The sequence below is a fragment of the Nostoc sp. JL34 genome (assembly GCF_017114945.1).
Classification (GTDB): Bacteria; Cyanobacteriota; Cyanobacteriia; order Cyanobacteriales; family Nostocaceae; genus Nostoc.
This window is the reverse complement of sequence record NZ_JABXKQ010000119.1, coordinates 1-44,527: the sequence shown is the minus strand read 5'-3', so window position 1 is coordinate 44,527 and position 44,527 is coordinate 1. Positions and strand designations below refer to the sequence as shown.

Below are 44,527 nucleotides of genomic sequence, written 5' to 3'. Positions count from 1 at the left end.
AACTTGGAATCTACTGTCCCAGCAGAACCCGCAATTACCTTCGATAAAGCGATCGCTGTATCCAGAGAACTGGCAATTACTACAAACAGCAACCCTGCTACCACTGTTCTGCCAGATAAAGACAACTTGGAATCTACTACCTCAGTAGAACCTGCAATTACCTTCGATAAAGCGATCGCTGTTTCCAGAGAACTGGCAATTACTGTTCTGCCAGAAGACAACTTGGAATCTGCTGCCCCAGTAGAACCCGCAATTACCTTAGATAAAGCGATCGCTGTATCCACAGAACTGGCAATTACTACACACAGCAACCCCGCTACTATTGTTGTGCCAGATGAAACGGAAAAAGATATAGTTATCGATGAGCCTGTGAGTCCTGTGTGGCTCAAAGGTGGGACGGCAGAGCAGATTTTGCAAAATTTAATAGATTTAGCTCTACCCGCCTCTGATCTGCTGCCCAAAGATGAAAAGGTTACAGACTCCCCAGCAACACAACTATCGCCACCATTACTGCTAACTTTACGTCAAGATACTTATATTGCTCGTTGGGGACAAGCTCTTACAATCAATGGACACATAGAACTCAAAGAAAAGACAAATCTAGATCAGGCTGAGACATTATCCCCAGAAAGCCTGCGGGCACTTGAACTAGAAATTGAACTGCGATCGCCTAATAACTCGAAAATCTTGACCAAAGTACGGCAACCCTTACCAGATCAGGAATTGCCCTTCACCATCAATACCTCAATCGATATTCCTACTGACTGTGAATCCAAGTTAATTTTGGCAGATATCAATTTGTATGGTAGATTCGCCAATGCTGGTGAAATAATCCGGTTAGCCAGCCAGTCCTTCACCATTACAGCAGATGTAACAGAATTACTGGCAATCACAGCCGCAGCCAAACCTAGTACATCCTTAAATGACGCCATAGCACCATTGGACTCATCTGCTACTTTTACAGAACCAGAGGTACCTGTTAAGCTCGATTTGAAACTATTCAATCTGGTCAAAATTCTAAAAACAGACCAGTCTCAGATACTCAATCCATCCCCAAATACAGCCCTACCACCGCAAATTAACCTGCAAGTTCTGCGGGAAGCTACCTTGCGGACATCTAAGTTAAGGAATTCAGGTACTTCGCCTCAATTGCCGAAACTGCCCCCTATTCAAACCGATGCCAACATTCCTACAGATGTTGTAGAACCCCCAATGCAGCAGGAGCTTCTAGAAAAGGATGCTACTATAACTGCCATCAACTTGGAGCAGTTGGTGATCAGGCAACGTCGAATGCCAATACTAGACACTACTTTGCCATACTTGAGACGGCTACAAGCTTTGCCAGGTGATGCACAAGAAGTAAAAAACAATGTCACCCCAGATGCATTGGAAGTTCAAAGGGTTGAAGACTTACCGCAGTTGGATGTAATTGTAGCTGAAGATGAAAATACACCTGACTTAGTAATAGATGATGTACCATCTCAGGAAGAATCTGTTGCTGAAATAGAAGCCCAACCAAATGCACAATTCCAGGAAGAATTTGTTGCTGAAGTAGAAACCAACCAAAATGCACAATTCCAGGAAGAATCTGTTGCTGAAATAGAAACCCAGCAAAATTCACAATTTATTACAACAGGCAACCTTTACTCATCTCCTTTACTCAGGAAGTGGATGCAGAGCCAAGGATACTCTTTGCCTGAATCCATCAATGATGTGCAACTTCAAGACTACGATAACTATGTTCCAGCGCAGCAGACGCCCCTTTCTCTGAGTGCAGAAAATGCGAATATTGATGTCCACTTGCCGTTAAACCTAGATGCCAACACAAAGAAAAATCTGAGCGAAGATTGGAACCCCTCAGAACTTCTCCTGACAGAGGCGTTGCACGAACAGGGGACATGGGAAGAAATCCAAGAGTTCGCTTCCGATCAGGAGAACTTTGGCGAAGATGTAGACACAGCAAAGGAAGCAGATTTGGGGATAGCAGAAAATAGGGAACTAGAAAAACTATTAGAAGAACCAACACTCTCATCGGCTCTGTTAACACAACTACCGCCCCCCCCTCCTCCGATAAAAGTAAATATAGCGTCAGCTTGGTTGGCGCAAGAAATTGTTGTAGATGATACATATAGTGAGATGGAAGCCGATGCAACGAAGAGTAGCCCCTTTGAAGAAAAGGAGCAAGCACTGCTAGATTTATCCCCTTCCTTACCTATAATTGCGGCAGTCACTGGGCCTTTGCCAATTCCACAGCTGCATGTGCCAGAAGGTGAACTAATTGCTGGCAAATTTATCCTAGTGCGCGTAGTACTGCCTGAAGTACCTCCGCAAGTTGTTGTCAAATTATGGCTTGAAGATTATCAAACTCGCTGGTTACTAGATGGGCCTCATTTATTGACAAATTTACTACCTAATGCATCAGGAGATTTGGAAGTGATGACGCAATTAAACATTCCATTTGGCTGTTTAGAAATTCGCTTGGAAGCGATCGCACTTGATCTGACAACCCAACAGGAGAGTCACAAAATCACAATAGTGCGAACTGTGATCCCTCCAGACTTGCCAAACTTGCAGCTAGATGAACTCCTCGGTATGTGATCGCGAGTAGCGAGTAAAGAGCGACCAACTTGCAAAAGTTAACACTTTCTACCTAAGGTTAATTACTTAAAAGCTGGCGTGTTTTCTCATAGCGGCATAGTGTCTTGCTGTTGTATTCATTTCAATAACCAACTCTGTGCCTTGACCTAATTGAGAATTACATTTAAGTTTACCTTGATGTTTTTCGACTATAATTTGCCGACTAATTGATAGTCCTAGTCCTTGACCTTTACCTATTGGTTTTGTCGTAAAGAATGGTTCAAATATATGTCTTTGGATATGAGGAAGTATGCCTTTACCATTGTCAAAAATGCGAATTATAACTTTGTGTTTTTTTCCTAGTCGTTTGTCATTTGCCCAAGGTTCATTACTATTGACCAATGATAAATGACTGCTAACAATTTCTGTATGGATCAAAATTTTGGGAGTAAAAGAATCATCATGCTTCATCCTCTCTTCTAAGGCATCAATGGCATTAGTTAAAATATTCATAAATACCTGATTGAGTTCACCAGGGTAACACTCGATTAAGGGTAATTCACCAAAGGTTTTAATTACTTCAATCCCGGCTCTATCAGGCTTTTCTTTGAGACGATGCTGCAAAATCCTCAAAACACTATCAAATCCTTCATGCAGGTCAACCTTTTTCATTTGACCTTCGTCAAAGGTTGAAAAATTTCGCAATGCGAAAACAATTTCTTTAATGCGCTCAGATCCGGCTCGCATTGACCACAGCAATTTTAAAAAGTCTGTTTTTACAAAACCAAGGTCAAGGCGTTGCAGATGTAAGGCAATGACTGGGGTGGGTGTGGGATAATAATGTTGGTAAAGTTCTATAATTCTGATTAAGTCTTCAGCGTATTGACTGGCGGGATGAAGATTGCCGTAGATGAAGCTAACCGGATTGTTAATTTCGTTAGCCATATCCGCCACCAGTTGACCGAGATTAGCCATTTTCTGGTTCTGCAATAACTGCTTTTGAGTATATTTGAGTTCATCGAGGGTAATTTCTAGCTGCTGTGATTTTTCTCTAACTTGGTCTTCGCTAGACTGGCGTTGGACAATTTCTCTTTGGAGTTGTTCAAAGAATTGGTATTGTTGAGTAGCGATCGCCTTATCCTGAGTAATATCCTTGTGTGTCCCCGCCATCCGCACGGGTTTACCGAATTCATCCCACTGAAATACTTTGCCACAAGTCAAAATCCACTTCCACTCAGCGGATTTAGTCAACATTCTGAATTCGACTTCAAACACAGGTGTGCATCCTTGGAGATAATCGTGCAATACCTGGCGAATTATCGGTAAATCCTGTGGATGTACAAGTTGCTCAAAGGATTTATAATCGTTGTTGATTTCGTCTACTTTATATCCCAGGATGCTTTTCCACTGGGGATCATAATAAGTTTTATCATTTACTAGATTCCAATCCCATAACCCCAAGCCACTAGCGATTAATGCCATTTGTAAGGCGGCTTGTGAGCATTGGGAAGTATCTAAATTTTCTTGAGATAAGTCTTTTTGAGATAAGTCTTTTGATTCTGGGAAACTCTGGGAATCTTCTACTGAAAGTGGAGTTTCCGATTCATGGGTAGCGGGTTCTTCGATATGCATAGCTGCTGGTACGATAAGGAAGATATTTTGTAGCTCTCTCTCTACGCTGTCTTAGCACCCTGACGATCCAGTTATGGAGAAATCGTCTACTTGGTTTATTCGGCTGTAACTTAGGTCAGAGATATATCAGCCCATATCATCAATTTGGATGGAATTAAAAAAAGGTAAACAGACGAATGTAACCTCTGTTGCGATCGCAATAGCGATTTTTTAGAAAAAATAGCTCCATTGTGTGCATCTACATTCTAAGATATGTCTAAAAAAAGTAGTTAAAATCACATACAATTACCTAAAAACTGGGAAAAATTTGTAAAAAAAATTCTATGATTAAGTTCCGTCAAATATTTGAGGATACAAAAAAATTGTCAAGGCTGGTTTGTAGCTTTTTTAGTCAGGGCTAGCTGCTATCTATACAAGGCAGGCTACATTAAGTTTCAAAGCATAATGGTGTGAGAAAATTTCATGCTTAATTAGAGCCGATGAGTAATGACTATAGATGAAGTAGTATTGCTACTAAAAGCCAGTCAAGCAACCGGTTTAACGACGCTCCAAGAGATCATATTACGTTCTTCGTGGGAAGGAAAAACCTACACCAATATAGCCTGTGAAGGGCACTACGGCGAGGAACGTGTCAAGAAAATTGCTGTTCATTTATGGCAATTACTGAGTAATTTTTGCAAAGAACCGATAAATAAATCCAACTTTCGCCAGACTCTAGAAAATCACCGTCTTAGCAAAGCGCATCAGCAGTTAGTTAAGGAATTCAACCGAGCAGCCACGGCGATAACCTTAGAATTTCCTAGTGGCCCAGTATCCCTTAATTCCAGATTTTACATTCCTCACCCGCCAATTGAAGAACTCGCTTACGCAGAAATGGCTGAACCGGGAAGTGTAATTTGCATCAAAGCACCCAAAAAGATGGGAAAAAGCTCTTTGATTCTCCGGTTACTTGCACACGCTAATAAGCAAGGCTTTCGTACCGTAACTTTGGACTTTCAGCAAGCAGACAAAGCAGTATTTGCCAGTTTGGATAAATTTTTGCGCTGGTTCTGTGCAAATGTTAGTCGGGAGTTACAGCTAGAACCAAAACTCAATGATTATTGGGATGAAGATATGGGTAGCAAAGTCAGCTGCTCTATATATTTCCAAAAATATTTACTGTCTGCGCTCTCAAGTCCCCTTGTTTTAGTATTAAATGAAGTGGATTGGGTGTTTGAGTATCAGGAAATTGCTAGAGAATTACTACCATTAATGCGATCGTGGCATGAACAAGCCAAAAGGGTAGAAATTTGGCAAAAATTGCGTCTGGTTCTGGTTTATTCAACGGAAATTCTTGTTCCCAAAAAACTAACTCAATTGCCATTTAATATTGGTTTGACAATTAATTTACCTCCCTTTACGAAAGAGCAGGTGCAGGATTTAGCACAACGTTACGGGTTGGATTGGACAGATGGTAAAGATGCCGATAGTTTGATGGCAGTCGTGGGAGGAAATCCTTATTTGGTGCGATTGGCATTGTATCATCTTGTGGGTAAAGGCGGATTAAAACGGGATTTAGGGCAGTTATTGGGACAAGCAATCACAGAAGCCGGAATTTATCACGAGTATTTAAGGCAGTATGTGTTAGCACTACGAGATGAGCCAGAATTGGGAGATGCTTTTTATGAAGTAATTAATACTACAAAATATGTGAAATTAGAGCCAGCATTGGCAGATAAATTACAGAGTATAGGGCTAATTAATTTAGAAGGCGATCGCAGCACTCCTGCGTGTGAATTATATCGTTTATATTTTCAACAATATCTGAAAAAAGTGAGAGTTTAAAGATTGAAGAAGAAGTCAGAATTCAGGTTCAACGGCAACTTTTGACAGAAAGCTGAGAAGCGAAAAGGGATTTGATTTATTTGAATAATGCTCATTTATAAACCAGGCGATCGCTTATCGATTTACACTTATTTTCTAGAGCGATGTCTCCGACGGGCTACGCCTACGCTAGCTTTCGGCTCAATGATATACCAAAATGAATGCGTGAATTACTCAAACGAGTAAGCAAACTGGGGTTTAAGAAAGTAAAAGCTGCTTTTGCTTGCGTCAAACACCAAAATGAGGAAGTAAAAGCTGCTTTTGTTTGTGGAAAACACTAAAATGCGAAATTAAAAGCTGCTTTTGAAGAAGTAAAAGCTGCTTTTGTTTGTGGAAAACACTAAAATGCGAGATTAAAAGCTGCTTTTGAAGAAATAAAAGCTGCTTTTGTTTGTGGAAAACACTAAAATGCGAGATTAAAAGTTGCTTTTGAGAAAGTAAAAGCTGCTTTTGAATAAGTAATCAGGCATTTTTACTTAATTCAATATGAATTTTAGTCTAGGCGATACCTTCGATTGAATATTGATGAAGCATTAGCACAACTACAACAAGAGTGATTACCCAATATCAGTAGATCACAAACTTTTTCCCAAAGGGCGATCGCCAATCAATTTCTAAGTACACTTAGGTGCTATATATTACTTAATTTTTTAATAAAACTTATCATTGTTTAAACAGTTTAAAAAAGTGAAATGATGAAAGTGTTGTGTATCGTCTTGTTAAGATAATTGACTTTTTCAGCTACGGGTTTTCACCCTGCTGCACGATGCCCGGCGGGTGCTACTCAACTTCGGTGAGCGCGGCTATTTTGACATCACTCTATGGGCAGATTGGGTGCGCGTAGACGCATGAGGACTGCAATCCTTCTTTCGCCGAGTTCCCGCGAAATCCCTTGACTGAAAGTGTTCTGACAGCAGATCCTTTAGGACATCATGCGATCGGCATTTTCACAATTTTGCCTACCAATGGAACCATTCACCACTGTGTAAACAACCTGTGTAAGCAACATACTGGAGAAAAATATATGAGCAAGATCAAAGTTAATGACGGGACAGAGATTTACTACAAGGACTGGGGTAGAGGACAGCCTATCGTTTTTTCGCACGGCTGGCCTCTGTCGGCTGACGACTGGGACAGTCAGATGATGTTCTTCTTGAATCATGGCTATCGCGTCATTGCCCACGATCGGCGAGGTCACGGACGATCGAGCCAAACGAGTGATGGACACGATATGGATCATTACGCCGATGACCTCGCTGCGCTCACCACGCATCTTGATTTAAAGGATGCTATCCATGTCGGTCACTCGACCGGCGGCGGGGAGGTCGCACATTACATCGCACGCCACGGCGAAAGTCGTGTCGCCAAGGCTGTCCTCATTAGTGCAGTGCCACCCCTGATGGTGAAGACCCCCGACAATCCCGGCGGTCTACCGAAAGAAGTATTCGACGACTTCCAAGCCCAAGTGGCTACCAACCGGGCGCAATTTTATTGGGATGTGCCTGCGGGGCCCTTTTACGGTTACAATCGACCGGGCGCGAAAGCATCTCAAGGGGTGATTCAAAATTGGTGGCGCCAGGGCATGATGGGTGGGGCTAAAGCACACTATGATGGCGTCGTGGCTTTCTCCCAAACTGACTTTACGGAGGATCTAAAGAAAATCTCGGTGCCAACCTTGGTAATGCATGGCGATGATGACCAGATCGTCCCCTATGCCAACTCCGGCCCGCTAAGCGCCAAGTTGGTGAAAGGCGCAGTATTGAAAACCTACGAAGGTTTCCCACACGGCATGCCGACGACGAACGCGGATCAAATCAATGCCGACCTCCTAGAATTCATTAAGTCGTAAAGGCATTGTCAAGTTAAGTTCCCGAGCGAGCAGTTATTGAGTTCGGTATCAAGGAATGATTCACGATTTCAGAATGTTCAGCGGTCTGGCGCATCTACTGTAAGTCAAAGATTTGTTTGTTCACGCTGGCGCAAAAATGCGAAGACATGTGGCAAAGCTGAAATCATAAATATTTCTAAGCAAACTTAATCTGAAATAGGAGCAAAACATTGTGGTTGGAGAAAAAACCCGGAAAACGATTGTTCTCGTTGACGGTGCGTTTGCCGACGGGACGAGCTGGAGCAAAGTGATTCCACTTTTGCAGGCGAAAGGATTGAATGTTGTTGCAGTGCAGAATCCAACCGATTCGCTCGCCAATGATGTCGCTGCCGTCAATCGCGCGCTCGAATCAATCAATGAGCCAAAGTATCACTAACTACAAAATTTGCCAGTGATCGCCCTTTGGGAAAAAGTTTGTGATCTACTGATTAAGGGTTTTTGAGTCTGTTAAAATCGGTTCTTCTGTAGATTCGCTCCTCTTGGCAATTCGATGAGATGAAACAGTCAATTTCCTCAGCTAATATACGACACATTACTTTGATCATTATCCATTACAGCTAACACAGCTTTCGGTAATAACTTATCTTTAAACCAAACAATTCTGGCGGGGACATCATTTAATTTTACCCCTGCCTTTTCTAAATTAAGTCGCTCGGAAATTGCCAAAATCAAATCATCACGTCCAGCCCGTCGCACCTGAGAAAACTTCTTTTGTAAATATTCTGGTCGCCAATAACCAACAATTTCTAATAAGAACGTGCGGCCATCAGAATGAACTAAGCGAAAATCGGGAATCATCACACTACCAGGAATTGGGATCAAATCAACTTCTCGCTCTAACGCCCAACCACTTTTCAACGCATCCCACTTATCAGCAAAGGATGCTTCTAGCATACTATCGTAGGGCTTACCTGGTGGATAGTGGGATACCAAACCACATTCGGAATTGAGAGTGAAACGTCCAGTTTTCCAGGTATTTGTATAAGCATCGCGGGTTTGGAGAATCGACGAAAGACTCCATTTAGTAACGTGAAGTAAAGCGGGAATAAGTTTAGCGATCGCTAACCCATATCGTGTACTAGGATTAAACAAACTCGTCGGCCCGTCAATGGTAATTGTAAACCCGTGGTCAGCATCACCTTCAATATAAGCCATCAATTGAAACAACTTTAAATAGCGAAATAACAGCTTATATTCTCCTGGAACATTGCGGTGAGCATTTAACACCAGTTGACTGGCTTTATAAAAGACACCTTGTACCTGAGATAAGTTATATCGATTTAACAAATCTGGTGCCGTTGGGGCATCAAACACTGTCAAAATCTTATTTTCAGATAAATCAGCATATAATCCATTCCGAACCTGTTCTAATAAAACTTCCCGCTCAAGTTCTTGAGTTAACTCATCAGCAATTTTACTCAGAGTAACTTGTGTTGATTCTCGACTAGAAACAGACTTTGCAGCCAGCGAAAACACTCGTTCTCTTAACATTTGTGGTTCCAAAGGACTAACCACCTCAAAAGTGCAAAAACTGCTTTTGAGAATATAAGCTAACCCTCGCTTCACCCGATAATCTGTAGAATCTCCTTCAAAATCAGTCAGTTGTCGCTCAAGCACACCTTGAGTCTTCCCCACTGCTGATTGAAAATAATTAATTAACTCAATCGCCAACTCCGAAGTTTTCTGATCAATCTTCAGTCTCTTCGGGATGATCTCCTCGCCGTTTTGGCGATGCATCAGTAAGTCTGTCGGTAACATCTGAATTTTGGATTTTAGATTTTGAACTTCCGGTTGAATAATTAATTTCTAACTGTTCCGCAGCCTTCAAACTCCTTTCTTTCCCACTCCCATACACAACCTGTAAATTCCCTTTCCTCTCTTTTTCTTCCCCTACCTTCCTCTCCCCTCTTCGCCGCGCCGAAGTCCCCTCCTCACTTGTATCCTCCGCCACCACCTCATACAAAATTGCCTGTTTATTCTCAATATTCCCCTTCCGTAAAATCCTCCCCAAGCGCTGAGTATACTCCCTAGCCGAACCCGTTCCTGATAAAATAATTGCCACAGAAGCCGCCGGCACATCAACTCCTTCATTCAACACATGAGAAGCAACCAAAGTATTATATTTACCCTCTCGAAACTTGGTTAATATTTCATGCCGTTCTTTCACAGGAGTTTGATGAGTAATTGCCGGAATTAGCAACTCTTGAGAAATGCGATAAACCGTCGCATTATCAGCAGTAAAAATCAAAATTCGTGCCGGATAATGTTCCGCTAATAGATTAATCAGAATTCGCAATTTTCCATCAGTACCCAAAGCGATATCTTTCGCTTCCCGGTGCGCTAACATCGCCCTCCGTCCAGATTGCGATCGCGCACTCATTTGCACGAACATTTGCCAACCTTGCAGACTTCCCAAAGAAATCTTGGATTGCTTCAAAAAGTCGTTGCGAGTTTGAATTAGTTGATTGTATCTTTCCCGCTCAAGTTGAGATAACTTAACCTTAATTTGGACGATTTCATGTTCTGCTAACGCCTTTCCCGCCAAATCTTCGGCGCGTTTGCGATATACTTCTTGACCAATGAGGATATTTAAGTCAGCGTGCTTACCATCGGTGCGTTCTGGTGTCGCGGAGAGTCCTAGGCGATAAGGTGCGATCGCATATTCGGCAATTACCCGATTAAAATCTGTCGGTAAATGATGACATTCGTCAAAAACAATCAACGCATATTGATTTCCCAACGTTTCAGCGTGAATTGCGGCACTATCATAAGTTGCAACTAAAATAGCCGTTCTATCCCGCGAACCACCCCCCAGCAATCCCACCTCAGCATCGGGGAAAGCCGCTACTAAATGTGCATACCACTGATGCATTAAATCCAAAGTAGGCACTACAATCAACGTCGTGCGCGGCGTTGACTGCATCGCCATTTGCGCTAAATAAGTCTTTCCCGCCGCCGTGGGAAGTACAACGACTCCTTGTCTACCCGCTAGTTTCCAAGCCGCTAGCGCCTCAGTTTGGTGGGGATAGGGTTCCATTTCCAGAGTGGGAACCAAATCTATAGGATAAAATTGCTTGGCCTCATCGATAAAATTCACATCTTCCGCTTGTAGTGCTTCTACTAGCGATCGGTATCTAATTGCTGGAATGCGGAATTTTTCAACTCTATCATCCCACGTAGCATAGTCCATCCAACCTTTGCCGCGTGGTGGTGGATGCAGAATTAATGTGCCACGATCAAAATTTAATGTTGGGGTACGAGCCATTTTGGGGATTGGGGATTGGGGATTGGGAACTAGGGATTGGGCACTAGGGATTGGGGATAAGGATTGAAAAGTTCTTACCTAGTCCTCAGTACTTAGTATCTAGTCCCCAGTACCCAGTACCCAATCCCCACTACCCAGTCCCCACTCCCTTGATTACTAATAACGCAAAAAGTGCATGATTCATCCAAGTAACTCAGATAAAACACAACTAGATGCGCTCATTAGTCATGGAATGTCCTATCGGCAAACCAACAATAAATTTACCGAATCATACAAAGAACAGCGACAGAGTTTTCTGTTGAAACGGCTGCAATTGCAGGCGCAGATTATGTTCGCGGCTGGCTTAACTTTGATCGCTTTTTTTCTCTGGGCAAATTCACAATTGGAAGGCAAGATATATGCTTTTAAAATCGGTATTGTAGTAGAAGTATTTACGCTTGTTTGTTGGGGTTTATGTAAAACCTATATAGGTCGTCGTTACCCAAACTTAATTTTTTTAAGTTTATCCTGGTCTGTAACTTGTGCTGTCCAAATTGCTATCGCTTTACTATTTAATAATCTAGAACCTAGGAGCAATATTTGGACTTTGATGTTTCTCACTCAGGCTACAATCGTTCCAGTGCAATGGGGGATACATTTAATTTCACAACTTGGAACAATTCTTTGCTATTTAATTTTATATATCTTATATAACCCCGGATTAAAAAACCCATCAGCTTTTTACATTGAACAAGGTTTATATTTCTTTTGGACTTGCATAATTTGTGTCTTCTCTGTCTATTTATACGAACGCTTGCGAAAAAAAGAATTTTACGCCCGTAAGGCAATGGAACTAGCGCAGTACAAATCAGAACGGCTATTACTAAATATTTTGCCAGAGATGATTGCAGAACAATTAAAACAAGAGCCGGCAACTATTGCTGATAGCTTTCTGGAAGTTACGGTGCTATTTGCCGATATTGTTGGCTTTACAGAGCTTTCATCTCGCACTTCCCCTGCGGAATTAGTCGAGTTATTAAATACAATATTCTGTCTGTTTGACCAATTAGCAGAACGTCATGGGGTAGAGAAAATCAAGACCATTGGCGATGCATACATGGCTGTTGCTGGGTTGCCAAATCAGTCTAATAACCATGCTCCAGCAATAGCTAACATGGCCTTGGATATGCAAAATGCTGTAGCTACCTTTAACGAAGAAAATAAGCAATCCTTTAGTATCCGTATTGGCATTAGTACGGGGCCAGTAGTCGCAGGGGTGATTGGGCTGAAAAAGTTTGCCTACGACCTTTGGGGAGATACTGTCAATATAGCTAGTAGAATGGAATCACATGGTATTGCAGGTAGTATCCAGGTTTGTGAAGCAAGTTATCAGCTTTTAAAGGATAAGTACTTATTGGAGAAACGAGGTCTAATTAAAGTTAAAGGTAAAGGTGAAATGATGACTTATATACTCAAGGGAATTAATTTAAAAACTTAATAGAGAGAAGTCATAAGTCAGAATTCAGAAGATTCTACTGCTAAGGGATGAAATTTTAGCAAAGAAGAATATTTAAATCTTGTTTTGCTGCACTATTGCGGTCTTGGTTCTAAACAATGTTCAGACGCTCTCAGACTCGCTAAGAGGTTGTTTGAAAAGTTTTTTAACATCTAAGCCTCGAAAACCTAACCCCCCAGCCCCCATTCCCTAGTAGGGAAGGGGGTTTCAAAGCCTCTTGACCTTTCAGGGAGAGGAATGGAAGCGGGGTTTTGAGTATACTTTATAACTTTTCAAACAACCTCTAAGGCTGCGCTATCAGCTAGCCTGACTCTAATTCCTATTGAATTCTGACTACTGAGTTCGGAATTATTCTTAATAAATCTATACTCTTTGACGGAGACTCAAAAATAAAATATATATAATTAGAGCGACCATTATCAGGTTATTGAAGCTTTGCTAAATCTCAGCTTTACTACTTTAGATAGATCCGCAGCAAGTAACTGCTTAGGTATGTATTTTTCCGATGCATAATAAGTATTGAGCTATGTCTACGATGGGCTACGCCTACGCAATTTATAGCTGATTTGGGGAATAATCTTTTAGCTAGCTGCATAAAAGGAGAAGCTACATTGAAAGGAACACGTTTCCTTCTAGCCCCTTATGCTGTGGCATTATTGGCTGTTGGTAGCGGATTGCTACTAACACTATTGCTACAGCCACTACTAAAACCAAGTATTTTCCTGCTGTTTTTTGCCGCCGTGGCGATTAGTGCCTGGTATGGCGGTATGGAAGCAGGGTTGCTGGCTACTGCTTTGTCTACTTTAGCCGTCAGCTACTTTTTCTTAGAACCAGTGTTTTCGCTCTTGGTTACCAGTCTAGACAATATACTGTGGTTAGGCTTGTTTGTGCTGGTGACAACAGTTATTAACTTGCTGAACTCAGAGTTACGCACTGCCAAACAACATCTTCAAACGAGTTTGCAGAAACTACAGGTGAGTGAAGCAAAGTTTAGAAGGTTGGTAGAGTCCAATATCATTGGGGTAATTGTAGGCAATATGGACGGGGCGATCGCAGAGGCTAATGATGCTTTTTTAGGAATGGTAGGTTATTCGCAGGAGGATTTGCAAGCAGAGCGAGTTCGATGGCGCGACATGATCCCACCAGAATATATTGAAGCTAACAACAGTGCGATGCCTACAGCGGGCTACGCCTACGCAGAACTTACAAGCAAAGGAGTGTGTCAGCCTTTTGAGAACGAATACATCCGCCAAGATAACAGCCGCGTTCCCATCCTGTTCGGTTCTGCTTTGTTAGAAAATAGTCCTAACGAGATTATCTCTTTTGTACTTGATTTAAGCAAACGCAAACAAGCAGAGCTTGCCCTTTCCAAAAGCGAAGAACGCTACCGCGCTTTTTTAGAGCAGAGTTCAGAAGGTATTTGGTGTATCGAACTGGAAATACCAATTTCGCCAGATTGTCCAGAAGATGAACAAATTCAACATTTTTACCAATATGTTTACTTAGCAGAATGCAACAATGTTATGGCGCAGATGTATGGCTGTTCTCGTGCCGAAGAAATTATCGGCGTCAGACTAGGAGACTTTCTTGTTCCCTCCGATCCACATAATATTGCATACCTGCGTAACTTTATCCGTTCTAACTACCAACTAATCGATGCCGAGTCCCATGAAATAGATAAGCAAGGTAATTCCAAATATTTTTTGAATAATCTGGTGGGAATTGTCGAAAATGGGCTTTTAGTCAGGGCGTGGGGAACTCAACGCGACATCACAGAACGCAAACGAGCCGAAGCTGCACTGCGTCAACGAGAAGATGAACTACGCCTAATTACAAATGCTGTGCCCGTTAAGATTTCTTATGTTGATGGGGAGCAGCGTTATCGCTTTAATAACAAAGAATATGAAGACTGGTTTGGGCTTCCTGCTTCCGAAATTTCTGGTAAACACATTAGAGAAATTTTGGGAGAGTCGGTTTATCAGTCGATTCTTCCTTATGTAGAAACAGTACTTTCAGGAGAGCAAGTAACTTACGAAACCCAATTACCCCATAAAGATGGCACAAACCATTACGTGAATGTCACTTACATTCCCCAGTTCAGTCAGCAGGGAAAAGTTGCAGGATTTGTTGCCCTAATTACAGATATTACACTTCATAAGTTAGCAGAAGCAGCTCTCAAACAAAGCGAGAAACGGTTAAAGATACTCACCGAAAAAGTCCGCATAATTCCTTGGGAGGTAAATACCACTACTGGGAATTTTACCTATGTAGGGCCGCAAACTTTTGAGATTCTGGGCTATCCATTGTCAGACTGGTACACCGATAATTTCTGGGCAAAATACATGCATCCAGAAGATCGGGAGTGGGCTATCCAGTATTGCCAAGAGTCTTCCTTATCACTGAATAATTACGAGTTTGAATACAGAATGTTGGCTGCTGATGGCCGAGTCATTTGGCTGTATGACATTGTAAATGTGGTGCGGGATGAAAATGGGCCGCAGCTACTACACGGATTCATGATTGACATTACCGATCGCAAACAAGCAGAACAAGAACGCGAACAATTGCTTGAGCGTGAACAAGCAGCACGCACCGATGCCGAAACTGCCAACCGCATGAAGGATGAGTTTCTGGCCACCCTCTCCCACGAACTCCGTACACCTCTGAATGCTATCCTGGGCTGGACGCAGCTACTTAGAACTCGGAAGTTTAACGAGATTACTACTGGTAGGGCACTAGAGACAATTGAGCGGAACACTAGATCCCTGACGCAACTTATCGAAGATGTCTTAGATGTGTCACGGATTATTAGAGGTACACTCCATCTACGTATAGAAATGGTAAAACTTGTACCACTGATGGAGGCAGCAATCAATACTGTATACCCAGCAGCCCAAGCCAAAGAGATTAGCATTAAGTGTAGATTCGACCCGAAAGTAGAGGTAGTTGTGGGTGATGCCGACCGCTTGCAACAGGTTATGTGGAATTTGCTCTCCAACGCTGTCAAGTTTACACCCAAGGGCGGCACAGTTGATGTGCAATTGAAGCACGTTGAATCTTCCGTGCAAATTCGGGTAAGTGATACGGGAGGGGGAATTGCTGCCGAATTCTTGCCCCATGTATTTGAACGCTTTCGTCAAGCTGACAGTTCCAGAACGCGATCGCATGGTGGACTAGGATTAGGGTTAGCGATCGTCCGCCACTTGGTAGAATTACACGGTGGTACAGTCTCTGCCGAAAGTCCAGGAATTGGACAGGGGGCGACATTCGTTGTCAGTCTGCCAATGAAATCTATTTAGGATGGAGGTAGCAGGCAGGATGATTTTGAGCCACTGAACTTCCGTACCCTGCGGGAAACTGATGCAACAGTGAGGATCTTATATCATTTTATGATTCAAGTCACAATCATATTGAATTAGCAGTCTCCCTAGCAGTTTCTCGCAGCCGCTCCACATCGCGCATCGGTGGAGCACCAAAGAGCCGCTTGTACTCTCGGTTGAAGTGCGAGGCATCATCATACCCCACTCGATAGGCAGCACTGGTAGCGTCAAGGTTTTCCCCCAGCATCAGACGGCGAGCCTCCTGGAGCCGCAATTGTTTCTGGAACTGCAAGGGACTCATTGCAGTGACAGACTTGAAGTGATGGTGAAAGCCCGAAACACTCATTCCCATTTCTCGGGCGATGTTTTCAATCCGAAGCGGCTCGTTAAAGTCTTTACGAAGTAGCTCGACGGCTCTGGCAATGTGGTAGGTATAGCCACCCAGAACTGCAATATGACGGAGCCGATTACCTTGCTCTCCCATCAGAAGTCGGTAAATGATTTCCCGCTTAATCAGTGGTGCGAGAATATGAGCTTCAGCAGGGGAATCTAAAAGCCTAACTAGCCGCACCACAGCGTCCAACAGATTTGCATTCAACGGACTTACGTCAATCGCTTTCACATCAGCACGGCTGCGCGATGAGGGATACCCAGCCTCGACCATCACTGAGCCAACGAGGGTAGGGTCAAGATCGAGGCGCAGGCTAAAGTAAGGTTGCGCCTTGGACGCTTCCAGAATTTGGCTGACAATCGGCAGTTCAACCGTAGCCAGCAGATAATGCATCGGGTCGTACTGATAGCGATCGCTACCCAAAAGGACTTCTTTGCTGCCCTGAGCGATCGCACAAAATGCAGGGATAGAGACACTATGAATGCATTCCGAAGGCGAGGAGGCGCGGTTGAAGTGCAATCCTTTGAGCGGCTCAATCGTCCCATCATGAGGAATCGCCTGGGCAATCAGCTCAGTCAGTTCGTCTCTGTAGGCTTGCCCTCTGTCTGCCTCGCGCTTTGCCTGCGGGTCGTTCATTAAATTGATATTGGCAGCGTTCATTTCTAAGTTTGCAGGATTGTACAACAATCTTAGACGATCGTCCTATTGCTTGTCCTTCAAAATGCCTAAGATGAAGCTAAAGCAAGGAAAAATGATTTCGGCTTCTTATAAACATTCTGGATTTTTATTCAAGATAAAACTCAGTTTTGATTGGGCAAGAGACTTGCCTACTAGCTACCAAACTGACATTAACTAAAGGAATTAAGAAAATGGACATCAAAAGAAGTGGCTCACAGCCTTCCGCCAAAGGGCCGGCTGAGTATTTTACCGGCACTGTCCGCGTTGACCCCCTGTTCGAGGCACACGATCCGGCACGCACGTCTGGAGCCAGTGTCACATTTGAACCCGGCGCTCGGACAGCATGGCATACCCACCCCTTGGGACAAACCCTAATCGTGACAGCTGGCTGTGGCCTCGTACAACGCTGGGGCGGATCGATCGAGGAAATTCGACCGGGGGACACGATCTGGATTTCGGCGGGTGAGAAGCATTGGCACGGTGCTACAGTAACCACTTCCATGACGCATATCGCCATTCAGGAATGGCTCGACGGCAAGCCTGTGGACTGGATGGAGCATGTCAGCGACGAGCAGTATGAAGGAATATCTTAATGCTTTTGAGATGGTTTTCTATCAAGGGGAAAAGCGGAGCCGCATACACCGCCGCAAAACACGCCGTGATCGGACTCACTAAGTCGGCGGCTCTCGACTACGCCTCGCAGAACATCCGCGTCAACGCCGTTGCTCCCGGTTACATTGACACACCGATGATGGATCGCTTCACTGGCGGCACTGCTAAAGGACGCGAGCAGGTGATTGCGGAGGAGCCAATTGGAAGAATGGGTCAGCCCGAAGAGATCGCCAATGCCCTCCTCTGGCTGTGTTCGGATGCATCCTCCTTCGTTGTCGGACACACCTTAGTCGTCGATGGCGGTCAAACGGTGCAGTGAGGTTCGTCGCCAACCGTGATGCCGTTGTGAAAAAAGCTTGAACAAGGATGTGCGCTACGGCTTCGTCATCGACATGGCCCCGCTGAAGGCAGACGCACCGAACCGAAGCTAACCCGCTAAATAAACCCACACATACGCAGAACTCAATGAAACACCTCGTTCTAATACCAACCTTCTTGATTGGTGCAACCTATGCAACGGTGGCATTTGCGCTCGACAAAACACACGTCTCGCGTAAAAGTCCCCAAGCACCCGTACAGCAGTCCGCTGTAGTTGAGGGGGCGGACAACTTCTATAAGAGCGACAAGGTGATCATGCAGGAATGGCACTAAGAAAAGGGAAAATCATTGAGGCAGCAGGGGTGCAGAGGAGCAGAGGAGCAGGGGAGAAAGAAGAAGTTTAAGGTATTGCGTTCGGATATTTAAAAATTCCTCTCTGCACCCCTGCACCCCTGCACCTCTGCAATCCTTACACTGCCAACCCTTCAGCTTAACTTAGTGCCATTCGATCATGCAGAAAGTTACGTTCAAAAACCAATACAACATGCAGGTTGCTAGGAATCTTTTCATTCCCAAAGCCTTGAATCAGAACGCCAAGAATCCGGCAATCATTGTCGGGCACCCAATGGGCGCAGTCAAAGAACAGAGCGCAAATCTGTATGCCCAAAAGCTGGCTGACCAGGGATTCGTCACCTTGTCCCTCGATTTGTCCTTCTGGGGCGAGAGTGAGGGGCAGCCCCGCAACGTTGTTTCGCCGGATATTTATGCCGAGGATTTTAGTGCTGCGGTCGATTTTCTGGGCACCCGGACATTCGTTGACAGAAACCGGATTGGCGTTCTTGGGATTTGCGGCAGCGGCAGCTTCGTCATCAGCGCCGCCAAGATTGACCCGCGCATGAAGGCCATTGCGACGGTAAGCATGTACGACATGGGTGCGGCCAGCCGTAACGGGCTTAGACATTCTACTACCCTCGAACAGAGAAAGAAAGCGATCGCAGAGGCGGCTGAACAACGCTATGCCCAGTTTACGGGCGGCGAGACCAAATACACCGGCGGGACGGTGCATGAACTGAACGAGAATTCCACCGCCATTGAGCGTGAGTTTTACGACTTCTACCGCACTCCCAGAGGCGAACACACCCCCAAAGGTTCGTCGCCGAAGCTGACAACGCACCCGACGCTTACCAGCAACGTCAAATTCATGAACTTTTACCCATTCGATGATATTGAGACGATTTCGCCTCGTCCCATGCTGTTCATCACGGGTGACAATGCACATTCCAGGGAGTTCAGCGAAGATGCCTACAAGCGCGCAGCCGAGCCAAAGGATCTCTACATCGTTCCGAACGCGGGACATGTAGATTTGTATGACCGGGTGAACCTGATCCCCTGGGACAAGCTTCAGTCCTTTTTCAATCAGCATCTCAGCAAGTAAGTGAGCAACTGACAAGAGCCACAAGAATATAAACAACTAGGAGTATCCATTCATGTACAACACAAAAGCTTATTCCGCAACCAGTGCAACATCACCGCTGTCCTCTACCAAGATCGCACGGCGCGATCCAAAAGAACACGATGTGCAGATCGAAATCCTCTTCTGCGGCATCTGCCACTCCGATCTCCATTCAGTGCGTAACGAGTGGAGCAGTATCATGTCCACTGTCTACCCGATTGTTCCCGGTCATGAGATCGTCGGCCGTGTCACTAAGGTCGGCTCGGCAGTCACGAAGTACAAGCCCGGCGACCTCGCCGCAGTCGGCTGTATGGTTGATTCGGACGGCACCTGCCCTCATTGCAGGGATGGTCTTGAGCAGTTCTGCGCGAACATGACCCAAACCTTCAACTCCCCGGACAAGCAACTCGGAGGCGTGACCTATGGTGGCTACTCCGATAGCATCGTCGTCGATGAACGCTTCGTTTTGCACGTTCCCTCCAACCTCGATCTCGCTGGATCTGCGCCGCTCCTCTGCGCCGGAATCACAACTTACTCACCTATGCGCCACTGGGGTGTCACTAAGGGCAAGAAGGTTGGCGTGGTTGGTCTCGGCGGGCTGGGCCACATGGGCGTGAAGTTTGCCCGTGCGTTCGGTGCCCACGTCGTCGTCTTCACCACCTCGCCTAACAAGAAGGAAGACGCACTCCGCCTTGGTGCCGATGAAGTGGTCGTCTCCCGCAACGCCGACGAGATGCAGAAGCACACAGGCAGCTTCGACTTCATCCTCGACACCATTTCCGCCGATCACGACATCAACGCCTATCTCAACCTGCTCACCCGCGACGGCAACATCACCCTTGTTGGCGCACCCGCAAAGCCCCTGGACATCTCGGCATTCAGCCTCATCATGGCGCGTCGCAGTCTTTCCGGTTCTATGATCGGCGGCATCGCCGAAACCCAAGAAATGCTTGACTTTTGCGGCAAGCATAACATCACCGCCGATGTCGAAGTCATTCCTATCCAGAAAGTCAACGAAGCCTACGAGCGACTGCTCAAGTCCGATGTGAAATATCGCTTCTGTATCGATATGGCATCCCTTAAATCTGCATAACCGAGCTAAAACCTCGAAGGGGTAACAATGCAAAGGCGCAAACTTGGCAACAGCGATATAGCCGAAATGTATGGGCCCATTCACCAATGAAGAATTGGTAGGCGAAGCGCTCAAACCCTACCGCGATCGCATCGTCATTGCTACGAAGTTCGGCATCAAGTTACAGGACAGCAAACAGGTGCAGAACAGTCATCCATCAGGAATCAGAGAGTCCTTAGAAGGTTCGCTGAAGCGCTTAAAGACCGACATGATCGATTTGTACTACCAGCACCGCCTAGATACCCAAGTGCCGATCGAAGACGTAGCCGGAACCATCAAAGACTTGATCGGTGAAGGCAAAATCAAACATTGGGGGCTTTTAGAAGCGGGTGTACAGACCGTGCGCCGGGCGCACGCAGTCCAACCAGTAACTGCCGACCAAATTGAGCCGCCTGGAAGAAAACATTGCGGCAGCAGATATCGAACTGACGCAGGACGAGTTGAAGAGCATCGACGAGGCATTGGCAAAAATTCCAGTGTCAGGCGATCGCTATCCAGAAGAGTTGGAAAAGCGCACAGGATTATAGACGGAATCGCTAACCATAGAATTTTAACCACAATAAGGAGATGCGGATGACAAATACACAGCAGCAGGACTCTGTAAGGATAAGTAAAACGGCACATAAAAACCATGAAGAACTCTTTCCAAACCACAAATCGACCCTGAAAGTAACCGACCCTGAACTGATCGAAGTCTTTGACAACTTCGCCTTCGATGAGGTAATTGCTGAGAGCAAGCTGGATACAAAGACAAGAGTTATGCTGATTCTGGCGTCTATAATCGGCAGCCAGGCAGTCAGCGAATACAGGGTGATGGTGGATGCTGCGCTCAATGTCGGAGTAACGCCAATTGAAATCAAAGAGATCCTGTATCAGTCGATACCTTACGTGGGTATGGCAAAAGCATTTGATTTCGTTCACGCCACTAATGAAGTGATGTCCAGCAGGGGTATTCAATTACCTTTAGAAGGGCAATCTACCACCAACCCGGAAACACGCTATGACAAAGGGCTGGCAATACAGAAAGCTGTGTTCGGCGAGACGATCGATCAAATGTATGAGCGATCGCCCAAAGAGCAGTTGCACATTCAAAGGTTTCTGTCTGCCAATTGCTTTGGCGATTATTACACCCGCAATGGTGTAGACATCAAAGTCAGGGAGCTGATCACACTGTCTATCCTCATTGCTCTGGGCGGGGTTGAATCACAGATCAAGGGGCACATTCAAGGCAACCTGAATGTCGGAAACGGCAAAGACATACTGCTGGATCTGATTACACAATTGTTGCCCTGGGTGGGATATCCCCGAACACTGAATGCGTTGAAATGCCTGAATGAAGTGGCGACGGAGTAATGGTGATGATAACGAGCAATGAACAATACAAGGCTTGATTAAGTCCGAGTAAAAGGAAAATAATTATGAGCAAAGTCTGGTTTATTACAGGCGCTGGTAGCGGTATTGGCACCGGAACCTTCAAGGCGGCATTGCACTCCGGCGATCGTGTAGTCGCGACCGGAAGAAACCTCGATAAAGTGCGTAATGCCTTGCGCGATGTCGCAAGCGAGAATCTTGCATTTGTCCAGTTGGACGTTTCCGACGAAGTACAGGCGAAAACAGCCGTCGAGGAGGCGGTGAAGCGGTTCGGTCGTATCGACGTTTTGGTTAACAATGCGGGCTACAGCCTGCTTGGTAATTTTGAAGAGATGACCACAGCCGAGATCGAACGCCAGTTCGCGACGAACTTTTATGGTGTGGTGTACGTCATGCGTGCCGTGCTGCCGGTTATGCGTCAGCAGCGGTCGGGCCACATCATCAACATCAGCTCCGTTGCTGGCGTTGTCGGGTTTAAGCACTGTGCCGCCTATGCCGCATCGAAGTTCGCGGTCGAGGGCATCTCGCTGTCGGTTGCGGTCGAGGTCGAGGGGTTCGGCATCAAGATGACGCTCGTCGAACCTGGCTTCTTTCGCACCGACCTTCTGGACAACCAGAATGTCAGATGGCCCAGCAACGCCATCGAAGACTATGCCGCCGAGGGCAACGTCCAGGAAACGTGGTCAGCCTACAACGGCACGCAGCAGGGTGACCCGGCAAAGTTGGGCGATGCTCTGGTCAAAATCGCCGGAATGGAGAATCCGCCGAAGCTGTTCGTTGCTGGCAGCGACGCGCTCGCAGCGATCGCATCGGCTGTCGAGGAACGGTTGCAGGCGACGCGCGCCCATGAAGAGCTATCGAAATCAACAGACGGTTCGTTCTAGCGATCACGTAAGAAGCATCATTATCAAATCCACGGCTATGACTATGACGCAGATCGCCATTCAGAACTCGACAGCAAGACCGTGGACTAAATGGAAAAGGTCAGCGACGAACAATACCAGACCTGATCCGTAGAGCAAGACAATTCCGACCTTTAATTCAAGAACAGGAGTTCAAACAATGCAAAAGCGCAAACTTGGAAACAGTAATCTGGAAGTCTCAGCTATCGGGCTGGGCTGCATGGGAATGAGTTTTTCTTATGGCCCGCCCAAAGACACGCAAGAGATGACCGCCCTTCTCCGGGCTGCCGTAGAACGGGGCATTACATTCTTTGACACCGCCGAGGTCTACGGCCCGTTTACCAACGAAGAGCTTGTGGGCGAAGCCCTCGCTCCCTTCCGTGGGCAAGTGGTCATTGCTACCAAATTCGGATTCGACCTCAGTCCTAATTCCGATCCTCGTGGGATGAAGGGTGCGCCAGGATTGGATAGTCGGCCGGAGCATATCAAGCAGGCCGTGGAGGGTTCGCTCAAGCGACTCAAGGTCGAGACAATCGACCTGCTCTATCAGCACCGGGTTGACCCGAACGTGCCGATTGAAGACGTGGCAGGAGCAGTCAAGGAACTGATCCAGGAAGGTAAGGTGAAGCACTTTGGACTCTCAGAAGCAGGAGTGCAAACGATCCGTCGCGCCCACGCGGTTCAGCCGATCACTGCTCTCCAGAGCGAATATTCGCTCTGGACGAGGACTCCTGAAAAGGAAGTGATACCGACCCTTGAGGAACTCGGAATCGGTTTTGTCCCGTATAGCCCGTTGGGCAAGGGCTTTCTCACTGGTAAGATAGACGAAAGCACAACCTTCGACAGCTCCGATTTCCGCAGCACCCTGCCTCGCTTCACGCCGGAGGCTCTGAAGGCGAATCAGGCCCTAATTAATCTGCTCAGCAGCATCGCAGAACAAAAGCAGGCGACACCTGCTCAGATCGCGATCGCCTGGCTGTTGGCCCAGAAGCCCTGGATTGTTCCAATCCCAGGCACCACAAAGCTGCATCGCTTGGATGAAAACATCGGGGCAGTCTCAGTCGAACTCACGCCCGACGATCTGCGTGACATCGATGACGCCGCCTCCAAAATCGCGGTGCAAGGGGCTAGATACCCCGAAAAGCTGGAGCAAATGACCGGTCGTTGAGCGGCAAAAAATGTCTTCTCTGGTTGCATTCCGTAGCTCACTATGCAAGGCAACACGTGCAAGACGGATAGCTGGCAAGCGATAGACGAGGGAGAAACGAGATCCTGTTCCGAGCCGCCCCTGAAACTGTACGAAGCCAGGGGCGGCTCGTGCAGCACAAAAGTCATAGATTCTCGCTTTTTATCCCTATCTATAAAATACTCAAGAATTAGGTGTCAGAGCTTGCTTCATTGGAGAGGATTGTAATGATTTCATCCAACGAGCGATCGCCATTAGACTCTTCTGGTGTTTCCTTACCCAAGGAGGTTTCTTTTACCAAACGGTAAACGTCAGCTGCTCCGTAAAAAATGCGCTCTGTCAAACCCAATTCTTTAAAGGTTTCTGCAATCTCTTCCATTTCTCCTACCCAACGATGCGCTTTCGGTGTCATCGATGGAATGGAACGGGTTAAGATGCTAGCAAGTTCTTTTTGGCTACTAGATACTTCATCCCATAATTCCTTATCCAACCCTAAACGATGGGCTGCAATTAGTAGTTCTGTACCGATGGCTGTAAGTCCTTTTGTCAGGGCTGCGTAAGACATTTTCAACCCCGAAGCCTGACCAATTTCATCACCAATCACCCGCACATCTAAGCCATGATCTCGCAGTTGTAGCAGTTGACTGGCCTGTTTTCCTGAAGTGTAAATACGGGTGCGATTGGGAACTCGCGGTGGTGGGCCAATAATTGATGCATCTACAAATGTTCCCCCAACTGATTCAATGAGTTGGCCGATATTGATAACTTTCTGGGGTGCGATCGCATTACAGTCAACATAGAGTATGGGTTTACCAACATTGCTGATCACCTCAGCTACTTGCTTCGCTGCTTGGGTAGCCGCTGCGGGGACTAGAACTGACAACACTACATCAGATTCAATTACCAGTTGTGTGAGGGAACCTACATCTTGGATGTTGGCTGCGGTTGCTAATTGCCGAGTTCGTTCACTGCGATCATTTAGGGCTGCAATAGTTTTCAATCCATGTTGATTGAGAACAGATGCGATCGCTTGTCCCATATCGCCTGGACTTAAAATACCAATAGTTTGGATAGGCATGAAAAGTTTTATTATATTTACTTTGCGGCTGACAAGTTAATTCAGGTAATTGAGTAGTCCCAAAATACTATAAGTCGATAGATATACCGTATTTAATCAAACCACGGATAAGCTTAACAAGCAAGCTATCTGCTGAGAGATAGGCAAGAGGCAGGAGTAAAACAGTCTTCATATCTATAGCAATTTTGATGAATTGCAATTCTGCCTCAGTGCCTTCAAATAGTAAGTTTGAACTTGAGAAACTCAAGGTACTCAAGGCTAGTAAAGAAGTTAATTAGGGCATTTGAGTTTTATCTCAGAGGCGATCGCCTCTATCTCCTCTGATGTATCAATTGTTGTTTTCCCTACTGCTTGGTAGCGAGCGCGTATCTCCTTTGTGCGCGTTGGTAGCATTCACGTCTAGTTTCAGTTTTTGGTTGTAAAAAGCTAAACACAGCAAGCGATGCAGGGACTAAAACTAGCATCCCAATCACAATCCAATCAATCAGTCCACGTTCCACTATTTTTTGAGTCATTAGTCAGTAGTCAATAGTCAACAATTTATTATTCCCGGAGTCCAGGTATGCCTGATAAAAGAGTTGGCATCAACTTTCAGCTAAGTTTCAATCCCTAATTAGGGATTTTGATGAACTGCAATTTGATTGGAATTGCTATGTAATCTGGCTTTCCGCGCATTTGACATACAAGAACCTAAGCAGAAAGGGAACTCATCAAGAAGAAATGCTTTGAAACCCTATAATAGCGATCGCCGCAACTCTGGAAAAACCTTAGATACCTTACTCAATACATAGTCACCATAAGTTCCGCGAAAATCATGAACGTTAGCTTTATCCCAGCGATCGCCTATATGCTCATTCGCCACTATTTTATCTAATTCAATGGGCTTCACTTCGACATCAAAATTGGGATCGAAAAAGAAGGGGAACGAAAGGCGATGATTTCCCGACTGGTTTTGCACACGATGAGGGGTAGAACGATACAAACCTGCCGTCATCTTCTCTAACATATCGCCGATGTTGCACACAAAGGAACCGGGAACGGGAGGCGCAGCAACCCAACGTGACTTGGATTTAACTTGTAATCCGCCAGAGTCGTCTTGCTTGAGAATGGTCAGAACGCCATAATCGGTATGTTCGCCAACGCCCCATATTGGTTCACTATCTGACGATGATAAATTAGGAGGATAATTGAAGATGCGAAACAACACTAAGGGATCTGAGGTATAACGGTCAGCAAAGTAGGATGCTTCTAATCCTAAACTCAGGGCAATACCAGTCATCAGAGTGTGTCCCAAGTGGGTCATCGCCTCCATATATTCAAGCACTGTCTCGCCAAATTGGGGAATGTTGGCGGGGAAGAGGTTGGAACCATGCATAGGAGTACCAGCTTGCACTAGTGGATGTTCTTTTCCCAATTCGACGCCAAAGTAAATGCCTTCCTTCAAGTCGGGTTTACCAGATGTCAATTCGCCACCAACGGGGAAATAACCCCGCCATGCAATACCTGCCAAAGCCATGCGGATTTTCAGTTTAGTTTCTAAATCCTGGGTGAAAAACTGGCGGCTGAGTTCTTCGAGTCGCCGCTGCAAATTTTCGTCTACACCATGCCCAATAATATAGAAAAACCCTGATTCTTGGCAAGCTTGGCTAATTTGTGATGCTACAGAATAGCGTAGACGCATTCGCGTAGCGTCTCGTAGAGAAGCGGCTTCTCGACAGAGATCGCCTTTTCCAGAAATCAAGGCGCTAATATCAATAATCGGGACGTGTAAACTAGTCATGTTATTAAAATCGCTGACCTGTAGTAACTTCAAATCTAACTTCTCCTTGGTCACTAATTCCTAAGTCGCCTCGAATCAGCCCAAAGGATGATTTGACTCGCAATCCTAAGCCGTAACCAAAGCCGCTTCCAGGTTTGTCTCGCAGCACTCCTGGTTCGCCTAGCACGGTTTCGCTAGACCCGAAATCGGAGGCGAGGTCAGTAAAAAGAACTCCTCCGATTGACTGAAAAATTGGGAACCGATATTCTACAGAAGCTAGACCATAACTCCGACCACTGGCAACTTTTCCATAACCGTAACCCCTGACAGAATTTAGCCCACCAATATTAAAAGCATCAGCTGGTGGAAAGTCTCCAATAGTTGTACCAATTTGGAAATTAATCGCCAACATTTCTGGATTGTCGGTTGGTCTACCATTACCGATCCAACTGACTGGTAAATACTGAATATAATTTCCTTGTAGGCGGTTGCTGGAAATATTACCCAGTCCAATAGGAATCGCTTGTTCTGTGCTGAGGGTGAGGATTGATCCTTGAGTCGGGTTGTCTCGGCGATCGCGTTGATCTCTAGATACAGCAAAGGATACTGTAAATAGGTCATCAATGCCAGTACCGCTCACAGATAAAGGACTCCCTAATCTATCGACCTGTGCAACGTTATATTCGCGATCGCGTAGGCTAATTCTGGTATAGTTCAGACTCACAGATGTATCCCACTCATCAAAAGATCGTAAAACTCCCACAGAACCGCCAAACCTTCCCTCGCGCACTTTGTCACCGTTAGACAATCTGATATCTTCGTTGAAAGTTCCCGATATATTTCGACTACGAAAACCTCTGATGCTGTAGCCTAAGCGGTTTGGTTCTTCAGGACGATAACGACTAATGAACTGACCATTAAACTGGACATCTTTACCGCTGATTTGCAAAGTTGTATCTAATTTATCGTTAAGACCGCTAATATTTGCATCTTTATAACCCACCCGACCGTATAGGCCAACATCTTCGTTATCACCGCCTCCTAAGATTAAAGAAGGGAAGTCACGCTCTTTGATTTCATAGATGATATTAACGCTCTTGCCATCTTCTTCTCGATAAACATTGACTTCATTAAATGACTCTAATCTCCGCAATCGTTGCAAGTCTGCTTTGAGTAAATCTTCACGAAATATCTGACCAGGTTTGAGTTTCAGCAGACCAATGATAAAATCTTTTTGAGTCCGTCCTTTGATCGGCTGACCTTTGTCATCGACTAACTGATCTTTAGCATTAACAAAACGAATCTGGATATCTTTGACAATTCTTTGAGAAAACTCGACAGACTGAGTATCTACTGGAGTTGCTCCTATATAATAATCACCATATTTGGCATACCCTCCCTCTATCTGTAATGTAGGTTCTGGTATTAGGGTATTACCAGCGCCATCCTCAGTAGAAGATTGCAAGTCTGCAAGGGCCTCTGGATTTTCCCCACCCACTAACATTACTGCGATCGCAACTACAGCTATTTGAATACGCATAAATTAAGCTTTGTCATTACACCCTTTCTTCAGTAACTAATGTCAAACTAACCCATTCGCCTTTTTCGTTGTAGCTGCGAATCATCCGCTGGCGCAGGTTTGGCTGGATTAACCAACCCACTTCCAGAAAAAATGGTTGACGTAACTGCACCTTAAGAGGTGAAGTTGCAGAAGCGCCATCTGGCAAAAATAATACTTGCACCTGCTTTTCTGGGTCTTGGTCAAAGAGAACGATAGAGCCTTTGATGGTAGCAGTTGAGGTAATTGTGCGTTCTGCAAAAGAGGTACTTTGAATTAATCGCCCAGCATCGTCAAGTTGTAATTTTAAAGTTGTAGAGTAAGTATCAGGCGATCGCCAATCTGGATATATTGTCACGGCTTGACCTTGCCATTCTCCCAACAAGTCGTTCATCTGTAAAGTTGGACTTTCTACTGCTGGGGTTCCAGCTAGATGTTCTCGAATTAAGATGAGTTCCTTTAGCTGACCGATATTATCAAACAGTTGCACCAGACGCAAGCGCCGATTTTCATGAACCAAAGCAACTTCTGCCCCAAATTCGGAAAATGGCCCTAGCTGAATTAAACCTTCAGAAAATGAACCATTTTCAAAAAATAGCAGACTCCGCCCCAGAGAACTATATTCTTTAACTACATCATCTCGTCCAGAACGGCACAGAGTTAAGCGCACTGTCTGGTTGTTATTTAAACCTTCTAAAGAAAGACGGCTAGGAGTATCGTTCAAAAGTATCCCTTGAGGAGAAAAATTACTAAATGAACCTTCCCAAACACCGAGATTCTGCAAAAAACATTCCCATTGTGATTTCATAGTGATTTTGTCATTTGTCATTTGTCATTTTTTATTGGTCACTGGTCATTGGTCATTGGTCATTTGATTAGCCCTGTTAAGTTGATATGTAAGTTTAATTTCATATTCGTTCAGCGTAAAACTTCAGTTATTGTTTTAAAATTTTGAAAATTCCGAGTTCAGAGGTCGAAGTTTTGAGTTCAGAGAACAAAGGACAAAGGACAAATGACCAAGTACAAATGACCAAGCACAAATGACCAAGCACAAATGACCAAGCACAAATGACCAATGATTATCCTTTAGCAAAACGTCGGACAGCAAATAAGCTCCCCATTAATCCTACAGCTGCACCGAAACTCAAAAGAATCAGGGGCAATAATAAAATTTCTGCTGGAGTGAGTTGCACTCTGTTGGTGATGACTTGGATAAACTCAGGTTGATTGACTAGCAACTTACCGAGAAACTGTTGAATTACAGAAATGAAACTCCAAGCGATCGCACCACCAACTAAACCAAAAGCAATTCCTTGTAAAATAAAGGGGAGGTAAATCCAAGCCGAAGTCGCTCCCACTAGTTGCATAATTTCAATTTCCTGGCGACGCGCCATGACAATCAGCCGAATTGTGGTGGTAGTGACTGCGATCGCTGTTAAAGTCAGAATAATCGTAATTGTTAAGGTAATCCAGTTCAGACCTTGATGCAACTGGGCAATGCGTTTGACTGCTTCATCGACATACTGCACCGTCTCAATTCCTGGTAACTTAGCCAACTGCGTTGCTAAGGTTGGCACAACTTGAGAATTACGCGCTTTCACCTTCATCTCATCAACCAGAGGATTCTCACCTAGCTGCTGGGTAGCACCCTCAATATCAGAAATTCTCATTTCCTTAACTAACTTAGTCCAAGCTTCTTCTTTGGTAATGCTTTGTATCGCCGCTACCTCTGGCATTTTGGCGATTAGTGGCTCAATCCTTTCGAGCCGCGTATCCGGTTCGAGATAAACTGATACTTCTAGCTGGCTACCAAACTGATAGAGGAGTTTTTCGACTTGCCAAGAGGTTTGCAGACTCAAGCCGAATAAAAACAGTAACACCGTCACAGTACTGACAGCGGCCCAATTCATCCAACCTCCTCGCAATAAACCGAGGAAGGTTTCTTTGAGCAGATAGTCAAGTTTCGTCAGAGATTTCAACACAAATTACCCCAATAAGTAATTTAAAATACCAGAATGCAATTAGCTCTGCGCGATGCCACGTTGCGACAACTTTGGAAAAGTTCGCAACACACTGACTCAGATGGGTGAGATAACACCACCATTTATACTCGATAGTAGAAATTTTGAATGAGTTAGCGCCAAAAATATCATTAGTTGCGATCGCAACTGACATTATTGACAGAAAAAGAAATTTTGAATTTTGAATTCGGAGGGAAGCGACGTGAGGAGCTTGGTAGAATTAAAACAGTAGGAATTTTCACCATCTAGCCATCGAGACTCATGCCCTCTGAAATTGCTGTAGAGAAAAAAAAGTTAAAAAATCCACCTTTGGAGCTTCATTATTTAGGCGATCGCGTACTGCGTCAAGCTGCAAAGCGGATTTCTAAGGTTGATGACGAACTTCGCCAAATAGTGCGCGAAATGCTGCAAACTATGTACAGCAAAGATGGCATTGGTTTGGCTGCGCCCCAAGTGGGAATTCACAAACAACTAATTGTCATCGACTTGGAACCAGAGAACGCAGCTAATCAGCCTTTGGTGTTGATTAACCCCACCATTAAACAAGTCAGCCGCGACATCTCTGTTGCCCAAGAAGGATGCTTGAGCATTCCCAACGTATATCTAGACGTAAAGCGCCCCGAAGTCGTGGAAATTGCTTATAAAGACGAATACGGTCGTCCCCGGACATTAAAGGCTAATGACCTCTTAGGACGCTGCATTCAGCACGAGATGGATCACCTTAACGGCGTGGTATTTGTAGACCGCGTAGAAAACTCCTTGACTTTAGCCCAGGAGCTATCTAAGAATGGCTTTTCGTATCAAGCGGTGAAACCAATAGCATAGGGGGGCAGTAGTGTATTTAACTCCAAAAAGCAGTTTATTTCTGGGTGGTTCTTGTGTAAGTGCGATCGCCGCCGTCGGTTCGATTTTTGAACTCGGTTACGGACAACCAGATTTTGGTGTCACAGCCACGGCAATTATTCTGGTATTGAGCATTCCACTCACCGGATTATTTTTCTTTGCCGCAGTGAAGGACGCAAGGGCTAACATGAAATAAGCATCAGGTACATAAAAAAGGTAAAAGGATGAAGGAAAAAGGCAAAATTCATTCTTTTACCTTTTATTTTTGCTCTCCATCTTCCACTGCCCCTAAAGCTTTTAGCGTCACTAACTGCGCTGCGGTTAACCCTGCTATCATGTTCGGGTAAAGACTTATCATTTAGACCGCAGGGGTGCAGGGAGCAGGGAGCAGGGAGAAAGAGGTTTTCCTGACTTTTGCACGGATGCGGTAATCATAAGTAATTAACCAAACTTGATATAACTCCGGTGATATTCATACCTTCGTAGGGTCGTGGCGATGTCTACGACGGGCTACGCCTACGCAGTGTTTTTAGGCACTTACCCGCATTTACTGACACAAATGCTCCCCTCCTCTTACTAAGGCTACGGTGTTAGGGACTGTTGCATGAGTCTACTTAGTTTCTGCAACTGGCTGCACGCGCAACCCCTCTGTCTCATCAACCGTAGGAGTGGCAATCAGCGATTCATTTCCTGTCAGACCTGATGTAATTTCTACTTCAGTACCATAATCTCGCCCAACGGCAACTTTTTGATAATGCACTGTTTTATCTTTGGTTACAGTTGCTACCTGCGTACCTCCGGCATTAACGACTAAAACACTATCTGGCACAACAAAGGGAGGATTGGCGCGGTTAATGGCAAATTTGACATTGGCATACATCCCAGGTCGCAGCGTCGCATCCGAATTCTGCACTTCTAATTGTGTCAGTAAAGTGCGAGTAGTTGGATCTATGGCGTTGCTACTACGCACTACTTTACCCGTAAACACTCGTTGGGGTAACTCTCTGACTGTAATTTGTGCTGTTTGTCCAGTTTGAAGTGACTGTGATAAACTCTGTGGAACACTCACATTTACCTTTAGATTGTCATAAGCAGCAATAGTATAAAGGCTGCTATTGCTAGTGTTAGTGTTGCTGGTACTGGTGTTGCCATTACCTGCTGAAATTAAAACACCTGTATTGACGTTACGTGCAGTAATCACTCCTGCAAAAGGAGCAGTGACTTTCTTATAAGACTGCAATACGATATTACGCTGGAAGTTTGCTTGACTTGCGTAGGCGCTAGCTTGTGCTGCATTGATGTTGGCAGAGTCAGAATTAATAGTGTTTTGTGCTGCCTCAACGCTGGCAAGATTAGCTTGATATGTCGCATATTTTGTATCTGCATCTTGTTGAGGTACTGCACCTTGCTTGACAAGAACTTGCCAGCGCTCCCAACTCTGACGTGCTATCAAGAGATTAGCGCGGGCTTGCTTCAAATCAGAAATACTTTTAGCTAAATTAGCACGAGTTTGAGAGACATTGGCTTGTGCTTGCACTACCTCTGCCTTCGCTTGTAGAACTTGCTGATCGGTGTCTGGTGAATCAATTTCTGCCAACAATTGACCGGCTCGGACGCGATCGCCAATATCTGCGTACCACCGCCGTAAATAGCCAGTACTGCGAGCGTAGATGGTCGTTTGATTAAGGGCTACAACACTGCCAGGTAGTTCCACTTTGGTAGCACCAGTAGCGCGGCGGGGAGTGATTACGTTCACTGAGGGTACAGTGCTTGCTTCCTTGACTGCTGCTTGTAATTCTGACTTTTGGCCCAACCGGGGTAGAATGCCTATCGCCAGTAAGCTACCAAAAAAAATAGCACCAATTACAGCCCAACCAATTCCACCGATGCCGCGTTTTTGTTTTCTAGAAGTCGTTTGTTGTTCAGAATCAGGAGATGGACGATGCTGAGAATCCATAGGTAAACTGTCCTGTATTATCTAAGAAAGCAGAAATTTAGCAGCTAGAGTCATTACCTTATTAGACTTCTTGCAGAAGTGGGATAAGGGGTAAGGAGTAAAGGGGAAAGCGGCTCAGAAAAAACCTTTCCCCTACGGTATACACACAAGTTGTTGACCTGCACCTTTGTTGCATTGACCTGCAAAAATTAATCTCCCCTACGTAACGTAGTAACTTTAAAAGATTTATGTGTACACCGTAGCTCCTAAAATATGTCTATGACTTGCCTTGAGATGATGACAACGAGTAGGCTGTCTTTGGATCTGAGAAATTTAAATCGTCATCCTCTTCATCAATAGGACGAGGTGGTTGACGCCTCATAATGCTGTACACAACAGGTACAAAGATCAGAGTCGCCACTGTTGCAGCTGACAAGCCACCGATTACAGCGCGACCCAAGGGCGCATTCTGTTCACCACCTTCACCAAGACCAAGAGACATTGGCACCATCCCGATGAGCATGGCTAAGGCAGTCATCAACACCGGACGCAACCTTGTATAGCCTGCCGCTAGGGCTGCTTTATAGGCATTTTCCCCTTCTACACGTTGCTCATTCGCAAAAGTAATCATGAGAATACTGTTTGATGTCGCTACACCTATACTCATAATTGCACCCATTAACGAAGGAACGCTGAAAGTGGTGCGAGTGACAAACAGCATCCAAATGATCCCTGCTAAGGCGCTTGGCAGCGCCATCATAATAATCAGGGGATCGAGCCAAGATTGGAAGTTCACCACCATTAAGCAGTAAACCAACACAATTGCAAACACAAGTCCTAAACCAAGTCCCAAGAAGGAAGAGTTCATCGTTTGCACTTGCCCCCGGATATTAATCTGACTTCCCTTAGGCAATTTTTTCTGATAATCAGCGATGATTCGATTTACATCGCCAGCAACTCCCCCCAGGTCACGGCCAGAGGAGTTAGCGTAGATATCGAAAACGGGCTGAATGTTGTAGTGATTCACAACTTGCATCACTGTGTCGCGTTTAACACTAGCTAAATTACCTAAAAGTTGCGGTGCAGTTTGACCGTTGCCAACTGGCGTATTTTTCAGGCTGTCAATAGAGTCAAGTTTATATTGGGGAACTTGTACAGCCAGGGTATAACTCACGCCTTTTTTGGGATCGAGCCATTGATTGATTGCAGCTTGACCGCTTGAACTTAAGGAAGTGAGGACGCTATTGGCAACATCCCGCTGAGTCATACCCAATTGTTGAGCCTCGGTGCGATCTACATCAAGACGTAATTTGGGAGCATCGACAACTTGCTGGAGATGTACATCTACAGCCCCAGGAATGCGTGTCATCCGCGCGGCGATTTGTTGGGCAATTTCAAAGTTGCCTTTTGAGTTTTTCAGAGGGCCAGATATTTGCACGTCAACAGCAGCAGGTAAACCAAAATTGAGAATTTGAGTCACAATATCAGCCGGCTCAAAAAAGAAGGTGTAGCTGGGAAATGTCGCTTTCAATTTCTGGCGGAGTTCCTTGACGTAAGAAAAAGTTGCACCAGATTCTTTTAAAGACACAAGAATATCAGCATCAGCCTGTCCAATTGTGGCACCGTTGTAGCCATAAGTAAGGTTAATGCCACTGGTGGGTAAGCCGATGTTATCCAGAATCAGAGCGAGATTCTCTTTCGGTACAGTCTGGCGGATAACGCCTTCAACTTCGCTGACAATTCTTTCTGTCTCTTCCAAACGAGTCCCAGGTAAGGCTCGAACATGGAGGCTAAACTGACCACCATCGACTTCCGGGAAAAAGTCTTGACCGACGAACGGCAACAAAACTCCGGCACTGACGATAAAAGCACCAAATAGCACAAAGACTATGCGGCGGTGACTTAATGCTGAGGCCAGGACGTTGTAATACCAACCGCGAAACTTCTCAAATTGTCGGTTAAACTTTTCGTGTAGCCGCCATATCCAATCTTTCTTTACAGGTTCGGCAGTTGTCGTTGTTGCCTCTTCTGTTTGCTGGTGGTTATCGCTATGACCATTGTTGTTTTGGACTGGCGAATGGGTGTGGCGATCGCGATTATCATGGATTTCGACTAGCGAATGGCTGTGGTGGTTGTCGTTACCATTGTTGTTTTGGACTGGCGAATCTAGATGATGGTTGTTGTTACCATTATGATCCTCGTTTTCTCTATGCCAGTCTGCTTCATGTGGTAAAAGATAGCTTGCCATTGTTGGTACTACAGTCCGAGATAGCACATAAGAAGCAAGCATTCCAAATACTACCGCCATCGCTAGGGGGACAAATAGGTACTTGGCCACTCCGCTGAGAAACACGACCGGCACAAAGACAATACAAATACATAATGTTGCTACAAGTGCTGGAGTAGCGATTTGCTGCGCCCCATCTAAGATTGCCCGCTTGATGGGTTTACCTTGGCCGAGATTTCGGTGGATATTTTCAATTTCCACTGTGGCATCATCTACCAGAATCCCAACAGCTAAGGATAAACCACCTAAGGTCATGATGTTGAAAGTTTGTCCCAAACGACTCATCACAATAATTGAAACTAGCATCGAGAGAGGAATCGATACGGCTACAATTACGGTGCTGCGCCAACTTCCCAGGAAAACCAAAATCATCAGCGCGGTGAGACAGGCTGCAATCAATCCTTCTTTGAGAACGCCTTGAATAGAAGCTTTCACAAATATAGATTGATCGAACAAAAACGCTAAATTCAGTTCTGGGGGCAAGGTGGATTGGATGCGAGGCAAAGTTTTTTTGACTCGCTCGATCACATCAATTGTCGAGGCATTGCCACTCTTCAGGATACTAAGTAAGCTCGATCGCCTACCATTCTGACGGACAATGTTCGATTGCACACCAAAGCCATCTCTTACCTGGGCGACATCGCGAATGGAAATGACAGTACCATTAACTTGCTTAATCGGCAAGTCATTGAGGGCTTCCACCACACTTGGACTATTGTTGATTTGTACAGCGAAGTCGCGATCGCCTATTTTCATATCACCTGCTGGCAAAACCAGGTTTTGGGCACTGACAGCATTAGTCACATCTTGGGCAGAAATGCCATTAGCTAACATCGCTTGGGGATCGATATCAACCATAATTTGCCGAGGTTTACCACCATAGGGCAGAGGTATACTCGCTCCTTGCACTGTTGCTAATTGGGTGCGAACGAAGTTGGTAGCATAGTCGAAGAGTGCTTCTTCTGGTAAGGTTTTGCTACTGACACTCATCTGGATAATCGGCACAGAAGAAGCGTTGTATTGAATGATGAATGGCGGTGTGATCCCCGGTGGCAAAGGGCGGAGAATTGTTTGGCTGACAGAGGTAATTTGAGCGACTGCTGAGGCGATATTGGCGTTGGGTTGGAAAAAAACCTTGACAACACTAACACCACTCAAAGATTGAGACTCAATGTGTTCGATGTCACCAACTGTTGTTGTCATAGCGCGTTCGCTAATGGTGACAATTCGCTGTGCCATTTCCTCAGATGTCGTACCAGTGTAAGTCCAAACTACGCTGACAACCGGAATGTTAATTGCAGGGAAAATATCAACTGGTGTGCTAAATATTGTTACTACACCCAGGATCACAATCATCAAAGCGGCGATCGCGAATGTATACGGAAGACGTAAAGCAATTTTGACGATCCACATAGTTAGTTAGGATACTTCAAAAGTTTTTGGTGTTATGGCTGTTTTACTCATCACTCAGTACTCAGCACTCTTGATTGAGGCTGGCGTTTGAGCTAATTGCAGTTGTTCTATTTGGAGTTGCTCAACTAGCCACTCAATCTCCGATTTGATGACTTCAAATGCCCGCCTTTGCACTTTCGCTTGATATAAATCATCAGTAATTTCAACTGCTTTTTTCTCTGCAAGGCGTAACTGACATGACATTAATCGATGTTCAATTAACTGCACTCGTTCTTTGGGTAATAAATGGCTAAAGAAAAAAAATTTGATTAGGAATCGCGATCGCGCATTTACCCAGCTTTCATGAGGATATGCCAACATCTCTTGATACCAAGTGTTTTTGCCGAGGGGTGTAATCTCATATACTTTTCTACAATGTCCACCTTCTTCTACTTGTTCTGCACATAAAATCACTTCACCTTGTTCTTCCATGCGCTTCAGAAGAGGATAAATCGCACCATAGTTGACACAAATACTACAACTCATAAACATCTCTAGTTGCTGTTTGAGCCGATAACCGTTTAATGGTTCTCGCTGTAATAAACCTAATACTGCCAACTTCAGCATTCTGATATATCAATTTGATATGTTGCTCAACAATATCAAATTGAGCCTTTTTAGCCAAGTGCTTAAGGTTCAATTGTCAGAATTCTCTGTGATCCTGCAAGATGCTTGGTAAAGGCGGAAGCTGCATAAGTTACCTGTGGGCTGGCTACGGGCAAGTGATAGGCAGGGGTCAATTTCTTTGGCGATCGTTAACAAAGCTAATCATCCGGCATAGCTATGACTTATAGCTTTGGTTCAATCAAGTCTCAAGAGTAAACATTTTGATCGCTAGGATGACGTAGATCAGGACGAGTTAAAATAGCAAATATACCAGGCGATTAGAAATCGCGGCTACGCGGACTTAAAGAATTTGAAACCCACGGAGATGGGTTTTGTCTGTATAGCTGCGAATTCCATTCGCCAGCGCAGGTATGTCTTTACTGCCAAAGGTGAGTTGCAGATTATAATTTACTTCTAAAATAGAAGAATGCTGTCAACTCCCACTCAACTACTGCGACTGTCTCAAGGACAACTTAACTTACTAGAAACTTGTCCGCGGAAATTTCAACATACCTACTTAGAAAAACTCAATTCCCCTTCAAATCCAGAACAAGAAGAACGGCTAACTTTGGGTAGTCGCTTTCACTTGCTAATGCAGCAGCGAGAAATGGGTTTGCCAATTGATAGTTTCCTGCAAGCAGATGCTCAACTGCAAAGCTGGATGCTAGGTTTTGCCGATGCAGCCCCAGAAATCTTAACGGCTGCATCTGATAATCAAACTTTCCGTGAAAGCGAACACTACCGCACTCTGCAAATTCAGGATTATTTGCTCACAGTTATCTATGATTTATTGATTGCAGATAACCAACAAGCGCAAATTCTCGACTGGAAAACTTATCCGAAACCACCCAACAAACGCAAGTTAGAATCCAACTGGCAAACACGGCTTTATCTGTATGTATTGGCAGAAACTAGCGACTATTTACCAGAAAATATTTCCATGACTTATTGGTTTGTCCAATCGGAAGGAAAACCACAAAATATTAAATTTAATTACAATACTGCTCAACATACACAAACAGCAAAAAGACTTAATCAACTATTAAGCCAGTTAACTAATTGGTTAGAAAATTACCAAAATAACCAGCAGTTTCCCCAAGTAGTGGAGGGTAGCAAAACCTGTAATTCTTGTCAGTTTGCCAAACGTTGCGATGCCTACGGCGGTAAACTACGCACACAAATAACTGAAGAAGCAGCGAAAGACTCATTGCCAAATTTTGACAGTATTCAAGAAGTCTCACTTTGATTTGATCCGCAGGATTTTGTTGCTAAAACAGATTCTTTATATCTGTAGACTCTTGTGGAAAATCAGAAAATCATGTAAGGTGTTTTTTCTAAATCTGAAGCATTTGAAAGCATTTTTATTAAAAGAGCTAGATTCGGTAAATACTCCTTTTTTTCATTCAATAACAATAAATCTTCTTAAATAAATGTTTTGTTGAGATCGCTAAAATTTCGTAATCATCTATATAAATAAATCATAACTTCTAAATTTATGTCAACTTTTGATGAAACTGAAGCAATTTATGTCCGCGAATTAGGAATTGATGATATTGCTCCCGTTTACCACTTGGGAGAAGGGTTATTTACCAGCGATTTATATCCTTATTTATACCGTACCTGGGACGAATGGGAAGTGATTGGACTTTACAACACCGATCCAGAATACTGTCTTGTGGCTGAAACAGATGGGGATTTAGCAGGATTCATTTTGGGAACCATCATCACCAAAGCATCCTGGACTTATGGATACATTTTATGGCTAGGAGTTAGCCCGAAGTATCAGCGTCGGGGAGTTGCAGACAAGTTGGTTGATAAAGTTGTCGCCCGCATGATTGAAGATGGGGCGCGGTTTATGCTGGTAGACACTGACCCCACCAATACTTCAGCATTAAAGTTTTTTAACCGCAAAGGTTTTGGTAATATTCGCCAGCATATTTTCTTGTCGATGAATTTAAGCAAGCATGAATATTATGGAAGATTGATTGATTACGAACACCAAAAAGCTGAAAGAGCAGGTTATAGGCGATCGCGTCCGGCAATTCGTGCCCGTAAACCTGATAGTGTTGCTAATGAAGTCATCCTCAATCCTCTAGTAAATGAATCTCAAATCACTGAGGATCAATCTCCAATCTAACAAAAGTTAGGAATAGCCCTATCAAAGTGGGTAAAATTTTTGGATAATAATTCCTCTTTTTTCCGTGTTCTCTGCGCTTCTGTGGTTTAATAAATTACTTTTTAAACCGTAGAGGCACACAAAACGCAGAGAAAAAAGCATTATGGTGATTGTTAATTTTGAATCCAGAGCAAAGCGACGTAACTTATGTGTATAGAATTTGGGCGGGAAATCTGCGGCAATCTTGACATTGCAGAATCGCGCGAGTGGTTAGTTACTAACGGTATTGGTGGTTATGCCTCTGGGACTGTGGCTGGTTTATTGACTCGCCGCTATCACGGACTATTAGTAGCAGCATTGAAACCACCTCTGGATCGTACCTTAATGCTGGCAAAACTAGATGAAACTGTATTGTATAGCGATCGCTCTTATTCTCTAGACACGAATCGTTGGGCAGATGGTACTGTCAGTCCCCACGGTTATCAGCATATTGAACGTTTTTCTCTAGAAGGTACAATTCCTGTATGGCGTTTTGCTGTTGCTGATGCCTTATTAGAAAAACGGGTGTGGATGCAACAAGGTGCTAACACAACTTATGTCCAATATACTTTGCGTCGTGGCACCCAACCGCTAAAGTTGACGCTTAAAGCAATAGTCAACTACCGCGATTACCACAGCGACACTCAAAGCAACGGTTGGCAAATGTCTGTTGAGGAGGTGGAACAGGGAATTCGTGTAACTGCTTATGCGGGTGCTGTACCACTGTATCTGTTGAGCGATGCCTACGGCGGTAAACTACACGGTAGTGCATCTATTATTCACAATTGGTATTATGGCTTTGATTTGGCAGTTGAACGCTATCGAGGATTGAGCGATAAAGAAGACCACCTCCACGCAGCCACCTTTGAAGTTACACTAAATCCTGGGGAAGCGATCGCCTTTGTAGCCAGCACAGAAAAACAACCAAATCTTAATGGCGAAGCTGCACTTAAATTACGTCGCGCTCAAGAGCAGAAGTTAACAGGATTTTGGAAAACTAATCTACCCCTCAACATTAATGAATCACCTAGCTGGATCAACCACCTAGTACTAGCTGCTGACCAGTTTATTGTTGATCGCTCATTACCAGAAGACCCCAACGGTAAAACCATCATCGCTGGTTATCACTGGTTTAGCGACTGGGGACGCGACACCATGATTAGTCTACCTGGTTTGACAATTTCCACTGGTCGCCCAGAGGTAGCACGCTCAATTCTTCGCACCTTTGCCAGATACGTAGACCAAGGAATGTTACCTAATCGCTTTCCCGATGCGGGTGAGCAACCAGAATATAATACAGTCGATGCCACTCTCTGGTACTTTGAAGCAGTCCGCGCCTACTACAGCGCTACGGACGATGATAATTTGCTTGATGAACTCTTTCCAATACTTGCAGACATTATTAATTGGCACTGTCGCGGTACACGCTACAACATCCATCTTGATGCAGCCGATGGCTTACTTTATGCAGGTGTTGCAGGTGTGCAACTGACCTGGATGGATGCCAAAGTTGACGATTGGGTAGTTACGCCCCGAATTGGCAAACCGATTGAAGTTAATGCCCTCTGGTATAATGCTTTACGGACAATGGCAAAGTTTGCCCGTCAGCTTGGTAAACCACACCAAGAGTATGAGGCAATGGCAGATCGGGCAAAGTATAGATTTTCTCGTTTCTGGAATGAAGAGACAGGTTATTGCTATGACGTTTTAGACAGTCCTGATGGTGATGATGGGTTGTTGCGTCCTAACCAAATATTTGCTGTGTCATTACCAGAAAGTCCGCTCACACCTGCCCAGCAAAGGGGCGTGGTGGAAGCTTGCGGGCGAATGCTCTTAACTTCTCATGGATTGCGATCGCTAGCCCCCGATCATCCTCAATACCAGGGTAAATACGGTGGCAATCAGTATCAACGTGATGGAGCTTACCACCAAGGGACAGTTTGGGGTTGGTTGTTGGGGCCATTCGTCTTAGCACACCTGCGCGTCTACAAAAATCCTGAGCAGGCTCGTCAATTTTTGGAACCAATGGCTAATCATCTCACTGCACACGGTGTTGGTAATCTCAGCGAAATTTTTGATGGTGATGCGGCGATGACTCCACGGGGATGTATTGCCCAAGCGTGGACAGTAGCAGAGGTTTTACGTGCTTGGTTGGCTACGGAGAGTTGATGCGGGGAATAATTTGGTGGTAATTCTAACTGGCGCGGCCCCGTTTGGTTTCCGGTGAATTTCATCCTAATTGAGTCTTTACAAAAGTTTCATTCAAATTGGTGAATATGAAGCACAGTATCAAGAACCAGAAATAGAGGAGGATAAAGACGCGATCGCTCTAGCATAAGAACATGCAAACTTGATCCTCTCTAACCTCTAATTAAGTCTCCTTTTTAAGAAGGCTTGGGGAATCTTTCGGGGCAAAATATCACTAACATCAAGGATATTGAAATAAATTGAATCCTACTATTTTTATATACAAATACACTATCTTTTTCAAAGAGCAATATTTACTTTTAGCCCCTACTTTCAAACAACAATAGAAAGTTAAGCAGATATTCTTAGAGATTCTAAAGTAATTCTCAGCAAAAATTAATTTAATTGCTAGCAAATGCATTTAGATTATTAAATAAAGATTTGTAGAGTTGAGAGGACGATGAAATAAAAATATTTAGCAATATTTTTGGAATAGCTGCGCTTTTCACTGTAGGTATGCAATAGAGGTCAGTTAAAATCAGCTATAACTAAAGATGTAGCGGTTGACAGTAATTTTACATTTAGCAGTTTGATTTTATTTATAAAGCCTTATTAAACACCTTAAGTACAACCAAAACAGTGAAGCAAATTATAAAAATTTGGATAAATCTAGACCCATTTTCCTTACAGTCACGCCTTACAGTTGGTATTGCATCATTTTCAGCTTTAGTATTAAGTAGCCTCGCTACATGGACTAGTTGGAAAATGCAGCAAATTTTAGTTGATAGTCATAAATATAATATAGAACAAATTGCCAAGCGCTTGCCGCAAGATGTGCAAATTTATAGTGAAATGATGAAATCTGAAACTGGATTGCAAAAGGCTATTAATAATTTGGCAAATACTAACACATTATTATGGCTAAAAAATCCTGATAATAAAATTTTAGTAAAGTCTGCCACTCTGGATTTATTATCTGATACTACGGTAGCTGAGTTAATGTCTCTGACTAAGATGCCGATTAAACCACAAGTTTACAAAGTAAACCAAAGCTACTTTGTTTTATGTGGTAGTTCTGTGCAAGTGCAGGGTAAGTTACTGGGTGAGTTATTTGTAGTCAAGGATATAACCCGCGAACAGAGAATGTTTGTGCTAATGGTGCAGAGTTTAGGGATTACTAGTGTTTTGGCAATTATTGTTTTAACTGCTGTGATCGCATTTTATATTAAGCGTTCTCTGCAACCTCTGCGCCAGTTAAATCAAATGGCTTCTGTAATTTCCGCTGAAGATTTAGGACAAGCGCAGCTATATCTTGATAATGCACCCAGTGAAGTTAAAGAATTAGCTCAAACTTTAACCATGTTGTTATCACGACTCTCCCAATCTTGGGAGCAAGAGCGAGAATTTGTGAGTAATGTTTCTCACGAATTACGTACACCTTTGACAATTGTACATGGTTATTTGCAAAGCGTCTTGCGAAGGCAGAATAACTTAACCCCAACCCAACAAGAAGCTTTAGAAACTGCTGCATCTGAAGCTGAACGTACTATTCGCTTGCTACAAGATTTACTTGATTTAGCACGAGCAGATAGCGGTTACTTATACTTTCAAATGAAATCTTATGTGCTGAATGACTTGGTTGAAGAAGTTGTAATGATGGCAGAAAAATATAGCGATCGCACAATTACGATCGAGTCGAAAATTTACCCAGTTGAGATCAAAGCAGATTACAGTCGTCTGAAACAAGTTTTATTAAATTTAATTGATAATGCTGTCAAGTATTCTGAAGCGGATACACCCATAATTTTTAAGTTAAATCAGCTTCAAGATAAAGCAATTATTCAAGTTTGTGACAAAGGTTATGGCATTCCCTTGCAACAGCAAGCACGGATATTTGAGAGATTTTACCGTGTAGATGAATCTCGCTCTCATACTACTGGGGGTTGTGGTTTGGGTTTATCGATTGTCAAGACACTTGTAGAAGGTATGGGTGGTAGTGTCACTGTGCAATCCAAATTAGGGGAAGGGAGTATGTTTACAATTAGTTTACCTACATATCCCTCTTCTGTCACTTTCCGCGAAGGCGATCGCTAGAAGCCGCTGCACCGGAAAATGGGTGGGCTGGGCTTGGATGGGACTATTTAGTTTGACGCTTGCTCCATTAGCTTCAGAAGCAGAACTCCCAGTAATACCAGAAGTTGGAGTTATTAGATGAAACCATCAGTTTAAACACTACACACAGTCACATTTTCAATTCTGCAGTTTGCTTATTCTGCATAGTTTAGAACTTTTTTTCGTGCCATTCAACTCTGTACTTTATTGCTCTATAAAGATGCATTATAGCTTTGCTAAGTTTAAAGACAATTTTAGCCAGGATAGAGCGTTTAGGATGTGCAATTCTTTCGTGTTCTTCAAAATAAGTCAACATTTTATCCATGTTTGACTGTCCCTTTTGAATTTTAATCAGTTCGGTTTTGTTATTGAAAAAGGAAATGCCTGACATCTGGCTCCATCTCACTGGCAGCCCTGCTTTATAGGCAGCTAGACCTATGGCATTACCTT

Annotated in this window: 33 protein-coding genes and 2 pseudogenes; 21 read left to right on the top strand and 14 right to left on the bottom strand. The window is 44.4% G+C overall.

Features of this window, described 5'->3' with window-relative positions:
* Window positions 1-3 precede the first annotated feature (3 nt).
* The gene (locus HWQ44_RS21170; RefSeq protein ID WP_292722691.1) at window positions 4-2,598 is read left to right on the top strand and encodes a hypothetical protein; all 2,595 of its coding nucleotides are present in this window, start codon (window positions 4-6) and stop codon (window positions 2,596-2,598) included.
* Window positions 2,599-2,664: 66 nt separating this feature from the next.
* On the opposite strand, the gene HWQ44_RS21165 is transcribed toward HWQ44_RS21170, so the two are convergent.
* Window positions 2,665-4,209 carry a PAS domain-containing sensor histidine kinase gene (locus HWQ44_RS21165; protein ID WP_292722615.1) on the bottom strand — a complete coding sequence of 515 codons (1,545 nt, stop codon included), beginning with the start codon at window positions 4,207-4,209 and terminating at the stop codon, window positions 2,665-2,667.
* Between the two features lie 486 nt (window positions 4,210-4,695).
* On the opposite strand from HWQ44_RS21165, the gene HWQ44_RS21160 reads away from it, so the two are divergent.
* The 3 genes from HWQ44_RS21160 to HWQ44_RS21150 all read left to right on the top strand — a co-directional run bounded on the left by HWQ44_RS21160 (window position 4,696) and on the right by HWQ44_RS21150 (window position 8,336).
* On the top strand, window positions 4,696-6,033 hold the full coding sequence (locus tag HWQ44_RS21160) for an AAA-like domain-containing protein (protein ID WP_292722613.1): 1,338 nt from the start codon (window positions 4,696-4,698) through the stop codon (window positions 6,031-6,033).
* 1,063 nt (window positions 6,034-7,096) lie between these two features.
* A complete protein-coding gene (locus HWQ44_RS21155) occupies window positions 7,097-7,921 on the top strand; it encodes an alpha/beta hydrolase (protein ID WP_292722688.1) in 825 nt (274 codons plus the stop codon).
* Between the two features lie 211 nt (window positions 7,922-8,132).
* Window positions 8,133-8,336: a hypothetical protein gene (locus HWQ44_RS21150; protein WP_292722611.1), complete on the top strand. Its 204-nt coding sequence runs from the start codon at window positions 8,133-8,135 to the stop codon at window positions 8,334-8,336.
* Window positions 8,337-8,473: 137 nt separating this feature from the next.
* On the opposite strand, the gene HWQ44_RS21145 is transcribed toward HWQ44_RS21150, so the two are convergent.
* Together HWQ44_RS21145 and HWQ44_RS21140 are read right to left on the bottom strand one after the other, a co-directional pair.
* Window positions 8,474-9,718: a DUF790 family protein gene (locus HWQ44_RS21145; protein ID WP_292722609.1), complete on the bottom strand. Its 1,245-nt coding sequence runs from the start codon at window positions 9,716-9,718 to the stop codon at window positions 8,474-8,476.
* Window positions 9,648-11,225, bottom strand: coding sequence for a DEAD/DEAH box helicase family protein (locus HWQ44_RS21140; RefSeq protein WP_292722608.1), 1,578 nt, complete (start codon window positions 11,223-11,225; stop codon window positions 9,648-9,650). The genes HWQ44_RS21145 and HWQ44_RS21140 overlap by 71 nt, the downstream gene beginning before the upstream one ends.
* Window positions 11,226-11,400: 175 nt before the next feature.
* Between HWQ44_RS21140 and HWQ44_RS21135 the strand changes: the two genes are divergently transcribed.
* Both HWQ44_RS21135 and HWQ44_RS21130 read left to right on the top strand, forming a co-directional pair.
* Window positions 11,401-12,702 (top strand): adenylate/guanylate cyclase domain-containing protein, encoded by a 1,302-nt coding sequence (locus tag HWQ44_RS21135; RefSeq protein WP_292722606.1) that lies wholly within the window; start codon window positions 11,401-11,403, stop codon window positions 12,700-12,702.
* A 629-nt stretch (window positions 12,703-13,331) separates the two neighbouring features.
* Window positions 13,332-16,019 carry a PAS domain S-box protein gene (locus HWQ44_RS21130; RefSeq protein WP_292722604.1) on the top strand — a complete coding sequence of 896 codons (2,688 nt, stop codon included), beginning with the start codon at window positions 13,332-13,334 and terminating at the stop codon, window positions 16,017-16,019.
* Window positions 16,020-16,125: 106 nt separating this feature from the next.
* Here the strand turns inward: HWQ44_RS21130 and HWQ44_RS21125 are convergent, their stop codons facing one another.
* Window positions 16,126-17,091 carry an AraC family transcriptional regulator gene (locus HWQ44_RS21125; protein WP_292722602.1) on the bottom strand — a complete coding sequence of 322 codons (966 nt, stop codon included), beginning with the start codon at window positions 17,089-17,091 and terminating at the stop codon, window positions 16,126-16,128.
* Window positions 17,092-17,300: 209 nt separating this feature from the next.
* Here HWQ44_RS21125 and HWQ44_RS21120 point away from each other — a divergent pair, with 209 nt between their 5' ends.
* The 9 genes and pseudogenes from HWQ44_RS21120 to HWQ44_RS21080 all read left to right on the top strand — a co-directional run bounded on the left by HWQ44_RS21120 (window position 17,301) and on the right by HWQ44_RS21080 (window position 24,065).
* Complete coding sequence (locus tag HWQ44_RS21120) at window positions 17,301-17,702, top strand: cupin domain-containing protein (protein ID WP_292722600.1); 402 nt, start codon at window positions 17,301-17,303, stop codon at window positions 17,700-17,702.
* Between the two features lie 20 nt (window positions 17,703-17,722).
* Window positions 17,723-18,040, top strand: a pseudogene (locus tag HWQ44_RS21115) (SDR family oxidoreductase); the annotation flags it as partial.
* Between the two features lie 146 nt (window positions 18,041-18,186).
* A complete protein-coding gene (locus tag HWQ44_RS21110; RefSeq protein WP_292722598.1) occupies window positions 18,187-18,372 on the top strand; it encodes a hypothetical protein in 186 nt (61 codons plus the stop codon).
* 178 nt (window positions 18,373-18,550) lie between these two features.
* Window positions 18,551-19,474 carry an alpha/beta hydrolase gene (locus HWQ44_RS21105; protein ID WP_292722596.1) on the top strand — a complete coding sequence of 308 codons (924 nt, stop codon included), beginning with the start codon at window positions 18,551-18,553 and terminating at the stop codon, window positions 19,472-19,474.
* A 52-nt stretch (window positions 19,475-19,526) separates the two neighbouring features.
* Complete coding sequence (locus HWQ44_RS21100) at window positions 19,527-20,585, top strand: NAD(P)-dependent alcohol dehydrogenase (RefSeq protein ID WP_292722593.1); 1,059 nt, start codon at window positions 19,527-19,529, stop codon at window positions 20,583-20,585.
* Between the two features lie 70 nt (window positions 20,586-20,655).
* Entirely contained in the window at window positions 20,656-21,201 is a 546-nt protein-coding gene (locus HWQ44_RS21095) for an aldo/keto reductase (protein WP_292722590.1), read from the top strand.
* Entirely contained in the window at window positions 21,198-21,977 is a 780-nt protein-coding gene (locus tag HWQ44_RS21090; protein WP_292722588.1) for a carboxymuconolactone decarboxylase family protein, read from the top strand. Before HWQ44_RS21095 ends, HWQ44_RS21090 begins: the two co-directional genes overlap by 4 nt.
* A 65-nt stretch (window positions 21,978-22,042) precedes the next feature.
* A complete protein-coding gene (locus HWQ44_RS21085) occupies window positions 22,043-22,879 on the top strand; it encodes an SDR family NAD(P)-dependent oxidoreductase (protein ID WP_292722586.1) in 837 nt (278 codons plus the stop codon).
* A gap of 178 nt (window positions 22,880-23,057) precedes the next feature.
* Entirely contained in the window at window positions 23,058-24,065 is a 1,008-nt protein-coding gene (locus tag HWQ44_RS21080) for an aldo/keto reductase (RefSeq protein WP_292722583.1), read from the top strand.
* Between the two features lie 208 nt (window positions 24,066-24,273).
* Here HWQ44_RS21080 and HWQ44_RS21075 read toward each other — a convergent pair whose 3' ends face one another.
* The 6 genes from HWQ44_RS21075 to HWQ44_RS21050 all read right to left on the bottom strand — a co-directional run bounded on the left by HWQ44_RS21075 (window position 24,274) and on the right by HWQ44_RS21050 (window position 30,460).
* Window positions 24,274-25,161: an NAD(P)-dependent oxidoreductase gene (locus tag HWQ44_RS21075; protein WP_292722580.1), complete on the bottom strand. Its 888-nt coding sequence runs from the start codon at window positions 25,159-25,161 to the stop codon at window positions 24,274-24,276.
* 344 nt (window positions 25,162-25,505) lie between these two features.
* Entirely contained in the window at window positions 25,506-25,676 is a 171-nt protein-coding gene (locus HWQ44_RS21070; RefSeq protein WP_292722578.1) for a hypothetical protein, read from the bottom strand.
* A gap of 218 nt (window positions 25,677-25,894) precedes the next feature.
* On the bottom strand, window positions 25,895-26,941 hold the full coding sequence (locus tag HWQ44_RS21065; protein WP_292722685.1) for a 2-oxoglutarate and iron-dependent oxygenase domain-containing protein: 1,047 nt from the start codon (window positions 26,939-26,941) through the stop codon (window positions 25,895-25,897).
* Window positions 26,942-26,945: 4 nt separating this feature from the next.
* Window positions 26,946-28,460, bottom strand: coding sequence for a BamA/TamA family outer membrane protein (locus tag HWQ44_RS21060; RefSeq protein WP_292722576.1), 1,515 nt, complete (start codon window positions 28,458-28,460; stop codon window positions 26,946-26,948).
* A 16-nt stretch (window positions 28,461-28,476) separates the two neighbouring features.
* Window positions 28,477-29,286, bottom strand: a complete 810-nt coding sequence (locus tag HWQ44_RS21055) for a DUF3598 family protein (RefSeq protein ID WP_292722573.1) — start codon at window positions 29,284-29,286, stop codon at window positions 28,477-28,479.
* A 271-nt stretch (window positions 29,287-29,557) separates the two neighbouring features.
* Window positions 29,558-30,460, bottom strand: coding sequence for an ABC transporter permease (locus HWQ44_RS21050; RefSeq protein ID WP_292722570.1), 903 nt, complete (start codon window positions 30,458-30,460; stop codon window positions 29,558-29,560).
* A gap of 300 nt (window positions 30,461-30,760) precedes the next feature.
* Between HWQ44_RS21050 and def the strand changes: the two genes are divergently transcribed.
* Window positions 30,761-31,324: a peptide deformylase gene (gene def, locus HWQ44_RS21045; protein WP_104908674.1), complete on the top strand. Its 564-nt coding sequence runs from the start codon at window positions 30,761-30,763 to the stop codon at window positions 31,322-31,324.
* A gap of 10 nt (window positions 31,325-31,334) precedes the next feature.
* A complete protein-coding gene (locus tag HWQ44_RS21040; RefSeq protein ID WP_289798204.1) occupies window positions 31,335-31,538 on the top strand; it encodes a hypothetical protein in 204 nt (67 codons plus the stop codon).
* 414 nt (window positions 31,539-31,952) lie between these two features.
* On the opposite strand, the gene HWQ44_RS21035 is transcribed toward HWQ44_RS21040, so the two are convergent.
* The 3 genes from HWQ44_RS21035 to HWQ44_RS21025 form a co-directional block, all read right to left on the bottom strand.
* Window positions 31,953-33,299, bottom strand: coding sequence for an efflux RND transporter periplasmic adaptor subunit (locus HWQ44_RS21035; RefSeq protein ID WP_292722558.1), 1,347 nt, complete (start codon window positions 33,297-33,299; stop codon window positions 31,953-31,955).
* Window positions 33,300-33,555: 256 nt separating this feature from the next.
* The gene (locus tag HWQ44_RS21030) at window positions 33,556-36,978 is read right to left on the bottom strand and encodes an efflux RND transporter permease subunit (protein WP_292722555.1); all 3,423 of its coding nucleotides are present in this window, start codon (window positions 36,976-36,978) and stop codon (window positions 33,556-33,558) included.
* Between the two features lie 54 nt (window positions 36,979-37,032).
* Window positions 37,033-37,584 (bottom strand): PadR family transcriptional regulator, encoded by a 552-nt coding sequence (locus HWQ44_RS21025; protein ID WP_292722552.1) that lies wholly within the window; start codon window positions 37,582-37,584, stop codon window positions 37,033-37,035.
* Between the two features lie 466 nt (window positions 37,585-38,050).
* On the opposite strand from HWQ44_RS21025, the gene HWQ44_RS21020 reads away from it, so the two are divergent.
* From HWQ44_RS21020 to HWQ44_RS21005, 4 genes are all read left to right on the top strand, one after another.
* Window positions 38,051-38,869 carry a PD-(D/E)XK nuclease family protein gene (locus HWQ44_RS21020; RefSeq protein WP_292722549.1) on the top strand — a complete coding sequence of 273 codons (819 nt, stop codon included), beginning with the start codon at window positions 38,051-38,053 and terminating at the stop codon, window positions 38,867-38,869.
* Window positions 38,870-39,118: 249 nt separating this feature from the next.
* Window positions 39,119-39,760, top strand: a complete 642-nt coding sequence (locus tag HWQ44_RS21015) for a GNAT family N-acetyltransferase (RefSeq protein WP_292722547.1) — start codon at window positions 39,119-39,121, stop codon at window positions 39,758-39,760.
* 186 nt (window positions 39,761-39,946) lie between these two features.
* The gene (locus HWQ44_RS21010) at window positions 39,947-41,947 is read left to right on the top strand and encodes an amylo-alpha-1,6-glucosidase (RefSeq protein WP_292722544.1); all 2,001 of its coding nucleotides are present in this window, start codon (window positions 39,947-39,949) and stop codon (window positions 41,945-41,947) included.
* Between the two features lie 657 nt (window positions 41,948-42,604).
* Window positions 42,605-44,059: a HAMP domain-containing sensor histidine kinase gene (locus tag HWQ44_RS21005; RefSeq protein WP_292722541.1), complete on the top strand. Its 1,455-nt coding sequence runs from the start codon at window positions 42,605-42,607 to the stop codon at window positions 44,057-44,059.
* Window positions 44,060-44,246: 187 nt separating this feature from the next.
* Here the strand turns inward: HWQ44_RS21005 and HWQ44_RS21000 are convergent.
* Window positions 44,247-44,527, bottom strand: a pseudogene (locus HWQ44_RS21000) (hypothetical protein); the annotation flags it as partial.

Coding starts and splice junctions, on each gene's coding strand:
- HWQ44_RS21165 (WP_292722615.1), bottom strand. CDS start 4,209: ATGCATATCGAAGAACCCGCTACCCATGAATCGGAAACTCCACTTTCA.
- HWQ44_RS21160 (WP_292722613.1), top strand. CDS start 4,696: ATGACTATAGATGAAGTAGTATTGCTACTAAAAGCCAGTCAAGCAACC.
- HWQ44_RS21155 (WP_292722688.1), top strand. CDS start 7,097: ATGAGCAAGATCAAAGTTAATGACGGGACAGAGATTTACTACAAGGAC.
- HWQ44_RS21145 (WP_292722609.1), bottom strand. CDS start 9,718: ATGTTACCGACAGACTTACTGATGCATCGCCAAAACGGCGAGGAGATC.
- HWQ44_RS21140 (WP_292722608.1), bottom strand. CDS start 11,225: ATGGCTCGTACCCCAACATTAAATTTTGATCGTGGCACATTAATTCTG.
- HWQ44_RS21135 (WP_292722606.1), top strand. CDS start 11,401: ATGATTCATCCAAGTAACTCAGATAAAACACAACTAGATGCGCTCATT.
- HWQ44_RS21125 (WP_292722602.1), bottom strand. CDS start 17,091: ATGAACGCTGCCAATATCAATTTAATGAACGACCCGCAGGCAAAGCGC.
- HWQ44_RS21120 (WP_292722600.1), top strand. CDS start 17,301: ATGGACATCAAAAGAAGTGGCTCACAGCCTTCCGCCAAAGGGCCGGCT.
- HWQ44_RS21110 (WP_292722598.1), top strand. CDS start 18,187: ATGAAACACCTCGTTCTAATACCAACCTTCTTGATTGGTGCAACCTAT.
- HWQ44_RS21105 (WP_292722596.1), top strand. CDS start 18,551: ATGCAGAAAGTTACGTTCAAAAACCAATACAACATGCAGGTTGCTAGG.
- HWQ44_RS21100 (WP_292722593.1), top strand. CDS start 19,527: ATGTACAACACAAAAGCTTATTCCGCAACCAGTGCAACATCACCGCTG.
- HWQ44_RS21095 (WP_292722590.1), top strand. CDS start 20,656: ATGGGCCCATTCACCAATGAAGAATTGGTAGGCGAAGCGCTCAAACCC.
- HWQ44_RS21090 (WP_292722588.1), top strand. CDS start 21,198: ATGACAAATACACAGCAGCAGGACTCTGTAAGGATAAGTAAAACGGCA.
- HWQ44_RS21085 (WP_292722586.1), top strand. CDS start 22,043: ATGAGCAAAGTCTGGTTTATTACAGGCGCTGGTAGCGGTATTGGCACC.
- HWQ44_RS21080 (WP_292722583.1), top strand. CDS start 23,058: ATGCAAAAGCGCAAACTTGGAAACAGTAATCTGGAAGTCTCAGCTATC.
- HWQ44_RS21075 (WP_292722580.1), bottom strand. CDS start 25,161: ATGCCTATCCAAACTATTGGTATTTTAAGTCCAGGCGATATGGGACAA.
- HWQ44_RS21070 (WP_292722578.1), bottom strand. CDS start 25,676: ATGACTCAAAAAATAGTGGAACGTGGACTGATTGATTGGATTGTGATT.
- HWQ44_RS21065 (WP_292722685.1), bottom strand. CDS start 26,941: ATGACTAGTTTACACGTCCCGATTATTGATATTAGCGCCTTGATTTCT.
- HWQ44_RS21060 (WP_292722576.1), bottom strand. CDS start 28,460: ATGCGTATTCAAATAGCTGTAGTTGCGATCGCAGTAATGTTAGTGGGT.
- HWQ44_RS21055 (WP_292722573.1), bottom strand. CDS start 29,286: ATGAAATCACAATGGGAATGTTTTTTGCAGAATCTCGGTGTTTGGGAA.
- def (WP_104908674.1), top strand. CDS start 30,761: ATGCCCTCTGAAATTGCTGTAGAGAAAAAAAAGTTAAAAAATCCACCT.
- HWQ44_RS21035 (WP_292722558.1), bottom strand. CDS start 33,299: ATGGATTCTCAGCATCGTCCATCTCCTGATTCTGAACAACAAACGACT.
- HWQ44_RS21030 (WP_292722555.1), bottom strand. CDS start 36,978: ATGTGGATCGTCAAAATTGCTTTACGTCTTCCGTATACATTCGCGATC.
- HWQ44_RS21025 (WP_292722552.1), bottom strand. CDS start 37,584: ATGCTGAAGTTGGCAGTATTAGGTTTATTACAGCGAGAACCATTAAAC.
- HWQ44_RS21020 (WP_292722549.1), top strand. CDS start 38,051: ATGCTGTCAACTCCCACTCAACTACTGCGACTGTCTCAAGGACAACTT.
- HWQ44_RS21015 (WP_292722547.1), top strand. CDS start 39,119: ATGTCAACTTTTGATGAAACTGAAGCAATTTATGTCCGCGAATTAGGA.
- HWQ44_RS21010 (WP_292722544.1), top strand. CDS start 39,947: ATGTGTATAGAATTTGGGCGGGAAATCTGCGGCAATCTTGACATTGCA.